This is a genomic window from Streptomyces sp. NPDC054834, from assembly GCF_053611185.1.
The window spans coordinates 1-43,476 of the sequence record NZ_JBSGZV010000061.1; the positions used below are offsets into that span (position 1 = coordinate 1).

At 69.5% G+C, this 43,476-nt stretch carries 42 protein-coding genes and 4 pseudogenes; 16 read left to right on the forward strand and 30 right to left on the reverse strand.

The features are described from left to right. Positions 1 to 793: 793 nt before the first annotated feature. Positions 794 to 967, forward strand: a complete 174-nt coding sequence (locus ACWGJM_RS43690; protein WP_453417336.1) for a hypothetical protein — start codon at positions 794 to 796, stop codon at positions 965 to 967. Between the two features lie 127 nt (positions 968 to 1,094). On the opposite strand, the gene ACWGJM_RS43695 is transcribed toward ACWGJM_RS43690, so the two are convergent. Next, positions 1,095 to 1,514, reverse strand: coding sequence for a CBS domain-containing protein (locus tag ACWGJM_RS43695; RefSeq protein WP_453417337.1), 420 nt, complete (start codon positions 1,512 to 1,514; stop codon positions 1,095 to 1,097). Between the two features lie 303 nt (positions 1,515 to 1,817). Between ACWGJM_RS43695 and ACWGJM_RS43700 the strand changes: the two genes are divergently transcribed. Next, on the forward strand, positions 1,818 to 2,642 hold the full coding sequence (locus ACWGJM_RS43700; RefSeq protein WP_453417338.1) for a LysR family substrate-binding domain-containing protein: 825 nt from the start codon (positions 1,818 to 1,820) through the stop codon (positions 2,640 to 2,642). A 687-nt stretch (positions 2,643 to 3,329) separates the two neighbouring features. Here the strand turns inward: ACWGJM_RS43700 and ACWGJM_RS43705 are convergent. Both ACWGJM_RS43705 and ACWGJM_RS43710 read right to left on the reverse strand, forming a co-directional pair. Next, positions 3,330 to 3,911: a glycoside hydrolase family 25 protein gene (locus ACWGJM_RS43705; protein WP_453417339.1), complete on the reverse strand. Its 582-nt coding sequence runs from the start codon at positions 3,909 to 3,911 to the stop codon at positions 3,330 to 3,332. Between the two features lie 359 nt (positions 3,912 to 4,270). After that, the gene (locus tag ACWGJM_RS43710) at positions 4,271 to 4,498 is read right to left on the reverse strand and encodes a hypothetical protein (RefSeq protein WP_453417340.1); all 228 of its coding nucleotides are present in this window, start codon (positions 4,496 to 4,498) and stop codon (positions 4,271 to 4,273) included. A 294-nt stretch (positions 4,499 to 4,792) separates the two neighbouring features. On the opposite strand from ACWGJM_RS43710, the gene ACWGJM_RS43715 reads away from it, so the two are divergent. From ACWGJM_RS43715 to ACWGJM_RS43725, 3 genes are all read left to right on the forward strand, one after another. Then, positions 4,793 to 5,056 (forward strand): hypothetical protein, encoded by a 264-nt coding sequence (locus ACWGJM_RS43715; protein WP_453417341.1) that lies wholly within the window; start codon positions 4,793 to 4,795, stop codon positions 5,054 to 5,056. A gap of 550 nt (positions 5,057 to 5,606) precedes the next feature. Further along, the gene (locus ACWGJM_RS43720; protein ID WP_453417342.1) at positions 5,607 to 6,248 is read left to right on the forward strand and encodes a DUF6518 family protein; all 642 of its coding nucleotides are present in this window, start codon (positions 5,607 to 5,609) and stop codon (positions 6,246 to 6,248) included. 184 nt (positions 6,249 to 6,432) lie between these two features. After that, positions 6,433 to 6,591, forward strand: a complete 159-nt coding sequence (locus ACWGJM_RS43725) for a hypothetical protein (RefSeq protein WP_453417377.1) — start codon at positions 6,433 to 6,435, stop codon at positions 6,589 to 6,591. A gap of 210 nt (positions 6,592 to 6,801) precedes the next feature. On the opposite strand, the pseudogene ACWGJM_RS43730 reads toward ACWGJM_RS43725, so the two are convergent. The 13 genes and pseudogenes from ACWGJM_RS43730 to ACWGJM_RS43790 form a co-directional block, all read right to left on the reverse strand. Then, positions 6,802 to 6,936: pseudogene (locus ACWGJM_RS43730) on the reverse strand (XdhC family protein); the annotation flags it as partial. Then, positions 6,929 to 7,831: an alpha/beta fold hydrolase gene (locus ACWGJM_RS43735; RefSeq protein WP_453417343.1), complete on the reverse strand. Its 903-nt coding sequence runs from the start codon at positions 7,829 to 7,831 to the stop codon at positions 6,929 to 6,931. The gene ACWGJM_RS43735 and the pseudogene ACWGJM_RS43730, both read right to left, overlap by 8 nt. Positions 7,832 to 7,854: 23 nt before the next feature. After that, entirely contained in the window at positions 7,855 to 8,529 is a 675-nt protein-coding gene (locus ACWGJM_RS43740) for an isochorismatase family protein (protein ID WP_453417344.1), read from the reverse strand. After that, on the reverse strand, positions 8,522 to 9,187 hold the full coding sequence (locus ACWGJM_RS43745) for an SRPBCC family protein (RefSeq protein WP_453417345.1): 666 nt from the start codon (positions 9,185 to 9,187) through the stop codon (positions 8,522 to 8,524). The genes ACWGJM_RS43740 and ACWGJM_RS43745 overlap by 8 nt, the downstream gene beginning before the upstream one ends. After that, positions 9,184 to 9,696, reverse strand: coding sequence for a (2Fe-2S)-binding protein (locus tag ACWGJM_RS43750; protein WP_453417346.1), 513 nt, complete (start codon positions 9,694 to 9,696; stop codon positions 9,184 to 9,186). The genes ACWGJM_RS43745 and ACWGJM_RS43750 overlap by 4 nt, the downstream gene beginning before the upstream one ends. Further along, positions 9,693 to 12,080, reverse strand: coding sequence for a xanthine dehydrogenase family protein molybdopterin-binding subunit (locus ACWGJM_RS43755; RefSeq protein WP_453417347.1), 2,388 nt, complete (start codon positions 12,078 to 12,080; stop codon positions 9,693 to 9,695). Before ACWGJM_RS43755 ends, ACWGJM_RS43750 begins: the two co-directional genes overlap by 4 nt. After that, positions 12,077 to 12,952: an FAD binding domain-containing protein gene (locus ACWGJM_RS43760; protein WP_453417348.1), complete on the reverse strand. Its 876-nt coding sequence runs from the start codon at positions 12,950 to 12,952 to the stop codon at positions 12,077 to 12,079. The genes ACWGJM_RS43755 and ACWGJM_RS43760 overlap by 4 nt, the downstream gene beginning before the upstream one ends. Before the next feature lie 49 nt (positions 12,953 to 13,001). Continuing rightward, the gene (locus tag ACWGJM_RS43765) at positions 13,002 to 14,270 is read right to left on the reverse strand and encodes an FAD-dependent monooxygenase (protein ID WP_453417349.1); all 1,269 of its coding nucleotides are present in this window, start codon (positions 14,268 to 14,270) and stop codon (positions 13,002 to 13,004) included. Next, on the reverse strand, positions 14,267 to 15,058 hold the full coding sequence (locus tag ACWGJM_RS43770) for a maleate cis-trans isomerase family protein (protein ID WP_453417350.1): 792 nt from the start codon (positions 15,056 to 15,058) through the stop codon (positions 14,267 to 14,269). Before ACWGJM_RS43770 ends, ACWGJM_RS43765 begins: the two co-directional genes overlap by 4 nt. Before the next feature lie 49 nt (positions 15,059 to 15,107). Continuing rightward, positions 15,108 to 16,139, reverse strand: a complete 1,032-nt coding sequence (locus ACWGJM_RS43775; protein ID WP_453417351.1) for a leucyl aminopeptidase — start codon at positions 16,137 to 16,139, stop codon at positions 15,108 to 15,110. 64 nt (positions 16,140 to 16,203) lie between these two features. Next, entirely contained in the window at positions 16,204 to 17,241 is a 1,038-nt protein-coding gene (locus ACWGJM_RS43780; protein WP_453417352.1) for an ABC transporter substrate-binding protein, read from the reverse strand. Between the two features lie 5 nt (positions 17,242 to 17,246). Beyond that, positions 17,247 to 18,089, reverse strand: coding sequence for an ABC transporter permease (locus ACWGJM_RS43785; protein WP_453417353.1), 843 nt, complete (start codon positions 18,087 to 18,089; stop codon positions 17,247 to 17,249). Next, positions 18,086 to 18,871 (reverse strand): ABC transporter ATP-binding protein, encoded by a 786-nt coding sequence (locus ACWGJM_RS43790; protein WP_453417354.1) that lies wholly within the window; start codon positions 18,869 to 18,871, stop codon positions 18,086 to 18,088. Before ACWGJM_RS43790 ends, ACWGJM_RS43785 begins: the two co-directional genes overlap by 4 nt. A 247-nt stretch (positions 18,872 to 19,118) precedes the next feature. Between ACWGJM_RS43790 and ACWGJM_RS43795 the strand changes: the two genes are divergently transcribed. Further along, the gene (locus tag ACWGJM_RS43795) at positions 19,119 to 19,598 is read left to right on the forward strand and encodes a MarR family winged helix-turn-helix transcriptional regulator (protein ID WP_453417355.1); all 480 of its coding nucleotides are present in this window, start codon (positions 19,119 to 19,121) and stop codon (positions 19,596 to 19,598) included. Between the two features lie 177 nt (positions 19,599 to 19,775). Here ACWGJM_RS43795 and ACWGJM_RS43800 read toward each other — a convergent pair whose 3' ends face one another. Continuing rightward, positions 19,776 to 20,024 carry a hypothetical protein gene (locus ACWGJM_RS43800; RefSeq protein ID WP_453417356.1) on the reverse strand — a complete coding sequence of 83 codons (249 nt, stop codon included), beginning with the start codon at positions 20,022 to 20,024 and terminating at the stop codon, positions 19,776 to 19,778. A 697-nt stretch (positions 20,025 to 20,721) separates the two neighbouring features. On the opposite strand from ACWGJM_RS43800, the gene ACWGJM_RS43805 reads away from it, so the two are divergent. Continuing rightward, on the forward strand, positions 20,722 to 21,045 hold the full coding sequence (locus ACWGJM_RS43805) for a sigma factor (protein ID WP_453417357.1): 324 nt from the start codon (positions 20,722 to 20,724) through the stop codon (positions 21,043 to 21,045). Positions 21,046 to 21,136: 91 nt separating this feature from the next. Here ACWGJM_RS43805 and ACWGJM_RS43810 read toward each other — a convergent pair whose 3' ends face one another. The 3 genes from ACWGJM_RS43810 to ACWGJM_RS43820 form a co-directional block, all read right to left on the reverse strand. Next, positions 21,137 to 23,761 (reverse strand): glycoside hydrolase family 97 catalytic domain-containing protein, encoded by a 2,625-nt coding sequence (locus tag ACWGJM_RS43810; RefSeq protein WP_453417358.1) that lies wholly within the window; start codon positions 23,759 to 23,761, stop codon positions 21,137 to 21,139. Positions 23,762 to 23,905: 144 nt separating this feature from the next. Then, the gene (locus ACWGJM_RS43815; RefSeq protein WP_453417359.1) at positions 23,906 to 24,139 is read right to left on the reverse strand and encodes a hypothetical protein; all 234 of its coding nucleotides are present in this window, start codon (positions 24,137 to 24,139) and stop codon (positions 23,906 to 23,908) included. Positions 24,140 to 24,852: 713 nt separating this feature from the next. Next, on the reverse strand, positions 24,853 to 26,205 hold the full coding sequence (locus ACWGJM_RS43820; RefSeq protein WP_453417360.1) for a DUF3500 domain-containing protein: 1,353 nt from the start codon (positions 26,203 to 26,205) through the stop codon (positions 24,853 to 24,855). 336 nt (positions 26,206 to 26,541) lie between these two features. Between ACWGJM_RS43820 and ACWGJM_RS43825 the strand changes: the two genes are divergently transcribed. Then, a complete protein-coding gene (locus tag ACWGJM_RS43825; protein WP_453417361.1) occupies positions 26,542 to 26,973 on the forward strand; it encodes a HupE/UreJ family protein in 432 nt (143 codons plus the stop codon). A gap of 239 nt (positions 26,974 to 27,212) precedes the next feature. On the opposite strand, the gene ACWGJM_RS43830 is transcribed toward ACWGJM_RS43825, so the two are convergent. Then, complete coding sequence (locus ACWGJM_RS43830; protein WP_453417362.1) at positions 27,213 to 27,824, reverse strand: hypothetical protein; 612 nt, start codon at positions 27,822 to 27,824, stop codon at positions 27,213 to 27,215. A 43-nt stretch (positions 27,825 to 27,867) separates the two neighbouring features. Here ACWGJM_RS43830 and ACWGJM_RS43835 point away from each other — a divergent pair, with 43 nt between their 5' ends. After that, positions 27,868 to 28,224, forward strand: coding sequence for a hypothetical protein (locus tag ACWGJM_RS43835; RefSeq protein WP_453417363.1), 357 nt, complete (start codon positions 27,868 to 27,870; stop codon positions 28,222 to 28,224). A 95-nt stretch (positions 28,225 to 28,319) separates the two neighbouring features. Here the strand turns inward: ACWGJM_RS43835 and ACWGJM_RS43840 are convergent, their stop codons facing one another. The 6 genes from ACWGJM_RS43840 to ACWGJM_RS43865 form a co-directional block, all read right to left on the reverse strand. Beyond that, positions 28,320 to 29,510 carry a PP2C family protein-serine/threonine phosphatase gene (locus ACWGJM_RS43840; protein WP_453417364.1) on the reverse strand — a complete coding sequence of 397 codons (1,191 nt, stop codon included), beginning with the start codon at positions 29,508 to 29,510 and terminating at the stop codon, positions 28,320 to 28,322. Positions 29,511 to 29,628: 118 nt separating this feature from the next. After that, positions 29,629 to 30,090, reverse strand: a complete 462-nt coding sequence (locus tag ACWGJM_RS43845) for an HAD family hydrolase (RefSeq protein WP_453417365.1) — start codon at positions 30,088 to 30,090, stop codon at positions 29,629 to 29,631. A gap of 298 nt (positions 30,091 to 30,388) precedes the next feature. Further along, positions 30,389 to 30,802 (reverse strand): SRPBCC family protein, encoded by a 414-nt coding sequence (locus ACWGJM_RS43850; protein ID WP_453417366.1) that lies wholly within the window; start codon positions 30,800 to 30,802, stop codon positions 30,389 to 30,391. Next, entirely contained in the window at positions 30,799 to 31,818 is a 1,020-nt protein-coding gene (locus ACWGJM_RS43855; RefSeq protein WP_453417367.1) for an aldo/keto reductase, read from the reverse strand. Before ACWGJM_RS43855 ends, ACWGJM_RS43850 begins: the two co-directional genes overlap by 4 nt. 83 nt (positions 31,819 to 31,901) lie before the next feature. After that, a complete protein-coding gene (locus ACWGJM_RS43860; protein ID WP_453417376.1) occupies positions 31,902 to 32,684 on the reverse strand; it encodes an aldo/keto reductase in 783 nt (260 codons plus the stop codon). Positions 32,685 to 32,808: 124 nt separating this feature from the next. After that, positions 32,809 to 34,029: an MFS transporter gene (locus ACWGJM_RS43865; protein WP_453417368.1), complete on the reverse strand. Its 1,221-nt coding sequence runs from the start codon at positions 34,027 to 34,029 to the stop codon at positions 32,809 to 32,811. Between the two features lie 168 nt (positions 34,030 to 34,197). Here ACWGJM_RS43865 and ACWGJM_RS43870 point away from each other — a divergent pair, with 168 nt between their 5' ends. Both ACWGJM_RS43870 and ACWGJM_RS43875 read left to right on the forward strand, forming a co-directional pair. Then, a complete protein-coding gene (locus tag ACWGJM_RS43870) occupies positions 34,198 to 34,662 on the forward strand; it encodes a MarR family winged helix-turn-helix transcriptional regulator (protein WP_453417369.1) in 465 nt (154 codons plus the stop codon). Positions 34,663 to 34,788: 126 nt separating this feature from the next. Next, positions 34,789 to 35,074 (forward strand): annotated as a pseudogene (locus ACWGJM_RS43875) (transposase); the annotation flags it as partial. 328 nt (positions 35,075 to 35,402) lie between these two features. On the opposite strand, the gene ACWGJM_RS43880 reads toward ACWGJM_RS43875, so the two are convergent. Continuing rightward, positions 35,403 to 37,400: a hypothetical protein gene (locus tag ACWGJM_RS43880; protein ID WP_453417370.1), complete on the reverse strand. Its 1,998-nt coding sequence runs from the start codon at positions 37,398 to 37,400 to the stop codon at positions 35,403 to 35,405. Between the two features lie 286 nt (positions 37,401 to 37,686). On the opposite strand from ACWGJM_RS43880, the gene ACWGJM_RS43885 reads away from it, so the two are divergent. Together ACWGJM_RS43885 and ACWGJM_RS43890 are read left to right on the forward strand one after the other, a co-directional pair. Further along, complete coding sequence (locus tag ACWGJM_RS43885; RefSeq protein WP_453417371.1) at positions 37,687 to 38,685, forward strand: LacI family DNA-binding transcriptional regulator; 999 nt, start codon at positions 37,687 to 37,689, stop codon at positions 38,683 to 38,685. Between the two features lie 275 nt (positions 38,686 to 38,960). After that, on the forward strand, positions 38,961 to 40,721 hold the full coding sequence (locus ACWGJM_RS43890; RefSeq protein WP_453417372.1) for a glycosyl hydrolase family 28-related protein: 1,761 nt from the start codon (positions 38,961 to 38,963) through the stop codon (positions 40,719 to 40,721). Positions 40,722 to 40,778: 57 nt separating this feature from the next. On the opposite strand, the gene ACWGJM_RS43895 is transcribed toward ACWGJM_RS43890, so the two are convergent. Both ACWGJM_RS43895 and ACWGJM_RS43900 read right to left on the reverse strand, forming a co-directional pair. Further along, on the reverse strand, positions 40,779 to 41,021 hold the full coding sequence (locus ACWGJM_RS43895; protein ID WP_453417373.1) for a hypothetical protein: 243 nt from the start codon (positions 41,019 to 41,021) through the stop codon (positions 40,779 to 40,781). Between the two features lie 120 nt (positions 41,022 to 41,141). Next, a pseudogene (locus tag ACWGJM_RS43900) lies at positions 41,142 to 41,402 on the reverse strand (ATP-binding protein); the annotation flags it as partial. A gap of 492 nt (positions 41,403 to 41,894) precedes the next feature. Between ACWGJM_RS43900 and ACWGJM_RS43905 the strand changes: the two are divergent. The 3 genes and pseudogenes from ACWGJM_RS43905 (at position 41,895) to ACWGJM_RS43915 (ending at position 43,082) form a co-directional block, all read left to right on the forward strand. Further along, positions 41,895 to 42,332 carry a phage holin family protein gene (locus tag ACWGJM_RS43905; RefSeq protein WP_453417374.1) on the forward strand — a complete coding sequence of 146 codons (438 nt, stop codon included), beginning with the start codon at positions 41,895 to 41,897 and terminating at the stop codon, positions 42,330 to 42,332. Beyond that, positions 42,329 to 42,811: a DUF3618 domain-containing protein gene (locus ACWGJM_RS43910; RefSeq protein WP_453417375.1), complete on the forward strand. Its 483-nt coding sequence runs from the start codon at positions 42,329 to 42,331 to the stop codon at positions 42,809 to 42,811. Before ACWGJM_RS43905 ends, ACWGJM_RS43910 begins: the two co-directional genes overlap by 4 nt. A gap of 5 nt (positions 42,812 to 42,816) precedes the next feature. Then, positions 42,817 to 43,082: pseudogene (locus tag ACWGJM_RS43915) on the forward strand (DUF4235 domain-containing protein). The last annotated feature ends 394 nt before the right edge of the window (positions 43,083 to 43,476 follow it).

Below are 43,476 nucleotides of genomic sequence, written 5' to 3' on the forward strand. Positions count from 1 at the left end.
GCCCTGGCCAGGGCGACCGCCCATATCCGACTACAACGTTGCCGGCTGGGGACAGTGGTAATGAAGGGCATTCCCAGGCCGAAGGGGAAGTTTTCCCCTTCATGGCCGGCGGTGTTCGCCCCATTCATCACCTGCGGATCGCTCGCCCACGTTCGGTCGTAGTAGGGAACAGGGACGCCGGTCGACGTCGTGGAACCCCGAGAGTCGTACAGGGTCCGGCGCTGGTGTGGAGGCCGTGCCGCCGCCACGACTCCCGTTGTGGCAATAGCCGGCGCTGGGGTTGCCCGGCTCAATCGGACCAGTGGGGATGGTGCCGCTTGAGCCGCCGACCACGTTTAGTACGCAGCTCGTCCGCGCCGCCGGATGCGCGGTGGACACAGTGCCGGGGCGACACCGGTCGGGCGATCGGGTTGTCTCGGGCGGCCCCCGGCCAGGGCGCATGGTTGAGGGTCGCCCGAGGCCCTGCTGTCCTGCAGAGGCAGGGCACTGCGACGTTGGAGCCCAGCGTCTGGCTTGGCCTGTGCGGCACGCCATGCCGCGGCTCCCCCACGCTGAGTGGCTTCGTCTCCTTCTAACGACAGCCGGCTGACGGCGCTCGTTGACGTGCTCCGCGACCGCATCCGCATCCCCTGGACGCAGACCGCCCCGGCACCGTAACCACCGACAGCACCTCGCCCGCTGGCAGGCCGATGCCGAAAACCGGACCATGCGGACACGGAAGGTTACAGCGCCAACTGTTTCCGCGCCGGGGACAGGGGCAGGCGAATGTGTGAGTGCCGATGAAAGGACCGACATGAGTGCCGGAGAGAAGGCCAAAGCCAAGGCCGAGCAGGTTGTCGGGAAGGCGGTGAGGAAGGTGGCTCACGCGGTCGGCAACCAGACCACCGCAGCCAAGGGAGCCGCACTGGAGGCCCGGGGCAGGGCCCGCGACACCAAGGAGAGGGCGAAGGACAGCTTCAAGCGCTGACCACGTCCTATGCGCATGTCGGACGTGCGAACGCGACCTTGCGATCAGCCACCCACGGAAACTCAGGAGCCGGGGCGCTGGCCCTGTACTGCCTGGCCCCGGCCGAGCCCGGCTGCGGGTGCGTGCCCTACTGGTTGGGCTTCGCCGCGCTGATGTCACCGAGCGCCGACTCCGCATCCCGTTCGATCGCCATGTCACCGAGGGACACGATGCCCACAGCGTGGCCGGCGTCGACGACGGGCAGGCGGCGGACGGAATGCTCGCGCATGAGCTCCACTGCACGATCGAGATCCTCGTCGGGAGTCACGGTGACAAGATCGTGGCTACAGGCGGAAGCAACGGTCCTCTGCTCCGGGTCACCGCCCTCCGCCAAGGCGCGCACCACGAGATCACGGTCGCTGACCAAGCCGCGCAGCTCATCGCCCTCGGTCACCAGGACGACTCCGATGTCCTCGTCACGCATCTTCCGGGCCACCGCCGTCACCGAGGCCTGCGGCTCCACCGTCACCAGTTCGCTAGTCATGATGTCGCGTACATGCTGAACCATGACGCCTCCCTTCCGAAGGCTCTGCAACAGCAGTCATCGGGCTGCGCCGACCGAGTACCCGACACGCGCCGAACTCCACCTGACGACCGGCCCAGCCGCAGCAGAAGCTTCCCGTCGCGCCCGTTGTCGATCGTCCGCGGCGGCCGCCGTGCCGGGAGTGGGAGCCGTAGAAACCGTAGCCGGGCATGTCCGGGACCAACATCTCGGCAGCCATGTGGCCAGGACGTCCATGCGCGCGTCGGCGCGTCTGCCCGCACGCGGACAGACGCGCCGACGGATCTGACGGGAGCGGCTGGTGTCTGCTTGTTGATCTACGCCCAGACTGCCTGCGCGTCGCGACGGTCAGGACGCCGCCGTTGCCGGTGGACCGGCTTTGCAGGCGTTGATGCGCTGCCGCAAGCTGAGCAGCCACCAGACGAAACCCAGGCCGACGCCCACGACGACGGTCAGGGCGGTCCGGTTGTTCACCTCGGGGACGGTGAGGACGACGATGACGGTCGCACATCAGACGAGGCCTGCGACCTGCCGGTCTCCCTGGAAGTCGAGGAGTACGACTTCCGCTCTCCCGAAGCTGGCCTGGACACCGGTGCGGTCGATGCGGCGATCCTGCGACCGCCGGTCGACCTCCCTTACGGATCCGACGTGCGCGTTCTGCGCAGCGAGCCCCGGGTGGCGTGCGTGTCCGACCTCCACCCACTCGCCGCGCGCACCGAGGTGAGCGTCGCAGACCTCCTTGACCAGCCGATCGTCGCCGCGCCCGGCAGCGGAGCCTGGCGTGACTACTGGCTCCTGCGCGACCATCGCGGCGGTAACGCTCCGCCAGTGGTGTACGAAGCGGCTACCTTCGAGGCGGAGTTGCAGGCCGTGGCCTCCGGTCGTGGCATATCGATCACGCCAGCCACCGCCGCCCGCTTCTATGCACGCCCAGGCCTGGCCTTTCCCGTCATCACCGATGTTTCCTGGTGCGACGTCGCCGTGGTGCTGCCTCCCAACCCGCTACCTGCCGCACGCCGCTTCGCCCGCCTGGCCCAGCAGATCGCCGGCGCGACCCCGGAAGTTGGCGCCGGTCCCGTTCAACCCCAACTTCAGCGGCGCGGTCGTCCTTCAACCTTTGTGGCGCCTCAGTAGGTGTTCTTGATCCCTGGCCGCGAGGTGGGTACGGCTGGATGATCTGGCTTGTGAGGGGTGTCGGAACGGCTCGGCGGCACTGCCGAGAGTGCGGTGGTCCACTGCCGCAGACAGGGTGTCCTTTTCGGTCTCTTCGGTTGGGGCCCAAGGCGGCCGGTTTGCCGACGTCGGCCGCCCCGGGGAGCGGTCGGAACGGGAGCGACTCCAGCACGCTGGACGCCTGGACGTCGACGACTCCGGCGGGTGCTGAACTGCCACCTCGGCTGCCATGCGCCGCGGAACCTCGGGAGTGGTGTGCAGGACGATGGCCGTCCGGACCCGGTCGGCCTGCTCGCCGGTGATACCGCGCCCGTGCAGAAAACGGCGGGCCTCGTCGGCACCGTCGATCTCGAAACGCTGGTCCATGCGGCGGAAGCGCTCAGCGAGCCCCAAACCGTGGAACACCGCCCCCATTTACAGCAGCTTGAGATCGAAGTCCAGCCCTTGCTCGCGGCCACGCAGCGACCCGAACAAGAACACCCCGCCCGTCGAGCGCGTAGCGGCGGCAGCGGGTGTAGACAGTCTTCCACGGCCCATAGCGTTCCGGCAGGTCACGCGGAGCGAGTAACTCCTACTCTTGATCGGTGAGTTCAGGGTTACGTATCACCCCACCATGATCCACCACTCGGTGATCTTTGAAGACGGACCCTAGTTCCTCCTGCCGTTGGTGCCGCCCGCGAAGGCGGCCAGCTCGGCCTTGGAGGCGAAGTTGCCCACGTTGGTGTCCAGCGGCTCGTCGGTGAACTGGTGGAACATCCACTTGGCCTGGATGTTGGGCTTGCCCGCGTGCACACCGTACTCGGCGATCCAGAGGAAATCACCCGCATTGCTGGTGGTGTCCCGGTGAGTCCAGAAGTCCCGGTTGCAGTACAGCCCGATCTTGTGGTCGGAGCCGCGGAGCCTCTTGACCTCGGCGATGAAGGAGTCCTTCTCCGCGCAGGTCGCCGCGGTGCCGTCCGGGTTGGTCTCCCAGTCGACGACCAGCAGGTCGTGCTCGATGCTCGCGCAAGCCTCCACGAAGTGGGCCGCCTGTTCCTTGATGTGGCCCGGGTGCAGGAAGTGGTAGAAGCCGACGACCAGGCCCGCGGCGCGGGCGTGCGCGGTCTGCTCCTTCTGCTTGGGGTTGACGTAGGAACGGCCCTCGGTGGCCTTGATGAACGCGAAGCTGGTGCCGGCGGTGGGGAAGTTCGCGTTCTGGAAGGCGGATACGTCGTAGCCCTTGAGCGTCATGGTGGTCCTCCGATGCGTTGATCCGGAGGGAGCACCGTGAGGCAGCCACGCGCATAGCGTCGCGCTCTGCCCGATGGGGGCAGCCGTCGACGACTTCGGCGTCCACGGCACCGCCGTGGCTCGGGCTCAGGCGGGTACTGGACCCCGAACAGGCTCTGGTCCAGGCGCTTGGCGCTCTGCGAGCGCCACCAGGTCCACGGCGGCCTGCTCGCCTGCGTCGGCGGGCCCGCTCAGGCCGGTGCTCTCCACGACCACCACGCCATACTTGCCGTAGCGCTCGCGGTGCTGCCGCTCCGGATGCCGGCGTTCGCGCGCCAGTCCGGCACGGTGCGGTCCTCCACGGTCTCTTCCACGATCTGTCAGGTGGCCGGACCGCGCAACTTGCGGGTGATGACCTTGGTGACGATGTCGCCGCCCCAGGCGCGGCGGATGTTCGCCATGGCTCGCGCGACCGATGTGGCGCGCGCGGTGCGGACCTTCCAGCGCGCAACAAGAGCAGCATGACCATCGCAGCGAAGCCCGCCGAGACCACCCGCAAGACCACCGTTTTGAAAGCCGACAGCCGCCCCGACGTTCAGCAAGCGCACCCCGACCAAACTCCGTGTCAGGCCTTCAGATGAAGCCACTCGTAGAGCCGCCGCAGCAGTGGCGGTTACGCGGTGACGAGACGGGCTTTCCCACCACTACGAGCATCGACGAGCTCGTCGCCTGGGTGCGGCCGTTCGACAAGGTGACCGTGTGCGAGCGGGCGCACCGGACCGGCCTTCCGGGCTGGGACCTGGTCGTCGTGGCCGAGGCACAGCGGACGCCGGGCCCGGATCGGGAAACCGTGGGCGGTCGTCCACGACAGCACCCGCATCCCGTCGCCGCACCGCTTGTACATGACGGTCCCGCCGAGGCTGTGGCAGCTGGACGAGGACCAGGCGCAGCAGGGTGTGCCGGATGAGCTGGCGAAGGCGGCGTGTCGGCACCCGTCGCAGGATCACCTCGGTGATCTCCCCACCGGAACCGGCCAGTTCGGCGTGCTCGGTGGGCTCGGCGGCCCAGGCGTCGAGATCGGACGCGCGGCCGGACGGCCAGTTCTCGGCCATCTCCCCCAGCAGCGGCCACGACTCGGCAAACCGCTCATCAGCTGCCCGCCATGACACCGCAAGCGGATAGGGGTCGTTCAGCCGACGTACCCGGGCCCCGGCGTCCCATTGCCCGCGCACAGCGACCGCCAGGCGATCGGCGATCTCGGCCGCGCTGTGTCCGCGCTCCTCGGCTGCCCCCCGCCGATTTGCGTGTAACGACGCCCAGGACAGGTAGAGACCGCCCACCGACGGAAGCAGTGTCGCCACCATGTCGGCCACGGGCAGGCCGAACCGGGAGGCCACCCACACGGCCCCGACCAAAAGGCCCGGGAGAGCGGTGCCGCTCCCCCGTTTGAGTGGGTGGCAGCTGGTGGACGTCCTGCTGCGATGTGGCGGCGTCCGCGATGTGGCGGCGCAAGAAAGGAAGCGGCACCGGTGAGAAGACGATCACGAGGCAGGACCCTTGGGGTGTGCTACGCCCTGTCACCAAACGATCTTGGGTGGTGGATCGCGGTTGGGTGGTACGTCTCCACGACCTGTCCGATGCTGAACCGAGGACCCGGGTCGCCCCAGGAGGGACGCCTGTAAACCGTGTGTATACCTTGCGTGTATAGTCTGCTCGGTGCCCCCTACGTTGACTCTCCCGCGCTCCACGACGAGCGACTCAGCGGCCACGCTGGCCACATGCGGTGGCGCTGGGCTCGCCCTCGGTGTCCTGACGAACCTGCTTCAAGGCTGGCTTCCATGGCCTTGGAGTCAGTTGGCGAACTCCGGCGGCGTGTGGTCAGTGTTCGCCTTTGTCACGGGATCTGTCCTCGCGAGTTGCGTAGGCAGTCTCCGGGGCCTCGCTGCGGCCGGAGCGCTGACAGAAATCGGCCTCGTTGTCGGCTACTACGGCTACGCGGAATTCGGCCGAGGCGGCATGGGGAGCCTTGTCCTTCCGCTGCTCTGGCTGGCCATGGCATGCATCGCGGGGCCATTGTTCGGTGTCGCCGGCGCCTGGTGGCGGCGTAGCCCTCTGCTGTGGCAGCGACTCGCCGCGCTGGGCGCGTTCGGTGGCCTGTTCGGAAGTGAGTGCCTGCACGCGTGGCTGACTCTCGGGTATCCGCTCCAGGCGCTTGCCTGCGGTGCGGTCGCCTGTGCGCTCCCATTGTTGCTGGCCCGTACTTGGAAAGAGCGAGGCTTGAGTCTGGCTGCGGCGGTCGTCGCCTCTCTCATCGCGTACACGGCCGTCTACGGGCTGCTCGACAAGGTCTCCGCTTGAGCGGCTTCACACTGGTGGACCCGACCGCCACGCCAGTCGACCCACAATGGGCTGTCCATGCCTCCGAGGCAGCAACTTGGCGACAGCCTCGCCAAGCGCGACTCAGAGTTGTCATCAAACGTCACACCTGGGGAGCCCCGAAGCCCATGTAGGGCTTCGCCGGCCTTCTCCGCCAGGACTCGCCGTGGTCACCGTCGGCCTCACCTTCTGGCAGCTGACCATCCCCTCCATGTACGCGGGCGTCTACGCCACCCTCACCGGCGTGTTCGCGGCCGCCACCGGCATCGGCTGCGCCATCTACCGTTCGCGTCGCACGAACGACCAGGCCGACCACGACGACTGACGACGAAGCCCACTGCCCGCGACGAGGCCCGCGCAGACACCGTGCGTGGGCCTCGTGCCCGCAGTCCTGCACTACGTCCGCAGCCTCACCACGGCCAAGATCGTCAGCGAAGAACCAGTGCGGCCACCTGTTTGCCCAGGCACGGGACCAGTGCCGGCACAGGTCGTAGACCTCGCCCTCGACGCATCCGCCGGAGACGCTGCCGGTCACAGTGCCGTCGGCGGAAACGACGAGGGAGGCACCGGCCGGGCGGGGCGCGGACCATGAGGTGCGCACCACCGGGGCGAGACCCGCGTGTCCGCCGGCCGACAAGGTCCGGGTCAGGGCGGCCAGTACGTCACGCATGGCGCATTCCCGGTGCGCCTTGCCGCGCCTCCTCCGCAGTGCCGCCGGACTCGAGAATGCCGAGGATCGCGGTGCGCACTGCGTCAAGGGCGCCCGTGAAGTTGTCCCAGAAGACCATGTGCCGCGCGCCGGAGACCGCTGCGAGCCGGGCGCGCGGATGGGCGCGCGCCGCGTCCGCCGCATCCGCCGCGGTGACGACCGGGCTGTCCGCGCCGTGCACGAACCACACCGGGGCGGGCACGTGCGGCCAGTGGTCGAAGAAGTCCTCGGTCTCGAAACCGCGGTGGGTCGCGTCGACGGCTTCGGCGTCGCAGCTGGCCAGCCACCGGGCGCGCAGTCCGTGCTCCCGGGGCGGCCAGCCGGGCCACCACCGGGCGACCTCGTCCGGGCCGGTCCCCCGCTGCGCCTGCGCGAGCTGTTCCCTGAAGACGGCCAGTGAGGTCGGGTAGGGGCCGCGTCCTGGTCCGCTCATCGGGGGGTCGACGAGGAGGGTCCCGCGCAGCGGGCGGCTGCCACGGGCGGCGGTGGCGGCGGCGATCCGGGCGCCCATCGAATGGCCCAGCAGAAGCGGGCGGTCCAGGCCGAGGCCGTCGATCACGGCCTCGGTGTCGTCCGCGTAGTCGCGCAGCGTGTAGCCGGGGCCGCGGTCGGACAGGCCGCGGCCCCGCACGTCGACCACGATCGGGCGGACCGCGTCGGTCAGGTGCCGGGCGACGAAGTCCATGGTGACGGCCGGGCTGGTGATGCCCGGCAGGATGACGAGAGGGACGCCGTCCCTGCCGTAGTCGAGGACGTGCAGCCGGAGGTCCGCCGAGCGGATCCACCGGCTGCGGGCGGGGATGTCGGCCAGGTCGGCGAGGGCGGGCTGGGTGAGGTGGCGCAGGGGTACGGGCACGGGTCGCTCCGGAAGCGGCGGGGTCATGGGCGGCGGGGCGTGGCGGGTTCCGCGCTGCTGAGGTAGCCGACTGCGTCGTCGAGGCCGATGACGTCTCCGTACTTCGCCTGGATGTCGAAGAGGCCGGCCCGGTGGGGCCCGGGCGCGCGGTCGCCGACGCACTCACGCGGCACCAGCACCGGGAAACCGGACTGAACCGCGTCGACGGCCGTGGCCCGTACGCATCCGCTGGTGGTCGCGCCGCAGACCAGGAGGGTGTCCCGGCCGAGGCCGGTGAGCAGCGAGGCCAGGGCGGTGCCGAAGAACGCCGATGCCCCCTTCTTCACGATCAGGTGGTCCTCGGGGTGGCGCGGCAGGCGGGGGTCGAGGTGTACGGCGTCCGCGTCCTCGCGCAGGGCGCGCATGCCCGGCGCCTTGCGCAGCCAGGTGACGGCGTCGCCGTCCGCCTCGGCCTGCGTGTAGGCGATGGCGGTGAAGATGACGGGTACGCCGCGGGCGCGTCCGGCGTCGATGAGCGTGGCGGTGGCGGCCACCACGTCGCCGAGGTCCGAGCCGGTCGGGTAGCGGTCTTCGGTGAAGCCGCGGGTGAGGTCCACGACGACGATCGCCGGGGCGGCGCCTCGGCGGACGGGGGCGCCGAACCCGGCTTCGCGGTAGACGTCTTCGGTCGGTGTCCCGTAGAGGTGCTGTTCAGCCACGGCGCAACTCCTTGAGCTGCCGGGACTGCGAGGACACCTTGGCCAGCAGCCACCCCTGGACCAGGCCGCAGAGGAACGCCCCGGCCAGCGGCGCGTACTTCGCCGCGCCGGGTCCCATCAGGAGGGCCATGCCGTCCAGTTCACCGGCCGCGGCCGGCGCGGGCACGGGGGCGGTGACGGCGGCGCCGGCCGTCCCTTGGGGTGCCGGAGCGCGGTCCTGGTCGAGCAGCGCGCCGAGATTGACGGCGAACTGCTGGAGCAGCCTGTCGGAGACCGCCTTGATCGCACCCTTCCCGAACTGCGCGATCTTCCCCCGGATCACGAGGTCGGTCTCCAGGCGCAGCAGGGCGCCCGCAGGGTTCTCGTGGATGGTGACGTCGACCTGTGCCTCGGCGTCGCCGCTGCCCCGGGTGTCCGTCCCGCGGGCCTGGAGCCGCATACGGAGTGCGTCGTGGTCTACCTCCGTGAAGCGCACGGAGCCGGTGTACGCGGCCGAGACCGGGCCGACCTTGACCTTCACTCCGCCCGAGTAGCCGTCGCCGTCACGGCCGTCGACCGACGCCCCGGGCAGACAGGTCACGACGCGCTCGACGTCGTTGACCAGTCGGAAGACCTCGTGGGGGGTGGCACGCACCACTACTTCGTTGCTGAGGATCACTGGCTGCTCCTGGGCGGTTGGGCGGGCTGCGCCGCGCGGCGACGGGCGGCGCAGTCGTAGATCGCCTCGACGATGGTCTGATAGCCGGTGCAGCGGCACAGGTTGGCGGCGACGACCTCGCGGATCTCGTCCTTTGTGATGTTGTCGGGCTGTTCGGCCAGCACGCCTTCGGCGAGCATCAGGAAGCCCGGGGTGCAGAATCCGCACTGCAGTGCGTGGTGAGCGGAGAAGCACTGCTGGAGGTCGCTGAGTTCGCCATGGGGGGCCAGCGACTCGACCGTGCGGATCTCGCGGCCCTCGGCCTGCACCGCGAAGACGAGGCAGGCCCGTACGGGTTCGCCGTCCAGCAGCACCGTGCACGCGCCGCACACACCGTGTTCGCAGCCCACGTGCGTGCCGGTGAGCTGCATCTCGTGCCGCAGGACGTCCGCGAGGGTGTACCGGGCCGAGACGAGCAGGTCGTACCGCTCGCCGTTGACGGCGAGGGTGATCAGATGGTCGTCGTTCATGCCGGTACCTCCAGGGCGCGCTGTACCGCCTCCGGGGTGATGGGGGTGTCGTCGAGCTCGACGCCGGTACGGCGCAGAGCGTCGTTGACGGCGTTGAGCACCGCGGCCGGGGCGCCGATGGTGCCGCCTTCACCCACGCCCTTGGCGCCGCTCTCGGTGAGGGCGGACGGCGTCTGGAGGTGGTGGATGGCGATGTCCGGGATCTCGCAGGCGGTGGGCACCTTGTAGTCGATGAAGCTCGCGCAGGACGGCTCGCCCTGCGCGTCATAGGTGACCTGCTCGAACAGCGCACCGGCGATGCCCTGGGCGATGCCGCCCCGGCACTGGCCGTCGACGACCTGCGGGTTGACCGCGACGCCGCAGTCCTCCACGCACATGTAGCGGAGGATCTCCACCTTGCCGGTGCCGGGGTGGAGTTCGATGACGACGCCGTGCGTCGCGTTGGAGAAGGTACCGTCGCCGTGGGCGTCGAAGGCGGCCTCGGCCGTCAGACCGGGATCGGTGTCCTTGGGCAGCAGGTGCGCACGGAGGTAGGCGACCTCCGCGATCTGTTCGTACGTCAGCCGGGTGCCGGGGTCGCCCCGCCGGCGGACCCCGCCCTCGTCGAGTTCGGTGTCCTCGACGGTGGTGTCGAGCAGGTGTGCCGCGATCTGCCGCAGCCTGAAGCCCAGTTTGCCCGCGGCGAGCGCGACGGCGCTGCCGCCGATGGTGAGCGAGCGGCTGGCGAAGGTGCCCCAGCCGTAGGCGACGCTGTCGGTGTCCCCCTGCCGGATCCGCACCTTGGCGAGGTCCAGGCCGAGGCGGTCGGCGACGATCTGGGCGAGGGTCGTCTCATGGCTCTGGCCGTGGCTCATCGTGCCGGTGGTCACCACGACGCTGCCGGACAGGTCCATCCGGATCCGGGACAGGTCGAAGCCGGGGACCACCGCCATCTTCCGCTTGGCGAAGGCGTCCGTTCCGTAGCCGGTGCGCTCGTTGAAGCACGAGAAGCCGATGCCGACGTGCCGTCCCGCGGCCACCGCCTCGCGCCTGAAGTCGTACCAGCCCTCGTCCGCGAGGGACTTCTCGCACAGGTTGAGCGACTCCAGGTAGGAACCCGGGTCATAGGTGATGCCGTTGACCCCGGTGTAGGGGAAGCTGGTGATCAGGTTGCGGCGGCGTATCTCGACGGGGTCGATGCCGAGCTCCCGCGCCGCCCGCTCGAAGAGCCGCTCGACCACCATGACGTACTGCGGCCTGCTGACTCCGCGGTACGGCGCGCTGGGCGCCTTGTTGGTGGCGACCGCCCGGCCGCGGACCCGGTAGGCGGGCACGCGGTAGACGCCCGGCATCTCGGCCGAGGCCATCAGGGGCTCGATTCCGGCGGTGAACGGATAACAGGAATAGGCGCCCATGTCGCAGATCACGTCGGCGTCCAGCGCAAGGATCCGGCCCTCGTCGTCGAACGCGGCCCGAACGTCATAGCGCTGCTCGCGCGCGAGGAACGAGGCGCTCAGTGCGTCCTTGCGGTCCTCGATCCACTTGACCGGGCGGCCCAGGCACAGCGCCGCGGCGGCGACCGCGATCTCCTCCCGGCCGACCACGCACTTCTGGCCGAAGCCGCCACCCATGTCGGGCACCAGCACGCGGACGGAGTTCTCTTCGCGGCCGAGCGCGCGGGCCATGACCGTACGCACCTGGTGCGGGATCTGGGTGCACGTCCTGACGACGAGCTGGCCGTCGCGCTCGTCCCAGCTCACGACGGCTCCCCGGGTCTCCAGCGGCAGGGCGTTCTGCCGGCCGGTCTTGCTGCGCACTCTCACGACGCAGGGGGCGGCGGCGAAGACCTCGTCGATGCCCGGGGTGGCGAACATGGACACGTCCAGCAAGGTGTTGCGGGCCGCCTCGTCGTGGACGAGCGGCGCCCCCTCGGCCAGCGCCTGAAGGTCCGAGACGACCGGGGTCCGCACCTCGTACGTCACCTTCGCCGCCTCCAGCCCGTCTTCGACGGAGTACGGGTCCTCGCCGATGACGATCGCGAGGGGTTCACCGGCGAAGCGCACCCTGTCGCGGGCCAGCACGGGCATGTCGGTCACCGTGAACTCGGACGACGGGCGTTCGAGCACGGCGGTGATATCGCCCAGCTCCAGGTCGGCGGCGCTGTACGCGGCCACGATCCCGGGGACGGCGCGGACCGCTGACAGGTCGAGGGAGGTGATCGTGCCCGAGGCGACCGTACTGCGGACGAACTGCGCGTGCAGCATGCGCGGCAGGTGGATGTCGTCGACGAAGGTGCCCTTCCCGGTGAGCAGGCGCGGGTCTTCCAGGCGCAGGACCGAGGCGCCGACCCAGTGGCCACGGGCGGTGAACTCGGGTTTCCGGGATTTGTTCTCAGCTGCGGTCATCGGGGCAGCGCCTCCTCACAGGCCTGGACGACGAGCTTTCTGATCAGGAGCCGCCGGTAGTGGCTGCTGCCGTGGGCGTCGTCGGGCGGGTCGACGGCCGCCGCCGCGGCCGCGGCGCACTCCTCGAACAGCTCGGCCCTCGGCCGGCCGCCCGCCGCCAGCACGGCTTCGGCCTCCGGTACCCGGCAGGGAGCCGGTGCCACCCCGCCGAGCGCGACCGCGCCGCCGCGCACGTCGCCGTCCGCGAGGTCGAGGCGGACCCCGGCTGCCACGGTGGCGAAGTCGCCACGGCGTTCGGCGAACTCGGTGAGCGCGGCGTGCGGGGCCGGGTGGGGGAAGCGGACCTCGACGATGACCTCGTCCGGTTCCAGGGCCGTCGTGTAGAAACCGAGGAACATCTCGTCGGCGGGGATCACCCTCGGCTCCCGCCCAGGACCCTGAACGACGGTCTCGGCGTCCAGGAGCACGGCGAGCAGACACCACTCGGCGGTCGCGTCACCGTGGGCGATGCTGCCGCCGACCGTACCGCGGCAGCGGATCGGCAGGTGCCCGATCCAGCTCATGGCCCGGCGTACGACCGCGAAGTCCGGCCCGAGGACGTCGGGGGGTGCGGTCTCCACCGCGCGGTGGGTCGTCAGCGCGCCCAGCCGCAGGCCGGCCTGCGCGGTCTGGCGGATGTAGCGCAGCTCTCGCAGGCCGCCGATGTCGACCAGGTGCTGGGGCCGGGCGAGCCTGAAGTTCATCATCGGCACGAGGCTCTGGCCGCCGGCGATGAGTTTCGCCTCCTCACCGAGTGCACCGAGCTCGGCGAGGAGGGCACCGGCGCCGGCCACGTCGCGGGCCCGATGGTAGGTGAATGCGGCGGGTTTCATGGTCCTCCCGGAGCTGCGCTGGGTGGCCGGAGCCGGACGGGGCGACCGGTCACGGAGAGGCGAAGGGATAGTCGAACGCCTCGGCGTCGGGGTCCTGGAGAGGAGTGCCCCGCCACAGCCACTGGTAGGAGACGTCCGACTCGCCGCTGAAGTGCTTCAGGCGCTCGTCGCGGTCACGCTGTTCCGGACCGTCGGGGAGGTGGTAGAGGGTCATGTTGTTCAGCGCGGCGTCCTGCACCATGCCGGCGTGCTTGGCGCGGCGCGCCACGTACCGGATGAGCGCCTCGCCGACCGACGCGACCGGCACCCGCCCGAGTTCCTCGGCCAGGACGGCCGCGTCCTCCATCGTCTGGGAAGCGCCCTGCGCCTGGTAGGGCAGCATCGCGTGGCAGGCGTCGCCGAGCAGTGCGACGTGTCCGTCGACCCAGATCGGGTCTCTGCGGCGACGGTACATCGCCCATGCGCCGGCGTCACCCTCCGCCTTGGAGAGCATGGCCGCGACCCGGTCGTCCCAGCCGGAGAACGCCTCGGCCATCTCGTCGGCCGTGGCGGGGGCGGTCCACTGCTCGGCCACGCCCGGGGTGCACGGCACGATGGCGACGACGTTGAGATATTCGCCGCCGCGGATCATGTAGTGCACGAGGTGCCGGCCGGGGCCGAACCAGATCGTGCTCTGGAAGCGGTCCACCAGCCAGCGGGTCGCCGGGTCGGCGGCGATCTTGTCTCCTGGGATCAGCGCCCGGTAGGCCATCTCGCCGGAGAACTCCAGGGTGTCCGGCAGGCCGAGCAGGTCCCGTACTCGGGAGCGGATGCCGTCGGCGCCGATGAGGACATCCCCGGTGTGACGGCGGCCGTCGGACGTGACCGCCACGGGCCTGGCCGGTTCGCCACGGTCGAGGGCGATGACCCTGCTGTCGGTGTGCACCTCGACCACGGGCCCGGCACCGTCCGGGTCCAGGCACGCGTCGAGCAGGGCTTTGTGCAGGTCGGCGCGGTGATAGTGCCAGTAGGGCGCGTTGTGGTCGCGCAGGCAACGGTCCCCCAGCTCGGTCAGAGCGATGATCCGGCCGTCCTTCCAGCGGCGGCGTACCTGGTCCTGCGGTTCGGTGCGGATCGCCTCCAGCCGTGGACGCAGACCAAGACCCATCAGGATCCGGCTGGCGTTCGGCGCGGTCTGGATTCCGGCACCCACCTCACCGAGCTGGGAGGCCTGCTCCAGTACGGTGGTGCGCAGGCCCTTCTGGCGCAGGGCGAGGGCCGCGGTCAGACCGCCCAGGCCGCCGCCGACGATGATGACGCTGTACGACTGGCTGCTCACGGCTGCGCGTCCTTCGCATTGTCGGGCACCGGCGTGGTGTACGTGCCGCTGAGCAGGCGTCCGGCGCCGGGGACGGTCGTGGGCAGGCCCAGGGCGTCGAGGATCGCGAAGGTCGTGGAGGTGGCGGCCGAGAGCACGGGTAGGCCGGACGCTTCCTCCACCCCTTCGATGGCGGACAGCGAGGGCATCTGGACGCAGGCGGACAGCACGATGGCGTCCACTCCGGTCAGGTCGAGCCGCTTCCAGTGCCGGAAGAGGTCCTGCGGGTCGAGGCGGGCGACGGCCAGATTGTCCTGCACCTCCAGGCTGAGGGCGTCTACGACCTCCGTGCCCGCGTCCTCGATGTACTGCGTGACCATCGCGGTGAGCGGTTTGGCGTACGGGGTGATCAGGGCGACCCGCCGCGCGCCGAGGGCCGCGATCCCGGTGAGCAGGGCGCCCGCGCTGGACAGGACGGCGGCGTCGGAGTGCTGCTCGCGCAGGGCCGAGGCGATGTCGGCCTCCACCGCGCGGTGCGCCCCCGGCCCCTGGGCCATGATCGCCACCAGGCAGGCGGAGGCTACGACGTCGGGCTGGACATCGGCCAGCTCGCCTGCGGCGCGGGACACCTGGTCGTTCATGTCCCGCAGCTCTTCGAGGGTGACGTTCCGCATCCGGGTCCGGCTGCTGTGGAACACGAAGCTGTCCCCGGGCTCGGCCGCTTCCCTCGCCCGGAGCATGCGCGGCAGTTCGGTCTCCATGGTGCGGTTCGAGCTCGGCACGATCATGCCGATGTGGTGCTCGGCCATCAGCTGCACCGGCCCTTCCGCTCGGCGGCGGGAGTGCCCGCGGCGGCGCTCATCGGCGGGCCGCCGGGCGCATCTCGGGTACCACGACGTCACCGTCGACGACGACCGGTTCGCCATCGAGGAAGAGGCTGCATCCGCGCATGGGGATGTCGAAGTGGCAAGGGGTGTCGTTCGGCCCGCCGAGTTCGTTGTTGGGGCCGATGGAGAACATCACGTTGCCGTAGAAGGACCGCAGTTCCATGCCCATGCCGCCGGGGAACTGGGTCAGCCCGTGCCACTGCGCGCGCTCGTCGAGTCCCCAGCCGACGTGCGACATGCCGTAGCCGCGCGGGTCGTCGAAGGACTCTATGTAGGAGGAGAGCAGTTGCGCGTCGAGGCCGCCGCGGATGGCGGTGATGAAGCCCTTCTCGACGGTGATCGTCACGGGCGTCTGCACATAGGTGTTGAAGGGCAGCAGGACGTCGCCCGGGGAGAGCACGATCGTCCCGTCGACGCCGTCGTCGGTGCCGCCCGTGAAGACGAACGCGGCGGGCCAGTGGTCCCAGCGGCCGGGCTGGTCGGTGTAACCGTATTCGCTGAGGGTCGGGTAGCGGCCGAGTTGGTAGGTGACGTCGGTGCCGGCCGGGCTGGTGATGTGCAGGGAGCCGGCGCGGGCCAGCAACTCGGCGCCCACCTCGACCCGTTCACGCAGTTCCGGGGTGGGCATCAGCCGGGCGAGGAGCGGAGCGGGTTCGACGACGGTGAGGATGCGGGTGCCCGCGCCCTGGATGGCGAACTGCTCCTTGCTGAAGAGCAGGAAGGTCAGGTCCACCAGCATGTCGGCCTGCTGGAGGGCTTCGACCGCGCGGGGGTTGCCGGCCAGCCCGGAGTCGCCCACCGCCCAGGCGCCGGAGGCTGTGGAGGGCTCGGGCAGCCTCATGTGATAAGCGCTTGCGCCGAGTTGCTGGGCGGCGAAGAGGAAGGCGTCGGCGTAGTCGGCGCGTTCGGGGCCCCGGGAGAGCACGGCCACCGTCTCGCCCTCGTGCACGGCGCTGAGGGTCAGCTGCCGTAGGCAGATCTGGTTGAGCAGATTGTGATTCACAGGTCTCCCCAGCGGATGGGTTGTCGGGGGTCGGCCGGCGGGTGCGGGTGCTGGCAGTGCGGTGTCAGGGGGTGATGTACGCGTTGGTGTAGTAGTCGCCGGGCGCGAGGGACTTGGTGATCTGGCCGGCGTCCTTGAACGCGGTGGCCAGGCCCGTCCACTGCTTGTCGGTGGCGGTGAAGAAGCCGGACTGCGCCACGATGTAGGGCACGGTGGCCTTCCACTGGCCCAGGTCGGCCGCATAGTTGGCGGCCTTGATCTTGAAGTGGGCCTCGTACAGCTTCACCGCGGCCTCGGGGTGGTCCATCGCCCACTGCGTCGCCTTGCGGGTCGCAGTCAGCCACCTCTTGGCGACGGCCGGGTTCTTCTGGAGCCACGACTTGTTGGCGACGTAGTTCCACACCGGGGCGTCCGGGGCACCGCTGTCCTTCGCCAGCAGCTGGGACGGCGCCTTCTTGGTCGCCTGCTGATACTGCGGGACGGCGTAGTTGGAGGTGTTGGTGGCGTAGTCGATCTTTCCCGCGAGCAGCAGGGGGATGTCACCGTCGACGGCGACGATCTGCTTGACGTCCTTCACGCTCAGCCCGGCGCTGCGCAGCATGACCGGCAGCATGGCCTTGGTCCACGCGTCGTTGAAGACGCCGATGCGCTTGCCCTTGAGGTCGGCCACCGTGAAGGACTTGCCGGCCGGGCCGAACAGGCCCCAGTTGTTGCTCTGCGAGTAGTTGGCGATCGAGATGACCGGCAGCCCCTGCTCGGCGGCGAAGACGATGTCGCTGGACGTCGACTCGCCGATGTCGCCGCTGCCGGTGGCGACCATCTTCACGGTCGTGGAGTTGTCCGGCGGACGGACGATCGTCTGGTCGATACCCGCCGACTTGTAGTAGCCCTTGTCCATGCCGACGACGTAGGGCAGCCAGGTGATGTCGGGGGCTATCCAGTCGGGGACCATCCGGACGCGGTCGGCGCTGCCACTCGCGGCAGCCGCACTGCCGCCTCCGCCACCGCACGCGGCGACGGCCGCCAGCGGAAGCACGGCGCACAGGGCGATCCAGGGGGGTCTTGCGTGACGTCTGCTGTTGACGGTGCTTCTGTTCGTCATGGCGATCAGATCCTTTCGGTGGCGAGGGTGAGGGTTTCGCTCGACTCGTGGTCACGTCCCGGCCTGCGGCGTGCCGTGGACCGCGCGCGCCACGGGGTGAGCAGGTATTCCAGCGCGGTGATCAGCACAAAGCCGCTCAGGCCGATCAGAGTGAGCAGCAGGACGTCGGCGTAGACACCCGCGGTGTCCAGACGGGAGTTCTTCAGTAGGAGATCCTGACCGAGGCCCGGACTCTCGGAGGCCGTCCATTCGCCGATCACGGCGCCGGTGACGGTGTAGGTGGCGGCGAGCTTGAGGGCGGAGAAGAGCGGGGTGAGGGTCGCGGGCAGCCGGATGAGCAGGAAGAGCTTCATGCGGCTGCCGCCCATGGAGCGTGCCAGCGCCACCATGTCCTTGTCGATGGACGTCAGGCCGTCGAGGACGTTGACGACGACCGGGAAGAAGACGATCAGCGCGACGATCACGAGCTTGGGGGCCAGGCCGAAGCCCAGGATGATGACCAGCGGCGCGGCCAGAGCGACGATCGGTATGGCCTGGGAGGCGATGAGGATCGGGTAGAAGACCTGCTGGATGATCTTGACGTGTGCCATCAGGACGGCGAACACGAAGCCCACCGCCACGCCGACGACGAATCCGGCGACGCACTCCCAGATCGTCTGAAACACCAGGCCGTGGAGGTCCGACCAGTTGCCGGTCAGCGCGGAGAAGGTCTTGCCGGGGGTGGGGACGACGTAGGAGGGGACGTTGAAGACCTGCGTGGCCAGCGCCCATACGGACCAGACGATCAGCACCGCCGCCAGCAGGTACACCACCCGCATCGCTCCGGGAAACCACCGAGAACGGGTCATATCCGGGTTCCCTCCTGGGACGTTGCGGCACGGGACGCGTACAGATCCGCGAGCACGTTGCGCTTGAGTTCGGTGAACTCCGGCGAAGTGACGGTGTCGAGCACACGCGGGCGCGGCAGCTTGACGTCGTGTACGGCGCCGATGCGGCCCGGCCGGGTGGACATCACGACGACCCGGTCGGCCAGGAACACCGCCTCGTCCACGTCGTGCGTGATGAACAGGACGGTGCGAGCCGAGTCCGCCCACACCTGGAGGAGCCACTGCTGCATGTCGAAGCGGGTCTGCGAGTCGAGCGCGCCGAACGGCTCGTCGAGCAGCAGGATGTCCCGGTCGAAGGCCAGCGTGCGCATCAGCGCGACCCGCTGGCGCATGCCCCCGGACAGGGCGTGCGGGAAGTGGTCGACGAATTCGCCCAGGCCGTACCGCGCGGCGAGCTTGCGGGCCTGGGCCCGGTCCTCGCGGGTGGCTCGCCCGGTGAGCGCCGCGCCCAGCACGATGTTGCCGGTGACGGTGCGCCATGGCACGAGAAGGTCCTTCTGGAACATGTAGCCGACGTGGCCGGTCGCTCCGGTGACGTCGGTGCCGTCCACGAGCACCCGGCCCGACGTGGGCCGCTGCATCCCGGCGACGATGTTCATCAGCGTGCTCTTGCCGCAACCGGAGGGACCGACGATGGCGATGAACTCCCCGGCCCGGACGTCCAGCGAGGCGGAGGAGAGCGCGAGGGTGGGGCCGAACCGGCACTCCACGTTCTCGATGACGAGTTTCGACTGGTCAGGCATGGTGGCTATCCCTCCGGCGAGGCGAGGGCGGGATACAGATACATGGCGGCAGATCCTTTCGAGCGGGGCGAGGCTCACCAGGAGATAATCCGGACACGTATTATTGGGGTCCGGTATATCAGTCGTCGGGCAGCTTGACCAGAGTCCGCCGAGAAAAAAGAGGCCGAAGCGAAGGATGGAATTCCGCGCTGGGAGCCCGGTCCGAGGTGGTGGCAGGTGGTTGCGTCGCATGCTTAGAGTTGGCGTCATGGCTGACATCGCAGAACCACGATCCGAGCCGCCGGTCAGTCCGACGGCCCTGCTGGAAGCGCCCGGTTTCCTCGTCCGGCGCCTCTACCAGGCGTACATCTCGGCCTGGACGCGCGGTGTGGACTCTTCGTTGACCGGACCCCAGTTCGCGGTCCTCACGGCGATCGACGCGCAGCCCGGATGCGACCAGCGGTCGATGGCGGCGGCGGTCTCGTTGGACACCTCCACGATGACTGACATCGTCCGACGGATGGAGAAGAACGGCCTGATCACCCGTCAGACCTCCGGCAACGACGCACGCCGCAAGCTGCTGTATCTGACCGACGGCGGCCGCAATGTCCTGGAGAAGGCCAATCGCCTCGCCAGGGAGCTGGACGAGAAACTGCTGCGGCTCTACGGCCCGGCCGAACGCGCCGAGCTGATAAGGGTGTTGGGCTCGCTCGCCGACCACTGGGAGTCCGTGTCGGGAGAGTTGTGAGCCCTCGGGCCCAACTCCCCGCGTAGCCCTTGACGTTCAACGGAACCGACGCAACACCTGACGCGTCAGACCGCCGGACACGGCGGCGGGACCGGTACGCACCGACAGCCCGACGGCAGCCCCCTCCAGGAGACGTCACCCTGCTCGGGCGACTCGCCTCCTGGACTCGACAGTCGCTCAGAGCAGGCCGCGAACCCGGGCCGTCCGCATGTGACCGGCGTGCTCACGGACGGCGGCGACGCCGTGTTCGGCGACCTGGTCGTCGATGCGTCCGGCCGCCGCTCTCCCGTGGTCCGCCTGCTCGCCGAGATCGGCGCGCCCAGACCGTTGGAGGACCGGCAGGACACCGGGTTTCGCCTGTACGCCCGATCCTTCCGCGCGATGCCGGGCAGTGCCCCGTTCGAGGCGGGATGGGCCGTGCACCACGGGGACAGCGTCAGCATCGCGGTGGTGTCGGACGGGACGGGCAGTTGGACCGTCGCCTTCGCGATCGATGACGAGGACTCCGGCCTCCATCCGCTGTCCGGTCCGTCCGCCTGGTTGCGGGCGGCCACCCTGTACAAGCCGCTGCTGCCCGCGCTGGAGGGCACCGCCACCCCCCGCGTGGGAGTCACCACCCGCACGGAGAGCCATCACCGCAGGTTCGTCGTCGACGGACTTCCGGTCACCACCGGTTCCGTCAGCCTCGGCGAGGCGTGGGCGGCGTGCCATCCGCTGCTGGGCCTCGGGCCCTCCGTGGGGTTGCTGCACGCCGTTCTGTTGCGGGACGCCGTCCCCGGAGGACATCGCCGCCCGGTTCGACCACGCGACCGAGAGCGTCCTGGCACCGCTGCACCGGCAGGTCGCCGACTGGGAGGAACGGCGCGGGCGTCGGCACGGCGGACACGCCGACCCACCTCCGACGTACGGCCTGGTGCCAGGCGTCCTCGGCCTGTGGGCGACAGCTACGGGAGGGACCTGGAACGGCCCGTCCCGCGGTGTGCTCCTCGGGGCTCTGGCGGGTTGGCGCGAGGCCGGCTGAGCGTGGCGCACGACCAAGCCCGTCGGCGCGCCCCTCTCCCCTCCGACGCACACCCCTTCATGAACGGCTTCACCGAACGCAGCAGACGGGGTGTCCCCAGGCATGAAAACGACCGCCGACGCAGAAACAGCGCGGCCCGACGCGGTCGCCGACCCGGGAGGGGAAGGCTGCGAGGAGTTCGTACGCGACGTCTACCACCACCACGGCACCACCCTGCTGCGCTATTCCGCCCACCTGCTGAACGGCGACTGGCACAAGGCCGAGGATCTGCTGCAGGAGGCCACGGTCCGGGCCTGGGCGCGCTACGGGACCGCGGTCACCGAACCCGGATCCGTCCGCCCCACCGGCACGGGGTTGACGCTCATGCTGCCGCCGCTGTCCTGGAGCATGGTCAGGCTGGAACCCGGTAACGGCGAGAACCGGTGACAGCTCCCGGCCCGTTCCAGTGCCTCGGGCGCTGAAACGGGCCGGGCCGTCGCCTCGACCTGGTGACCGCCCGGCCGGCCAGGTCAGGAGGTCAGGACCTGGTCCACTTCTGGTTGTCGCCGCCGTCGCAGGCCGACAGTTGCAGCAGTGTGCCTTTGGCCGTGCCGCTGTCGGTGGTCTCGAGGCATTTGCCGGCGTTGACGTTGAGGATGGTGCCGTCGGAGCGCACCCGCCACTGCTGGCCCGCGTTGCCGTTGCAGTCCTTGATCTGCACCGCGGTGCCGTCGGCGGTGCCGCCGCCGGCGGCCTCCAGACACCTGTTGTAGTAGACCGTCAGCTCGTTGCCGACCGTGGAGGTCCAGGCCTGGTTGCGGCCGCCGTTGCAGTCCCACAGGGCCGGGCGGGTGCCGTTGGTCTGGTTGCCGCCGGGCAGGTCGATGCAGCGGCCCGACTGCGGTCCCTTGTAGACGTTGGTGGTGTTGAAGCGGAACCACTTCTGGTTGGCGCCGCCGTTGCAGGTCCAGATCTCCAGAGGTTTGCCGACGGTGCCGCCACCGCCGGTGACGTCGAGGCACTTGCCGGACCCGGTGTTCACCACCGTGCCGTCGCCCTTGACCGTCCACTGCTGGGCGGCGGTGCTGTTGCAGTCGTAGATCTGGACCGCGGTGCCGTCGGCGGTGCCGCCGCCCTTCACGTCCAGGCACTTGGTGCCGTAGACCGTCAGCCGGCCGGACGCGTCGGCGGACCAGGTCTGGTTGGCGTCGCCATGGCACTCCCACAGCGCGAGCTGGGTGCCGTTGGTCTGGCTCCCGCCAGGCACGTCGGCGCACAGCCCGGTCTCCCTGTCCTTCAGGACGCCGGTGAGGCCGCGGCCGCTGCACGAGGTCAGTCCGGTCGTGTAGGGGCAGAGCACGGTGACGAAGCCGCCGTTGGCCGCCTCCGGGACGGACAGGGTGTCACTGTTGGTGACCACCTTGGTCTCGTGCAGCAGGCCGTCGGCACCGTCACGGACGGTCTCGGCCAGCCACTGGCCCGAGCCGAGGAACGACAGCGAGGACTGGAAGGTCTTCGCGGACAGCGCCGAGATGCCGCCGACGTACCAGCGTCCGCCGGACCGGCGGGCCAGGTACGCCTCCTTTCCCGGGCTTCCGCCGAGCAGCCGGGTCTCGTCCCAGGCGGTCGGCAGCTGGTCGAGGATCCGCAGTGCCTCGGGACGGGCCTCGTAGCTCTCCGGGCTGTCGGCGAAGTGCTGCCAGCCGGACTCGAACACGACCGAGGTGGCCAGTTCGTGGGCGTCGGTGGTGTTCCGGCTGGTCATGCTGAACACCACGGGGGTGAAGTCCATGCTGGAGACGACGTTGCGCGTGTACGGCAGGATGGTGTTGAAGGCGGCCCGGTTGTTGAACTGTTCGGAGCCGTAGACGGCCTCCCCCGACATCACCTGCGGCCAGGTCCGCTGCATGCCGCGCGGCATGGCGGAGCCGTGGAAGTTGACCATGAGCTTCAGATCGGCCGTATGGGCGAGGACGGCGTCGTACCACTGCAACGTCGGCTGGGTGTACTCGTACGAGAAGTCGATTTTCACTCCGGCCGCCCCCCAGTTCTTGACCTGGGGCAGCCAGGTGGCGCGCTGCGCGGCGGTCCGCAGGCTGGAGGAGTTGAACCACAGGATGATCTGAACGCCTCGGGCCTTGGCATAGGAGACGATGTCCGGCACCCAGCCGGACGACCAGCCCTCGTCGATCAGGACGTACCTCCAGCCGTGCCGCTGGGCGAAGTCGATGTACTGCTTCTGCCGGTCCTCGCTCGACGGGCTGGAGTGCTCGCTCAGCCAGGACCAGGCGACGGCGCCCGGCTTGATCCAGGAGGTGTCGGCCACCTTCGACGGCGCGGCCAGGTCGTCCACGATCGTGGACCGGGTCACGGTCGCGAGGTCGCCGACGGCCACGGTGCGCCAGGGTGTCGCCAGCGGCAGCGTGCTGGTGATCCCACTGGCCAGGGTGGTGGTGTAGGTGCCGGAGCCCGAGGTGTGGGACAGGTACGAGGCGGCGTAGCGGCCGTCGAGGTCGGTTTCGGCCACCAGCGCATACGTGCTGCCGACCTGGAACAGCGCCGGCAGGTGGTAGGTGCTGGTCGGTGCGGCGCCTGCGGTGGTGGCGAACCACTGGCCCTGGTCCTCGCTGTGGGGCGGCACCAGCCAGGCGTTGGACGACGTCGGGACCGTCCATGACGACGCCTCGCGGACCACGGTCCCCGATCCGCTGCCGGGCAGGCTGTACCGGTAGGCCACGCCGGTGTCCGACGCGCGCACCACGACATCGAGCCTGGCGCCGCCCGTGCCGGAGAACGACAGCGTCGTCTCCCGGTACGTGGTCTGCCGGGCGCTCTGTTTGCCGGTGGTCATGGTGTAGGACTCGGTGACGGTGCGGTCGGTGCGCTGGAGGAAGGTCAGGTCCTTGGTCAGGTCGGCCGTGCTCGCCTGTATGCCGATGGGGGACGGTGACAGGACGGTCTGGTCGTGGCTGGACACGGCGAAGGTGAGCGTGCCGTTGTCCAGGCTCACCTGGGCGGCCGTCGGGGAGTCGGCGCTCGGTCCGGTGACGGTCCACGCGGTCGCCGCGGACGCGCTGTGCGGCGGGACGAACAGGACGGCCAGAGGCAGGATCAGTGCCAGCAGGCAGAGTTGCAGCACGCGTCTGTGCGGGGTCGCGGGCATGGGAGTCCTTTGGGTGGGGGGACTGGTGAGAGCGCTCTCAGCGGTGCTCGGATGCCCACCGGACGATCAGGAGAAGTCGTACGTGCGGCCCGGGCGGGCAGCCGGTGGACGGCGCAGGGTCTTTGTCGCCCGGCGACTTCGGCGTCACGTAGGTGCCATTGGATTCGACGCCGCCCGGGACCTGCCGATCTCCGGCTTCAGCAGGGGCAGGTCCGCGCCGTGGCCCGGCTTGGACAGGTAGTCCAGGATCCGCGACCGCTGGTCGGCCGGGCACTCAAACGGCGGCATTGACTTCCCACCACCGCCGCTGATCGCGCCGATCCCGTCGAACGTCCGGCCGCTCTGGCCGCCGTCGACCGTGATGGCCGTGGCGGTCACCGCGTGCGCCGGAACCGCGCCGGCCGTCAACGGGGGCGCGAGCAGCCCTAATACCCACGAGGGCAGGATGAGTCCCGAGGCTCTGTGCACAGCGAGGTCCTTCGCCGGTGGGGAAGAACACTTCGAAGAGCGCCTCCCGCAGCAGGCGCCATCCGAACTGTCCGGAGCGGTTGGGCGTCAGTGTGGGGTCTTGTTCGAATGAGCGTCAAGGTCTATACCAAGGTGACAACTTCGAACGGCACCTCAAGCTCGCGGCCAATACCTCGATCCAGCCAAAGCGGGCGCGACTGGAGGGGAGAAGCGCGGGACTCCCGAACGGTGCGGCGTGACGAATGATCCGGGAACGCGCCGGCGCCTGCTCGGAGCGTGCACCCACTGCCGGCGACTGCCCCTGACGCAGCGCGCGATGTCCGAGCGGATCGGAGCGCAGACCGTCGAAGTGTCGGGCAGCAGCCACTCCGTCCACGTCTCGCAGCCCGCCGCCGTCGCGCCATCATCCTTGCGTGTTGCCAAACGATGCCGCCGGGGTACTACTCAAGTCGCACACCCGCTCCCGGTACGGCACAAGCCGACCAGTCTGAGCCGCACACGGTTTCGCGCAGCCCTGGTCTGTCCCGGGTCGCGTCGGTCGGCTGCCCCGACGCCACGCGGCCCGGAACAGGACCTCGGGAGAACTCAGCGGTGTTCGCCGCGGGCGGTACCGGCCGCGGGGATCACCGGTGGTGCGGAGACGTCAGGTAGTGCTGACGCAGCAGTTCCCTGCCGTAGTCGTTGCCGTTCGGCGTGCGGATGACGGAGTGGATGTGCTTCTGGGACGGCCCGTCGGCCCGGGTCCTGCCGTACGCGCCGCCCAGCGGGCCGGCCGCCTGGCAGTCGACCTCGATCCAGACGACCGGACTGTGAACCCGCATGTAGAAGGGGTCGTCGTCGCCGGTACCGCCGATCCAGGCGGCGTAGGTGTCGTCCAGGTGGGCGCGGATCTCGGACATGCGGACCTTCGCCGCGTCGGCCTTCGCGCGGTTCACGAACGCCTCGGCGACCGCGAGGAGCTTGCGCTTCTGAGCGGCGGTCAGGGCGGTGGCGCGAATGCCGGCGTACGCCTCGACCGCGTTGTCGGCGAAGGCGCCCGCCTTCATGTCCTCGTCCGCCTTGGTGGCCGAGATGATCGCAGTCTTCTGCTGGGCCGCGGTGAGCGACTGGATGAACGCCAGGCTGGCCTCCACCTCCTCCTGGCAGACCGAGACGGTCTCGCCGTCGATCTCCATCGAGGTCGGCTCGGACCCCCAGAAGCAGGGGCTCATCACCACCTGGTCGCCGAGCACGAAGTAATTGACCACCAGGTGGTGGCCGTCGAATTGGAAGCCCCAGGGCTCGGTGACCGACGGCGTGCCCATCACGGTCCAGTAGAAGAGCTCGTCGTTGAAGTTGTCGCTCTTGCCCACCAGTTCGCCGGCGGCGTTGTTGAGGCGGCGGATCTTCTCGGTGGTCTCCAGGCCGTCAGCGCTCAGCGCCGCCTTCATCAGTGCGGTACCCAGGGCGTTCTGGGCATCCGTCAGGTCGGCCAGGGAGACACCCTGCCGCTTGAACTCGCCCGGATCCAGGTTGCTCCACAGCCGCCACTCGGTCGACCGGACGGTGAACTGCGTCGCCTTCTTCTGGGTGTCGGTGAGCCCCGCCAGGAACGCCTTCGCGGCCGCGACGACCGGCGCGGTGTCGACGCCCTGCGAGTGGACCGTGAAGAGGTCGTCGATCTGCTTGCCCTCGGTGGTCAGGCCGAAGAAGTCCTCGGTGATGGTCTGCGCGCCGAGCGTGCCCCCGCCGGTCCCGCGGGTGGGGCTCGCGCTGGGGGACGCACTCGCTGTGTCACTGGGGGAAGCCGATGCGGTGGCGGTGGTGCCGTCATCGGCGAACGCCACGGCGCCGGCGCCTGCCATGGCGGTGAACGCGGTGGCACCGCCGGCGAGGAAGACCCTGCGCATGAAGCCGCGACGGTCCGATTCCGCCGAACCCACCTCCTCCAGCTGGGCTTCGCGTTCCGTGCTTCCGCCCGTGTTGGCGTCGGTCATTACGCTGCACCTCGGTTCTCTCGATGTCGTACGGCTGTCTCAGCGGCCGTGCCGCCCGACCCTGCCGCAGCGGGATGAGAGTCCGATGAATCGTCAGCCCTGGAGGAAGGCGGTGGAACGAAGTCGGCCAGAAACGGGATCGGACCACCGTTGAAAGCGCGCCGGTTTCCCTCCCCTCACGGCTTAGGGAAGCTTTGTACACCCCGCCCGGATTGACCTGACATGAAGAGACATCCCAGGCGTTCGCTTTGGATCCCTCTGAACTTCCTGTGGTTCCTATGGCATTTCTCAGAGTTCTCATCCACCCCGTACCGACATCCCGGCGGGCGCGCGGAGATGCATCTGTCCACCGGCCAACTGGTAACAAGCCTCCTGGGCTTCAACCTGGGCATCGAACTGGTCCAACTCCTGCTGGTCTGCCTGGCGTTGCCCTCGCTGCTGGTCCTGGCCCGCCTCCCCGCCCAGCCCAGGCTGCGCCTGACCGGTGTCCTGCTCACCGCCACGGCGGCCGTGGGCTGGCTGGCCGACCGCCTGGGCCTGCCCAACCCCGTCGCCCGGGCGGCCGACAGCGCGGGCTCCCATACGACGGTGATGCTGGCCGCGCTGGTGCTGGCCGCCCTGACCGCCACGGCCTGGACGCTGGTCAGCCGCCGGCAGTCGAAGCCGGAGCCCGAGCCGGAGCCGGAGGACGGCACCCCGCTCCGGCAAGGATCGCGGCCGGACGCCGATGCGGTAGAGCGCCCCGAAGGGGCGCAGGGCTGTATTTGATATGCGGCTCCGCCGCGTGGGCGCGACCAGCCCCCACCGGCCCGCGGTGAACGACCAGCAAATCCAGCGGAGCGTTCAGCGCCGGGAGCCGAGTGGCGATGGGGGTGGAGCCGACGAAGGAGACGGCTTCGATGCCGGGGTGGGTGAGGATGGCGTTCCGCGGGCCGTCCGTCGAGACCCCGTGCGCGCGCCTTGGCCGTGGTCGGCGCACGCCGCGACGCGGGTCGGGTTGGGGCCGCTCACTGAGCGGTGACCGCCCTGCCGCCGACCTCGGAGGAGGCGACGATCGCGTCGATGACGCGCAGGTTGTGCAGTCCGCCGGCGAGCGTGGGGCACAGGGGCAGGCGGTCCAGGCCCGCGATCTGCTCCAGGAAGGCGCGGGCCTGCCAGACGAAGGACTCGTGCTGGCCGTGGCCCACGCTGGGGAAGTCCATGGGCAGCCCACCGGCGATGTAGGGGCGGCCGGGGCCGACCACCACCCGCCGGTAGCCGCCCACGGGGTCGGAGGCCGCCGAGTCGGCGATGGTGAACTCTGCGGGCCGTGTCAGTTCGAAGGTCGCCGCGCCGTCCTTCGTGAACACCTCGAAACCAAGGGTGTTGGCCAGCCCGCGGGCGATGCGCGAAACGGAGAAGGTGTCGACGGCGCCGGAGGCGAACGTCGCGGTGAAGGTGGCGAGGTCCTCGTTCTCCACCGGCTGCCGCTCCTGGCTCACCTGCACGTTCGCCGAGTGCCCCACGGTGGTGCCAAGGGGCGTCGGCCGCTCGGGTACCTGTGTGGACAGCACCGCGCCCTGGACGCTGCGCACCGGCCCGCAGAAGACCCGGTGCCCACTCCCGGGGATCAACCTCATAGGACAACACCATGCGGCACGAGTAGTCCTTCGGGATCCCGACATGGGCGAGAACCTTGCCCTCGTCACCCCAGTCCGCTTGTGCCTGGGCTCCCGGGATGACCTCGAAACGGCGGTGGAGATCCGCAAGTTCACCAGGAGCGAAGCCCAGTGCCTCCGCGATATTGGGCCGGGCTTCCTGGAGATAAAGCTCCAACCGCTGGTAGTTGCCGGTGAAACCGTACTCCTGGACCAGCCGCTCGTGGATGACCGCACCCTTGATCGTGATCTCGGCTCGCAGCATCGCGTCGATCAGCGGAGCGACCTCGTCAACCACCCGGTTGCGTGGCCGACCGTTGGCCGCCCGACGCGGTGGGCGACTGGGGCCTGGGCCGACAGGCGCTTCCGGGACGCCCCGTAACCCGCCCTTCCGCGGCTGTGCGTCGACTCCGGCCGACGCGCAACCGGAGCACCACCCCGGCGCAGGCGTTCTCAGCAGTGAGCCGGTGCGGCTCATCACTGTGGGCTCGGTCTGGTCCCGGCCGATCGGCGACGATTGCCGTGCCAGTCCAGTATCAGGACCGTGGCGTCGTCCTTGAGGTTGCCATGGCAGGCATCAAGCACTGCGGCGGTCAGGCTTCGGACGGCTTCTCTTGGGTGCAGCGCGCGGGTGTCGTGGACGACCGATGCCAGGTCGACGGCTGCGGCGCCGCGCTCCTGCATTCCGTCGGTGAGCAGGATCAGGCGGTCTCCGGGCCGCAGTTGCAGTTCCTGTAGGCGGTAGGAGGTGGGTGCCGCCACGCCGAACGGGAGGTTGACGGCGAGTTTGACCTCTTCGACGGTGCCGTCGCGCAGCCGCAGTGGCCAGGGATGGCCGGCATTGACCAGTTCACAGAGGCCTGTTTTGAGGTCGATGCACAGCAACTGTCCGGTGGCCAGGCCGCGGCTGTGGCTCAGCAGGGCCTGGTGGGCGTGGTGGGCTTGCTTGAGGGCGTCACAGCCGCTGCGGCGTGCCCGCCGCAGTGCGCCCACCAGCAAGGTCGCCAACAGAGCGGAGTTCGTGTCGTGGCCCATGGCGTCGGTGATGGACAGGTGGAGGGTGTCGCGGTCGAGGGTGTAGTCGTAGGTGTCGCCCCCGATGTCATCGGCCGGGATCAGCCCGGCGGCGAGGGTGAACTGGGGCGCCTCGCAGCAGGGGGCTGAGGGAAGCAGTTGGTGCTGGATCTCCGCGGCCAGGCTGGTCTCGGTGGTGCGCCGGCCCAGGTGGTACAAGTCGGTGAAGCGGCGGTCCGTGACGATGATGTAGGCCAGTGCGTGTGCCGCGTCACGGACCTGTCCAAGCACGGTGTCGTCGGCGGACTGCAGGGTCACCTCCAGAACGCCGATGCAGTCGCCCCGGTTGGTGACCGGCGTGATGACGTGCCGTCCGCCCTGGCCGTCCGGTTCCACATGCTGGCGCTGGCTCTGCAGAACGCTGTCGTAGATGCTGCCCTGGAGGTTGATCGGCTCGGCATGGTCCGCGACATCACCGTCGGCCGCGGCGAGCCGTACCAGCCGCTGACCGATGAGGTCGGCGAACAGGAAGGACACACGCTCCGCACCGAATCGCTTTTGCAGGTCGTGCGCTATCACGTTGACGGACTCACCGGGTGGCGCCGCCTCAGCAGCGGCCAGCAACTGGCCCAGTTCCAGATCTTCACGCTCCACGGCAACCTCCCATCGGCTGCCACAACTTTTTCCCCGAGCTTCCGCCAAATCACCTAATGAGCCTCTCTTGCCAGGTCAGGGCAGCGGACTGGGTCGGTGCGAGGAGGTCCCGGGTCCGTCAGGTGGGGTCCGCAGGCGGTCGGGCGGCCAGTGCGTCGGCGGCCGGGGGATACAGGGCAAGCAGCGTCAACGCACGACGAGCGGCCTCGCTCTCCGATGCGGTGTTCCGCCGGCAGGATGTAGGTGCGCAGACCGCAGGCGGCTGCGCACCGTCTCGGACCGGGTTGTCGCCGACCATGAGGGTGGCGCGGGGGTCGGCGCAGGCTTTGAGGAACAGCTGCGGGTCGGGCTTTTCTCGGCCCTGCTCGTAGGAGATCACGCAGGTGTCGATCAAGGCGGCCGGCCTGTGGCGGGCGAGGTGGATGCGCAGGTCCCAGGCGAAGTCGCTGACGATGGCGATGTGCAGTCCGCGCTCGCACAGGGCACGCAGGACCGGTTCGGTGTCGGGATAGGGAACCCAGGCGTCCGGAGCGGTGAGTTCCCGGTAGGCCACCTCCTCCGCGCAGCGCAGAAAGTCCACCTGCTCCCACCATACCCACATGGCGCGGCGATGCTGCTCGGAAGAGAGATCACGGACGCAGTCCGGAGCCGGTGGGGGGGGTTGGCGCGGTCGACGACGCCGGAGGGCGCCATCGCACGGCGACGGCCGCCGCTCCCCCACCGGATCTCCGCGACCACCTCCACCAGTCGGCGAAGCGTGGCGGCGATGGCCCGCTCGTGCGCGAGCTCGACGATCCCCCGCGCCCGGTCGCCCCCCAGCGACCGGACGGCCGAGGACGGTGGCCTGCCGCGCCGCGGCCTGGTGCTCGCCCGTCCAATCAGGCGGCGAGTGTCTCCGCCAGGGCGGCCAGGCCGTCCCGGTAGATGCCGTGGAAGAGGGCGATCGCCTCGCCGTCGGTGACGCCGTCCGGGGTGAACGTGCCCGACCACTCCACCCGGGATCCGCCGTCGCCCCGGTCGACGACCTGGAGCTTGGAGAGGTAGTCCATGACGGGGAAGGAGGCCTGCACGATCGAGTAGTCGTAGGTGCGGGCCGACTCGTCGAAGGCTTCGAGGCGTTCGACGATGACGCCGCCCTCGGCGTTCGTCAGCGTACGCAGCAGGTCGCCCCGGCTCAGCCGGCACTCCGTGATGTACGGCAGCCAGTCGGGCAGGGAACCGGAGCCGCCGATGAGCTGCCAGACCTGATCGGCGGACTGCGGCATGTTGAGGGTGACGGTGGCCGAGGTCATGACGCGCCCTTCACGGGAACCGGCGCGTCGTGCGTGATGATCTTCTGCTCGCGAAGGGCCTTCCAGAAGGCGTACGGGACGTCCTGGGCGAGAGCGGCGAGGTCCTCGGCGATGCGGCCGGGCCGGGTCGCGCCGGGGATGACCGCGGCGACGGCCGGGTGGGCCAGTACGAACTGGAGGGCAGCGGACTTGATGCCGATGCCGTGCTCCTGCGCCAGTGCCTTGATCCGGCCGACCTTCTCGACGATGTCGGCGGGCGCCTCGGCGTACTCGAAGTGGCTGCCGCCCGCGAGAATTCCGGAGCTGTAGGGGCCACCGCCGACGATGTCGACGCCCTGCTCGGCGGCCGCGGGCAGCAGGCGCTGGAGCGCCCGCTCGTGGTCGAGCAGCGTGTAGCGGCCGGCGAGCAGGAACGCGTCGGGGCGCGGCTCGTCCAGGTCCAGCGTCATCTCCAGCGGCTCGACCTTGTTGACGCCGAGGCCCCAGGCCTTGATGACGCCCTCCTCGCGCAGCCGCGTCAGGGCGCGGAACGCACCCGTGCGGGCGCTCTCGTACACGCCGACCCACTCATCGCCGTAGAAGTCCTGGGCGACGTCGTGGACCCAGACGATGTCGAGGCGGTCCGTCCTGAGGCGCTTGAGACTGTCCTCGACGGAGCGCAGCGTCGCGTCGGCGCTGTAGTCGTTGACCATCTTGTTGGGGCGACCGTGCTCGAACAGGGCGCCTTTCTCACCGAGTTCACGGTTCGCGGGGTCCTCGATCTCGTCGAGGATGACCCGGCCGACCTTGGTGGACAGGACGTACTCGTCGCGCGACTGCTGCGAGAGGACGTCGCCCAGGCGGATCTCGGCGAGGCCCGCGCCGTAGAGGGGCGCGGTGTCGAAGTAGCGGATGCCCTGGTCCCAGGCGGCTTGCACGGTGGCGGCGGCCTCTTCGTCGGGGATGGCGCGGAACATGTTGCCGAGGGGTGCGGTGCCGAAGCCGATGCGGCCCGGCAGCATGGAGCGGACGCTCATGGTGGTGCCTCAAACCGTTCTGCGTGGGGGGGTACGAAGTGGGGTGCGGGCCGGGCGCCGTCGGAGGGCGCCGGCCCTGGTCGTCAGTTGAGGGCGTCGGGGTCCGGACCCGTGCGCATGCCGCGGTCCAGCGCGGTGAGCGCGTCGATCTCCTGCGGGCCGAGCTCGAAGTCGAAGACGTCGAGGTTCTCGCGGATGCGGGTCTCGGTGACCGACTTGGGGATGACCACGTTGCCGGTCTGCAGGTGCCAGCGAAGGACGACCTGGGCCGGGCTCTTGCCGTGCTCGGCGGCGATCGTGGTGACCGCCTCGTCCTTGAGGACGGCGCCCTGGGCGAGCGGGCTCCACGCCTCGGTGGCGATGCCGTGGCGGGCGTGGAAGTCGCGCAGTTCGCGCTGCTGGAGGCCCGGGTGGAGCTCGATCTGGTTCACGGCCGGGACGACCGTGGCGGCCCCGAGCAGGCGCTCCAGGTGCGCGGGCTGGAAGTTGGAGACACCGATGGCACGGGTGCGCCCGTCGGCGTACAGCTTCTCCAAGGCGCGCCACGTGTCGAGGTACAGGTCCCGGGCCGGGGTCGGCCAGTGGATGAGGTACAGGTCGACGTGGTCGAGGCCGAGCTTGTCCAGGGACGCGTCGAAGGCGGCGAGCGTGGCGTCGTGGCCCTGGTCCGTGTTCCACAGCTTGGTGGTGATGAACAGCTCGTCGCGGGCGATGCCGGAGTCGGCGAGCGCCTGGCCCACACCGCGCTCGTTGCCGTAGACCGCGGCGGTGTCGATGCTGCGGTAGCCAGCTTCGAGTGCGGTGGCGACGGCGGTGGCGGTCTCCTCGTCGGGGACCTGGAAGACGCCGAAGCCGAGCTGCGGCATGGTGACGCCGTTGTTGAGGGTGACGGTGGGGATGGAGGTCACGATGTTCTCCCTTGTCTTTGTCGATCTTGCTTGTCGCCGGAGGCGAGGGGCTGATGGTCGGTGGGTGCGTCGCGGTGCGCGGTCAGTGGCGCTCTGCGACCGGCCGCTCGACCGCGTCCCGGGACTGGGTCGGTGTGGTTGCCGACGAGTGGCGCTCGGGGTCGCGGCGCTCCAGGATGCTGGAGACCACGGCGAGGACCAGGGCCGAGGCGGCGAGGACCGCGCCCACCCAGTTGGGCGAGGTGTAACCGAAGCCGGCGGCGATGACGATGCCTCCGAGCCACGCCGAGAGCGCGTTGCCGAGGTTGAAGGCGCCGATGTTGACGGCGGACGCGAGGGTCGGGGCCCCATGCGCGAAGTCCAGTACGCGCTTTTGCAGGGGCGGCACCGTGGCGAATCCCAGGGCTCCGATGAGGAACACGGCTACGGCTGCCGCGATCTTGTTGTGCGCACCCATGGTGAACAGGGCCAGGACCACGGCCAGGCCGCCCAGCGCTGTGAAGAGCATCGGCATGAGCTTGCGGTCGGCGAACTTTCCGCCGATCAGGTTGCCGGCGACCATACCGAGGCCGAACAGGACCAGGAGCCAGGTCACGGACGACTCCGCGTAACCGGCGACGTCGGTCATCATCGGTGCGATGTAGGTGATGGCAGCGAAGACGCCGCCGAAGCCGAGCACCGTCATCGCCATGGCGAGCAGCACCTGGACGTTCTTGAAGGCGGCCAACTCGTGGCGCAGACGTACGCCTTCGGGCCTGGGCATGTCGGGCACGAGCCTGGCTATGCCGACCAGGCCGACGACGCCGAGCGCTGCGACGATGAAGAAGGTGACGCGCCAGCCGGCGCTCTGCCCGACGAACGTGCCGAGCGGCACGCCGGCGACATTGGCGACGGTCAGGCCGGTGAACATCATGGAGATGGCGCCAGCCTTCTTCTCGGGGGCGACCAGTTCGGCGGCGACGACGGAGCCGATGCCGAAGAACGCGCCGTGCGCCAGCGAGGCGATCACGCGGCCGATCAGCATGACCGCGAAGACCGGGGCGACGGCCGAGACGACGTTGCCCACGATGAACAGGCCCATGAGCAGCATCAGCATGTTCTTGCGGGAGATCTTGGTGCCGAGGATCGTCATGAGCGGGGCGCCGAACATGACGCCGAGGGCGTATCCCGTGACGAGGAATCCGGCGGTGGGCACCGAGACGTCGAGGGCGGCGGCGACGTCGGGCAGCAGGCCCATGATGACGAATTCGGTGGTGCCGATGCCGAAGGCCCCGATGGCGAGGGCCAGGAGCGCGAGAGGCATGGAAGTAACCCTCCGATGGAGACGTTGCGGTAGCGCCAAACAAGCGACAACAATAATTGCATGCGCGGGTTATTTGCAAACGCCGTATAGTGGCGTGTGCCTCATCAGCTCCATGGACTCCTCGGGTCCCCGGGAAGGACGGATGACATTCCCACGAAGGACTGACAGATGACCGCCACCGACCCCGCGCTCACCGCCCTCGCTCAGGGTTGGTGCGCGCTGTCCCTGCTCCACGGCAGGATCGAGTCGCACATCGAGCGTGCTCTGCAGGCCGGGCACGGCCTGAGTGTGCGCGAGTACTCGCTGCTTGACGTCCTCAGCCGTCAGCACGACGGGGAGGGCGGCCACCTGCAGATGAAGCAGGTCGCCGACGCCGTCATCCTCAGTCAGAGCGCCACCACCCGCCTCGTCACGCGCCTGGAGGACCGCGGCCTGCTCTCGCGCTACCTGTGCCCGACCGACCGGCGCGGCATCTACACCAACGTCTCCGACGCGGGCCTCGCCCTGCTGGAGGAGGCCCGCCCGACCAACAACAAGGCGTTGCGCGAGGCCCTCGACGCCGCCGCGTCGAGGCCCGATCTGGCCCCGCTCGTGCGGGTCATCAACCAGATATCGCAGCCGACCGGGTTCTGAGCTTGGCGTTCAACGTCACGGGTCATTCGAACTGCTGAGATCCCCCGGAACGGGCGGCACATGACTCGGCCGTTCTTCACACTTCGAGATGTCGAGCAGCGAAGCACGGGAGAACGGCCGCTGCCTATGAGTCTCCCCGTCGACACATCCGCAGGCGAGGCATCGAGCGTGTTGTCCCGCTTTCGGGTCGACTTCTTCGAGTTCCTGTACAGCCGTGCCGATGCGCTCTTCGAGCTCACCGACGCGAATCCTGTGCGCGGACGGGCCGGTGAAGACCCTGGTCGAGCTCTGCCTGGCGGTCGAGCACCGCCGGGGGCACGCGGCCCTGTATGCCGCGTTGGGCCGGGGCTGGCTGGAGCCGACGCGGTTGCGCCGCACGCTGGCCGGCCTGCCGCTGCCGAGGGCGGCCGACCTCATCGCCGACAAACCGGACCCGGCTGCCGTAGGGACGATCTCGAAGGCGACCGCCGAGGACGGACATGAGCCGGCCATGCTGTGGACGTTCGCCAATGGAGACCGGGAGGCGACGTTCGTCGCCCCATGGATCGCCCGGGACATCGCCGGCTCGAACCGCACACCGGCGGATTTCGCACTCATCGCACGGCAGAAGATCAGCCGCGGGCTGACCCCGAGTTCCCGGGCGACCTCGGTCCTCGGTGACCGTCCGGCCTGTGGAGTCGTGGTCCCTTACCAACCTGCGGGACGAACCACGCAGCCGCAGCCTTCCGTTCGCCGTTCCGTCATCCGTCGGTCACCTGTACCACCGTCGTCGCCCCCGACCGCACGGTCGGTGTCGCGTACGTGTACGTCACGCCGCCGACCGTCTTGGTGCGCACGCGCTGCGGGACACCATTGACCTTGATCTTCTTGTGGACGCCGGGGAAGCGGGCCTCCCAGCGGTAGGCGCCCTTGCGCGCGTTGTTGGTCAGCGTGGTCCTCGTCATGCCGTCGTGCCGGACCGTGATCGTGCCCGTGCCGACGGGCACGTCCGCCGCCTGGAGCCACTTCATGCCGGACGGCAGCCGCGACTGCGTGGTCACCTTGAGGTCCGCCGCGTCCGGCGCGATGCCCATCAGACCTTCGACGGTCTGGCTGACCAGGGTGAACGACACCTCGGGGTAGTCACCGTCGGGGCCCTGGCTGGAGTTGACGTGCTGGAGCTCCCGCTCGCCGTAGATCTTCTTCATCCACGTCCAGGCTGTGTCGTTGCGGTTGTTCCTGAAGAACATGTCGGGCAGGTACGTCGTCGACTCGATGTTGGGCGACCCCTGAGGCCCCAGCTCCTGAGCCTCGATGTAGTCGAGATAGGCGTCGTTGCGCGGGCCGGGATCGATGATCTGCTTCATCGGCATGAAGACGCTGTTCTCCTTGCCCCAGCCGGCGACCGGGGTGCCGGACGTGCTGTACGCGCGGACCATGTCGACGCCGCTTCCGGTGCCGCTCCAGTCGTCGTTGAAGTACGCCTTCAGGTCGGCGGCCCGCCGGTCGTACGTCCTGGCGAGCGCGGTGTCGCCCTTGCCGCGCGCGAGCACCGCCATCGCCAGGTACGCCTGGTACTCGGAGGCGATGCCGTCGCCGGCCTCGGCGAGGTCGTCGCCGTCCTGCTCGTTGTAGCTGGCGGCCCCGGCGAAGATGCCGTTGCCCGTGCCCTCGGCGACCTTGACCTTGCCGTTGGGCTTGGCGGTGTTGTGCAGGTCGATGAACTGCTCGGTGGCATGCCGGTAGAAGTCCCACAGCGTCGGGTCGCCGACATAGCTGCGGTCGCCGGTCCAGAGGTAGGCCTGGGCGGCCTTCTCGACGAGTTCGAAGACGGCCGGTACCTCGCGCACGAAGTTGTCGGGGCTCTTGTAGTCGATGCTCAGGTAGGTCTTGGCGTCGAAGTTGAGCGACCACACCGGGAAGTACTTGTGCTCGGCGGTGGCCGACGACGCGTACGAGCGGAGCATCGTCTTGTTCTCGGCGTCGAGGCCGAGGATGTGGGCGCCGGCGAGCTGGTGGGTCATGTCGCGGGAGTAGTAGGCACTGCGGTTGGCGTATCCGGCCCAGTAGGTGGGCGTGTACGAGGCGGTGCCGGTGCCGCCGGTCTGGTACTCGTCGACGTTGATCGGGCCTGTCGTGCCGGGCAGTTGTACCCAGCTGTTGGCCTTCTTCTTGGCCCAGGCGAACATCTCGACGACCTCCGGGTCCGACGAGGTGACCTCGGGGTCGGCGGGCGCTGCCGGCGAAATCATCAGGTCGTCGACGTTGACCCAGGCGCTGCCGGAACCGAAGGCGATCTCGAGCCGGTCACCGGCCTTCAACTCGACGCGGCTGATGGTGTATCTGGCGTATGTGGCGCGCTGCGGCAGGATGATGGTGTCGACGGTCTCGCCGTTGCGCCGGATCGTGTACGTGCCGCCGGTTCCGGCGCTTCCTATCCACGCGGAGAAGTCGTAACTGCCGTTGCGGGGCGCGACGACGGCCTGCTCGGCGCTCTTGCCGGCTCCGGCGTCGAGGTAGAGGAAGCGGGTGCCGCCGTGGGAGTTGCCGGTGCCGACCCCGGTGCCAGGGCCGAAGGTCCAGCCCGCGCCGCCGTTCTCGAAGCCTGGGTCGTCGATGGCGAGTTGGGGGCGGGCGGCGGAGCCGGTGCCGGACGCGAGCGCCGCGCTGTCTCCCGGCGCCGCCGTGGCCGACAGCGCGGGGGCCGTCGACATGAGGAGGGAAACAGCGGTGAGCAGCACGAGCCTTGAGGGCTTCATCGGGTCTCCCGGTCTTCGGTGACGGCGGGTGGGGCGGCCGAGTGGCGGCAAGTTAGCAGGGGCCGATGAGGCGGTTCAATGGTCATGCGCGAGAAACATGCAAGAAACGCAGTCCCTATGCCATCTGGTGCAGGCGGTAGTACTGAAAGTTTTCAACCGCATCTTGCAAGTGAGCTGGTTCGCTGGTTAGCTTCCAGCCGCGCCACGCGCTCGTTGTGCATGACCGTCCGTGACGAGCGGGGACGTATCATCGACGGCTGGCCCCACGGGTGACGGAGGGAACCGTATGAAGGTCGGCATCACCGAGGTCGCGGTCCGGGCGCAGGTGAGCGAGGCCACGGTCAGTCGCGTCATCAACCGGCGCCAGGGCGTGTCCCGCAAGACCCGCGAGGCGGTCGAGCAGGCGATGGCCGACCTGGGGTACGAGCGGCAGACACGGGGTCAACTCGTCGCGGTCATCACGGAGTTGGTCTCCAACCCGTTCTTCGCCGACGTCTGCGAACGGATCGAGTCCACCCTCGCCCCGCACGGCCTGAAGACGATCCTGTGCCCGTGCTTTCCCGGCGGGGTGCAGGAGCTGGACTTCGTGACCTCCCTCGCCGACCGGGGCGTCGCCGCCGTCGTCTTCCTCTCGGCCAGCAACACCATCGAGGGCGCGGACCCGCAGGCGTACGAACTCCTGCGCTCCCGCAGGATCCCGTTCGTCGGGGTCAACGGCCAGTTCGAGGGCGGGGGCGAGGCGCCGGTCTTCTCCACCGACGACCTGCTGGCCGCCGAACTCGCCGTCGACCACCTGCACCGGCTCGGTCACCGCCGTATCGGCATGGCATCGGGCCCGGTCGGCAACCGCCCGGCCGACCGCCGTGTCAGCGGCTTCGTCGCCTCGCTCGCCAGGCGTGGGGTGGCGGACCCGGAGCAGTGGGTGGTCCGGCAGTCCTACACCGTCGAGGGCGGCCAGTCCGCCGCGGTCTCACTCCTCGGCCGCGGCGCCACGGCCATCGTCGCCGCCAGCGACTACATGGCCCTGGGCGCGATCCGCGGGGCGCGCCGTCAGGGGTACGACGTCCCGGGTGACGTGTCCGTCGTCGGCTACGACGGCTCCATGATCATGGACTTCGTCGATCCCCCGCTCACCACGGTCCGCCAGCCCGCCGACCGGCTGGCCTCGGAAGTGGCCCGCAGCGTCCTCGCCCTGGTCGGCAACCGCGACGTCCCCGTCGGCGAACTCCTCTTCGACCCCGAGCTGGTGATCCGCGCGAGCACGGCGCCGCCGAGGAAGGAGTGAGGCGAGGAGTGCCCTGCTCGGACAGCGAGTACGCCGTCGGTCCGGTGACGGCCAGCAGCACCTGTAGATCGGATCTATAGGGACCGTACGCAATTTCGCCGTAGATGGCGCCAATTGGGCACCAACTGGCGGCAATTCGCATATTCATCGGATGTTTCGTCGCTCACGGATGCTCCGGAGGGGCTATGTCTCGGTTCGTTTTTCTAGGGGTGGCACTCGCGTTGCTCGGAGGTGCCGCCAGCCCTGTCGCCGCGGGGCCGAAGGCCGCGCCGGTAATGGTCGACGTGGACACTTACGGAGCCGACCCCACAGGCCGGACGGACTCGACACCCGCCGTCACCGCGGCGCTGCGGCACGCCAAGAGCGTCCATCGGCCGGTCAGGATCGTGTTCTCGAAGGGCACCTACCAGCTCTATCCCGAACGGGCCGAGACGCGTGAGCTCTATGTGTCCAACACCGTCGGCGCCGACCAGCGTTACCGGGACAAGAAGATCGGGCTGCTCGTCGAGGACATGCACGACGTCACCATCGACGGCGGCGGAGCGAAGCTCGTCTACCACGGCCTTCAGACGGCGTTCGCGTCGATCCGCTCGACCGACGTGACCTTCACGAACTTCTCCTTCGACTACGCGGCCCCCGAGGTCATCGACGCGACAGTCGCCGCCACCGGTGTCACCGACGGACACGCCTACCGCGTCCTGTCGATCCCCGCCGGCAGCCCGTACCGGGTGAACGGCACCCACGTCACCTGGCTCGGCGAGACCAGTCCGGCCACCGGTCAGCCGTACTGGTCGGGTGTCGACGGACTCCAGTACACGCAGATCCACGACCCCAAGGCGCAACGGACCTGGCGCGGGGACAACCCGCTGTTCAACGACGTCGCCGCGGTCACGGACCTCGGCCACCGCCGAATCCGGATCGACTACTCCACCACGGCACGGCCGGCGGACGCCGGGCTCGTCTACCAGATGCGCCTCATCGAGCGAACCGAACCGGGCGCTTTCATCTGGCAGTCCAAGAACGTCACCATGCGCTCGATGAACGCGTACTACCTTCAGTCCTTCGGTGTGGTGGGGCAGTTCAGCGAGAACATTTCCATCGACAAGGTGAACTTCGCACCCGATCCGGCATCCGGCCGGTCGACGGCCTCGTTCGCGGACTTCGTGCAGATGTCCGGCGTCAAGGGGAAGGTCTCGATCACCCGGAGCGTCTTCGACGGCCCGCACGACGACCCGATCAACATCCACGGCACCTACCTCGAAGTCGTAGGGAAACCCGGGCCGTCCACCCTCACTCTCGCCTACGAACACCCGCAGACCGCCGGATTCCCGCAGTTCGCCCCGGGTGACGAGGTCGAGTTCACCGCCAAGCGCACCATGACACCGCTGGCGGACGCGCACGCGGTGGTCACCGCGGTCGACGGGCCGAGCGGAATGGACCACGACAAACCGCTGACCACGATGACCGTCACCTTCGACCGGCCGGTACCCGCCGGGGTCGAGACCAACGGCACGGTCGTCGAGAACATCACGGCCACGCCGTCGGTCGTCATCTCCGGCAACGTGTTCCGCAACGTGCCGACCCGCGGTGTGCTGGTCACCACCCGCAAGCCCGCCCTCATCACCGGCAACCGGTTCGACGGGATGTCCATGGCCAGCATCTACGTCTCCGCCGACGCCTACCAGTGGTACGAGTCCGGGCCGGTCGCCGACCTCACGATCCGCGGGAACTCCTTCACACGGCCCACCGGTCCGGTCCTCTTCGTCGAGCCGACCAACCAGCTCGTCGACCCGGCGAACCCCGTGCATCACAACATCTCGGTCGAGCACAACTCGTTCGACATCGGTGACATCACCGTCGTCGACGCCAAGAGCGTCGGCGGGTTCGCCTTCACCGGCAACACGGTCCGGCGGCTGGACGGAGCGGACCACCCGCCGTACACCTCCCCGCTGTTCGTCTTCCACGGCAGTTCGGGCATCCGGATCGCGCACAACCACTACGACAAGGGCCTGAACACCTCGGTGGTCACGGACTGAAGCGTGTCGGCCTCCGGCCCGCCCCCAGGGGGGTGGGCCGGAGGCGGTTCGGACCGGTCAGCGCGGTGTCTTGGGTTTCTTCAACACCGTCCTCGGCTTCTGCTCCGACGTGGCGATCGCCTGGATCGGCGCGGTCGTCGCCGACCTGGTCATCAACAAGCCGCTGAAGCTCAGCCCGTCGTACGTCGAGTTCAGGCGCGCCCATACGCACAACTTCAACCCGGTCGGCTTCGGCTCGATGCTGATCGCCTCGGCGGTCTCCATCGCCGCGTACTTCAACGTCTTCGGGGAGTACGGCAAGGCCTACTCCCCCTCCATCGCGCTGTTCCTGGCGATGGTGCTCTCACCGCTGTTCGCGGCGGCGACGAAGGGCAGAAGGGACGCGGGGCAGGCGGACATGCGTCCCCGCTCCGCCGAAATCTACGGTGATCTGCATGGCCTCCCCCGCGTTCCCTGGCCGAGAACCCGGCGTTGGTCCCCGCGTCGATCGACCGGCTCGCGCTGCGCCTCAAAGCCTTGGGCGACCGCCATGACGATCTCCAGCCCGTGCTGGCCCACCCGGCCCGGGTCGGCGGCCCGCGCGATTGGCAGTCCTGGGGCGTTGTCCCACACCACTACCTCCACCACGGCGCCGGAGCCGCGCAGATCGAGCAGCACCGGGCCGGGGGGGTACTTGCCGGCAGGCCCCCAACCTGCGCTACCGGGTTGAGGAGGTCTGTGCGATCTTGGTGAAGTGGACCTGCCGGGCAGACACACCGCAGCCGCTACGAAGGCTTCGGCCCCGACCTGCGGCCCAAGCGGAGCGCAGATCACCGACGCCAAACGGGCCTGTTCCTCGGACCCGCTGCCATCAAGGGACGCTGGAGGCAAGCGGCGCGCCGGTCCGCTCGGACCTTGCTCGAGCGGGCCGGCTGCGTGTGCCCGGAAGCCCCAGCCACCAGGCACACGCGGGACCAGCCGGCCACCGCCACCGCAACACGCCAGTCCGGACCATGCGGCTGACCCGCACAACCGCGGTCATACCCCGCGGCACCGCGTCCCGTCCGGGGCTGTAGGCGGGCTATGCCGCCCGCTCTGAACTCGCCCTTCCGGGGTACTCGCGCGCTCATCGGATGGCCGGGCGCATGACGCAGCCCGGCCTGCAGGGACGCAGAGGGACGGGAGGTGACCGCCATGTCGGGCACACAGCCGCACTATGCCGGATCCGACCACGGCACGGACCGCTCCGGCCAGGAGCCGGTGAGCGAGCTGGTGCAGCGGGCCTCGCAGCAGCTGACCGAGCTGGTGCGCGGTGAGCTGAGGCTGGCCCAGGCGGAGATGAAGGAGAAGGGCAAGCGCTACGGCAAGGGCGGTGGTCTGTTCGGCGGCGCCGGAGTCGTCGGCTTCCTGATGCTTCAGGCGCTGGTCGCCACCGCGATTGCCGCGCTGGCGGTGCCGTTGCCGGTGTGGGCGGCGGCGCTGATCGTCACGGCGGTGCTGGGTGTGATCGCCGCGGTGATGGCCATGAGTGGGAAGAAGCAGGTCGACCAGGCCGCGCCGCCCGCGCCCGAGCAGACGGTCGAGAACGTGAAGGCCGACGTGGCCGAGATCAAGGAGAGTGCGCACCGATGACCCAGCCGCCTCACGACGAGCCCATCGCCTCCAGCCCCGACGAATTGCGCGAGCACGTTGAGCAGACCCGGACCGAACTCGGGGAGACGGTCGAGGCGCTGGCGGCGAAGACTGACGTCAAGGCGCGAGCCCAGGAGAAGGCCGCCGAGGTCAAGGAACAGGCCGCCGCGAAGGCCGGCGAGCTGAAGGAGCAGGCCGCGGTCAAGGCCGGGGACTTGAAGGCGAAGGCCGCCGACCTGGCACACCAGGCGCAGGACAGGCTGCCCGACCCGGTCAAGGACAAAGCCGCCCAGGCCGCTGAGCAGGCCCGGGCGAAAGCGGCCCAGGCCGGTCAGATGTGGGAGGAGAAGGCCCCCGAGCCGGTGCGGCAGAAGGCGGCCCAAGGGGCGCAGGTGGCCCGTGACAACCGCAACCTGCTGCTGGCAGCAGCGGGCGTGGCCGTCGTGGTGTGGCTGACCTGCCGCCGCCGGAAGGGGTGAGCCGCGTGAAGGCGTCGAAGATCGCCTACAAGCCGGTCGTCTCGCTCTTGGCGCCGTCAGCGGCATGACCGCGGGAGCGGTGTTCAAGCAGACGTGGAAGATGCTCGGCCACGACGAAGACGCCCCGGACGCCACCGACGAAGAGCGCTCTTGGCGTGAGGTGCTGCTGGCCGCCACGCTGCAAGGCGCGGTCTTCGCCGGGGTCGAAGCGGCCGTCGACCGCGCCGGCGCCACCGCCACCCGCCGCCTGACTGGTACCTGGCCCGGCTGACACGCATAGGGAAGTGGGAGGGCCGGTACGACACGGATACCGGCCCCCCCACCACTCGCGTCAGTACCCGTCCGAAGGACCCTCACAGACATGCCCGATCAGCACACGACTGCTGCACTGACAGCCTCAGCAGTCATCGCCACGATCCTGGTCGTCCGGGCAGCCGTCCTCCACCACAGCGGCCGAGGACGCGTTGCCCACCCGGTGCGCGGTCGCACCACACCCCGCGCCGACAAGGTCGCGCCCTCTGCAGCCGCACTCTCGACCGACGCCGCCTCCGCCGTGCGAGAGGCTGAACGGCACGTCCACCACTGCTGGCAGCAGCTGGCAAACCCGGAAGCCACCGCGGACTCGGCTTCAGCACGGAGGGGCCGGAGCACGAGGTGCTCCGGCC

Excerpts from the sequence above, each read along its gene's own strand:
- ACWGJM_RS43890 (WP_453417372.1), top strand. The coding sequence starts at position 38,961 with ATGGTCGACGTGGACACTTACGGAGCCGACCCCACAGGCCGGACGGAC.
- ACWGJM_RS43705 (WP_453417339.1), bottom strand. The coding sequence starts at position 3,911 with ATGACGCTCAAGGGCTACGACGTATCCGCCTTCCAGAACGCGAACTTC.
- ACWGJM_RS43830 (WP_453417362.1), bottom strand. The coding sequence starts at position 27,824 with ATGAGGTTGATCCCCGGGAGTGGGCACCGGGTCTTCTGCGGGCCGGTG.
- ACWGJM_RS43760 (WP_453417348.1), bottom strand. The coding sequence starts at position 12,952 with ATGAAACCCGCCGCATTCACCTACCATCGGGCCCGCGACGTGGCCGGC.
- ACWGJM_RS43770 (WP_453417350.1), bottom strand. The coding sequence starts at position 15,058 with ATGGCCGAGCACCACATCGGCATGATCGTGCCGAGCTCGAACCGCACC.
- ACWGJM_RS43820 (WP_453417360.1), bottom strand. The coding sequence starts at position 26,205 with ATGACCGACGCCAACACGGGCGGAAGCACGGAACGCGAAGCCCAGCTG.
- ACWGJM_RS43855 (WP_453417367.1), bottom strand. The coding sequence starts at position 31,818 with ATGAGCGTCCGCTCCATGCTGCCGGGCCGCATCGGCTTCGGCACCGCA.
- ACWGJM_RS43795 (WP_453417355.1), top strand. The coding sequence starts at position 19,119 with ATGGCTGACATCGCAGAACCACGATCCGAGCCGCCGGTCAGTCCGACG.
- ACWGJM_RS43690 (WP_453417336.1), top strand. The coding sequence starts at position 794 with ATGAGTGCCGGAGAGAAGGCCAAAGCCAAGGCCGAGCAGGTTGTCGGG.
- ACWGJM_RS43805 (WP_453417357.1), top strand. The coding sequence starts at position 20,722 with ATGAAAACGACCGCCGACGCAGAAACAGCGCGGCCCGACGCGGTCGCC.
- ACWGJM_RS43860 (WP_453417376.1), bottom strand. The coding sequence starts at position 32,684 with ATGCCGCAGCTCGGCTTCGGCGTCTTCCAGGTCCCCGACGAGGAGACC.
- ACWGJM_RS43750 (WP_453417346.1), bottom strand. The coding sequence starts at position 9,696 with ATGAACGACGACCATCTGATCACCCTCGCCGTCAACGGCGAGCGGTAC.
- ACWGJM_RS43825 (WP_453417361.1), top strand. The coding sequence starts at position 26,542 with ATGCATCTGTCCACCGGCCAACTGGTAACAAGCCTCCTGGGCTTCAAC.
- ACWGJM_RS43865 (WP_453417368.1), bottom strand. The coding sequence starts at position 34,029 with ATGCCTCTCGCGCTCCTGGCCCTCGCCATCGGGGCCTTCGGCATCGGC.
- ACWGJM_RS43715 (WP_453417341.1), top strand. The coding sequence starts at position 4,793 with ATGACGGTCCCGCCGAGGCTGTGGCAGCTGGACGAGGACCAGGCGCAG.
- ACWGJM_RS43910 (WP_453417375.1), top strand. The coding sequence starts at position 42,329 with ATGACCCAGCCGCCTCACGACGAGCCCATCGCCTCCAGCCCCGACGAA.
- ACWGJM_RS43780 (WP_453417352.1), bottom strand. The coding sequence starts at position 17,241 with ATGACGAACAGAAGCACCGTCAACAGCAGACGTCACGCAAGACCCCCC.
- ACWGJM_RS43695 (WP_453417337.1), bottom strand. The coding sequence starts at position 1,514 with ATGGTTCAGCATGTACGCGACATCATGACTAGCGAACTGGTGACGGTG.
- ACWGJM_RS43785 (WP_453417353.1), bottom strand. The coding sequence starts at position 18,089 with ATGACCCGTTCTCGGTGGTTTCCCGGAGCGATGCGGGTGGTGTACCTG.
- ACWGJM_RS43790 (WP_453417354.1), bottom strand. The coding sequence starts at position 18,871 with ATGCCTGACCAGTCGAAACTCGTCATCGAGAACGTGGAGTGCCGGTTC.
- ACWGJM_RS43850 (WP_453417366.1), bottom strand. The coding sequence starts at position 30,802 with ATGACCTCGGCCACCGTCACCCTCAACATGCCGCAGTCCGCCGATCAG.
- ACWGJM_RS43870 (WP_453417369.1), top strand. The coding sequence starts at position 34,198 with ATGACCGCCACCGACCCCGCGCTCACCGCCCTCGCTCAGGGTTGGTGC.
- ACWGJM_RS43880 (WP_453417370.1), bottom strand. The coding sequence starts at position 37,400 with ATGAAGCCCTCAAGGCTCGTGCTGCTCACCGCTGTTTCCCTCCTCATG.
- ACWGJM_RS43810 (WP_453417358.1), bottom strand. The coding sequence starts at position 23,761 with ATGCCCGCGACCCCGCACAGACGCGTGCTGCAACTCTGCCTGCTGGCA.
- ACWGJM_RS43755 (WP_453417347.1), bottom strand. The coding sequence starts at position 12,080 with ATGACCGCAGCTGAGAACAAATCCCGGAAACCCGAGTTCACCGCCCGT.
- ACWGJM_RS43835 (WP_453417363.1), top strand. The coding sequence starts at position 27,868 with ATGGGCGAGAACCTTGCCCTCGTCACCCCAGTCCGCTTGTGCCTGGGC.
- ACWGJM_RS43885 (WP_453417371.1), top strand. The coding sequence starts at position 37,687 with ATGAAGGTCGGCATCACCGAGGTCGCGGTCCGGGCGCAGGTGAGCGAG.
- ACWGJM_RS43905 (WP_453417374.1), top strand. The coding sequence starts at position 41,895 with ATGTCGGGCACACAGCCGCACTATGCCGGATCCGACCACGGCACGGAC.